This window comes from Paracoccus bogoriensis, from assembly GCF_019431455.1.
GTDB lineage: Bacteria > Pseudomonadota > Alphaproteobacteria > Rhodobacterales > Rhodobacteraceae > Paracoccus > Paracoccus bogoriensis.
In genome coordinates, this window is sequence record NZ_JAHYSR010000003.1 from 110,041 (window position 1) to 165,390 (window position 55,350).

Below are 55,350 nucleotides of genomic sequence, written 5' to 3' on the forward strand. Positions count from 1 at the left end.
CGACTATGCCTTTGGTGTTCTGGGGCCATCCTACCCATAAGGACCAAGACCCTGATGGCGCAAGCGGGTGGAGGGCATCTTGCTCCTGCGCGGCCCTTTGGCGTGCGGGAGGCGCATCGGGATCGCGGCTCGGCCGTCGGTCATGCAGGCCAACACAAAGCCGGACCTGGACCGCAGATGAGAAAAGAGCCGCGGCACCGCGGCTCTTTTCCTGTGTCGTGACGATCTACAGCGTGCGTTCAACCTCTTCACGCTCGAAGATCTCGATGACATCGCCTTGACGGATATCGTCGTAGTTTTCGAAGGCCATGCCGCATTCCTGCCCGGATTGCACTTCCTTGACCTCATCCTTGAAGCGCTTGAGCGTCTTCAGCGTGCCTTCGTGGATCACCACGTTGTCGCGCAGCAGACGCACGCCCGCCGAGCGGCGTGCGACGCCCTCGGTGACAAGGCAGCCGGCGACCTTGCCGACGCCCGTGACCTTGAAAACCTCGCGGATCTGGGCATAGCCGATGAAGTTCTCGCGAACCTCGGCAGACAAAAGGCCCGACGCAGCGGCTTTGATGTCATCGACCAGATCGTAGATGATCGAGTAATAGCGGATCTCGACACCCTTCTGATTGGCAGAATTCCGGGCCGGCGCGTTGGCCCGCACGTTGAAGCCGATGACGGGGGCCTTGCTGGCCTCGGCCAGACCGATATCGGATTCGGTGATCGCGCCCACGCCGTAGTGAAGGACACGCACACGCACCTCGTCGTTGCCAACCTTCTCCAGCGCCTGGACGATCGCTTCGGCCGAGCCCTGCACGTCGGCCTTGACGACCACCGGCAGTTCCGCGACGTTCTGATCCGCCTTGGCCTTCGCCATCAGCTGCTCCAGCGTCGTGGCCGCGCCGGCGGCTGCGCGCCTGTCCTTGGCCTGCTGAATACGGAATGCGGCGATTTCGCGGGCCTGCGCCTCGGTCTCGACCACGTTCAGCACGTCCCCAGCCTCAGGAGTGCCGTTCAGGCCCAGCACCTCGACAGGCATGGACGGGCCGGCCTCTTCGACGCGCGCGCCCTGGTCGTTGATCAGCGCACGGACCTTGCCCCACTGCTCGCCCACGACAAAGATATCGCCACGGCGCAGGGTGCCATGCTGGACCAGAACCGTGGCAACAGGACCGCGGCCGACGTCAAGTTTCGCCTCGATCACGGCACCTTGTGCGGCGCGGTTGGGGTTCGCCTTGAGTTCCAGGATCTCGGCCTGAAGCGCGATGGCTTCCAGCAGGTTGTCGAGGCCCTGGCCGGTCTTGGCCGAAACTTCGACATCCTGCACATCGCCCGACATCGATTCGACGACCACTTCGTGCTGGAGCAGGTCGGTGCGGACCTTTTGCGGATCGGCGGTCGGCTTGTCGATCTTGTTGATTGCCACGATCATCGGGACGCCGGCGGCCTTGGCATGGTTGATCGCCTCGACCGTCTGCGGCATCACTGCGTCGTCGGCGGCCACGACCAGCACGACAATATCCGTCACCTGGGCGCCCCGCGCACGCATCGAGGTAAAGGCCGCGTGGCCCGGTGTATCGAGGAAGCAAAGCACAGCGCCGCTTTCGGTCGTCACCTGATAGGCGCCGATATGCTGGGTGATCCCGCCAGCCTCGCCGGCCACCACGTTCGCGTTGCGGATCGCATCCAGAAGCGAGGTCTTCCCGTGGTCAACATGGCCCATGATCGTGATGATCGGCGGCCGCGGGCGCAGATCCTCGGGCTTGTCCTCGACGCTGTCGATGACCTGCTCGACATCGCTGTCGCTGACGCGCACGGCGCGGTGGCCGAATTCCTCGATTACCAATTCGGCGGTATCGGCGTCGATCGCCTGGTTCATGGACACCATCATGCCCATCTTCATCAGCGCCTTGACCACGTCGGCGGCGCGTTCGGCCATCCGGTTGGCCAGTTCCGACACCACAATGGTTTCGGGCAGCTGGACATCGCGCACCTGCTTTTCGATGCGCTGGCTGCCGCCCATCGCCTTTTGACGGGCCTTGTCCTGCTTGCGTTTCATGGCGGCAAGCGATCGCTGGCGCCCGCCCTCGCTGTCAAGCGCCTGCGTGAGGGACAGCTTGCCGGTGCGGCGGTTGTCGTCACGGGCGGCCTTGCCTCGGTCGCGTTCCGAGGCGCGTTCCACTCGGTCGCGTTCGGGCTTGCGCGGCGCGCCGGTTGCCACGCCCTTGATTTCGGCACGCGAAGCGGCGGCCTCGATGGCAGCCTGATCGGGGGCGGCGGGCTTCGCATCCGAGACCGCGGGCTTCGCGCGCGGCTCGGCCTTGCGCCTGGCGGCTTCTTCGGCCTCGCGCGCGGCGCGAGCCTCTGCCTCGGCCTTGGCTTTCAGGGCTTCCTCGCGCTCGCGCTCTTCGCGGGCCTTGGCCTCGATCTCGGCGCGGCGGCGCTCACGCTCTTCCTCGCGCGCCTTTTCTTCGGCGGCGCGTCTGGCGGCATCCTCGGCCTCGCGGGCCTTGGCGGCGGCCAGCGCCTTGAGGCGGCGCTCCATCTCGGCATCCGAGATACCGGCAGGGCGTTTCGACGGATCGCCAGCCATCCGGGCGGTCAGCGGGTTCTTTTCCTTCTGCGCGTCGGTCATCTGCGTGGCGCCCGCCTTGGGCACCACGACGCGCTTGCGCTTGGTTTCGACGACCACGCTCTTGGTGCGGCCATGGCTGAAGCTTTGCTTGACCTGGCCGGAACGGCCGCTGCCGCCAAGCCCCAGGGTCTTTTTACCGTCGTTATCGCTCATCTGCGTATTCATTCCTTCCCGACGGCCGTATTGCCGCCGTCATGCCCGCGCAGACCCGTCAGTCTGCCGGCTTCCAAGATCACCTTGTCCGTCAGTCCACCCGCCGCAAGCGCGCCGTGTATGACATGATCGCGCCCAAAGGACAAACCCAATTCTGAGGCGGTCAGACAGCCGAACCAGCGTCCGCCAGTGGGCGTCCACAGCTTGCCCTTGCCCCTTTCCGACCCGTCGCTGGCCTGCAGCAGCACTTTGGCGCGCCCCTCTGCCAGCCAGCCCTTGACCTTCTCGAATCCGGCGACCGCCCGGCCGGACTTGCGCGCCAGCGAGATCAGATCGACCAGCCGCCGCGCCAGGGCCGCCTCGACCAGATCGGTCAGCCCCCCGGGCACCGTCACCGGCATACGCGCGGCGCGGGAAAACAATCCCCTGGACGCCGCGCGATCCAGCGCTGCGCGGTCGGCAGCCACCCAGATCCCGCGACCGGGCAGCTTTTCGGCCAGATCCGGCACAAGCTGACCCTCGGGGCCGACCACAAAGCGGATCAGCCCGCGTTTGGGCTGCGTCTCGCCGGTGGCGATGCAGCGCCGTTCGGGTTCGTCCCGGTCCTTGTCACGTCCGCCACGGCTCAATTGATGCATCCGTCCGGGGCGCGCGATCAGGCCCCGGCCTCCTCTTCGTCGGTTTCGCCATCTTCCTCGGCATCGGCTTCAAGCTCGGTGGGATCGACCCAGCCCAGCAGCACACGTGCCGTCATCACCATTGTCTGTGCCTCTTCCAGGCTGACGCCGAAGGGCTCCAGCAGGCCTTCGTCCTTGACGCGCTGGCCGTTCACCGTGGTCCAGCCGCCCGCCAGTTCCCAATCGGCGCAGGTGGCAAAGTCTTCCAGCGTCTTGATGCCGTCCTTGGCCAGTGCCTCGACCATCTGGGGCGTCAGGCCCTCGAATTCAATGAGACTGTCCTCGGCGCCAAGCGCGCGGGCATTGTCCAGAGCAGCCTTGTTCCGGGCTTCGAGCACGTCGCGGGCACGGGCCTGAAGCTCTTCGGCGGTGCTTTCATCCACACCTTCGATCGCCAGCAGCTCGTCCATTTCGACATAGGCGACTTCTTCCAGATCGGTAAAGCCTTCGGCCACCAGAAGCTGGGCGAAGAACTCGTCCAGATCCAGCGCTTCCATGAACAGGGCCGTGCGGGTGTTGAACTCGGCCTGACGGCGCTTGGATTCTTCTTCTTCGGTCAGAATGTCGATGTCCAGACCGGTCAGCTGGCTGGCCAGGCGCACGTTCTGACCGCGGCGGCCGATGGCAAGGCTCAGCTGCCCCTCGGGGACCACGACCTCGATCTTGCCTGCCTCCTCGTCAAAGACGACCTTGCTGACCTCGGCCGGTTGCAGCGCGTTCACAAGGAAGGTCGCCTGATCCTCATTCCAGGGGATGATGTCGATCTTTTCGCCCTGGAGTTCGCCCACCACCGCCTGGACGCGGCTGCCGCGCATCCCCACGCAGGCGCCGACCGGGTCGATCGAGTTATCATAGCTGATGACGGCAATCTTGGCGCGACTGCCCGGATCGCGGGCCACGGCCTTGATCTCGATGACACCGTCATAGATTTCGGGCACTTCCATCTTGAACAATTCGGCCATGAATTGCGGGTCGGTGCGCGACAGGAATATCTGGGGGCCGCGGTTCTCGCGGCGCACGTCCTTGACATAGGCGCGGATGCGGTCGTTCGGGCGATAGCTTTCGCGGCCGATCTTTTCGTTGCGGCGCAGGATCGCCTCGCCCCGGCCCACATCGACGATGATATTGCCGTATTCCTCGCGCTTGACGACACCGTTGATGATGGTGCCGACGCGGTCCTTGAATTCCTCGTATTGGCGATCACGCTCGGCCTCGCGGACGCGCTGCAGGATCACCTGCTTGGCCGATTGTGCGGCGATGCGGCCCAGATCGACCGGAGGCACCTGCTCCTGGAACACGTCGCCGACCTGCGGACCACCGGCGAAATCGGTGACGGCCTGACCGCCGCGCATCCAGACCGAGCGGCCATCCCTGGACGGCTCGAAGTAAGGCTTGGCCTGATCGACCGTGAACTCGGCCTGGTAATTTTCCAGCGATTCTTCCTCGACCACGGTGCGGGCGCGGGTGAAGGTGGCGTTGCCGGTCTTGCGGTCGATGCGGACGCGAATGTCCATCTCGGAGCCATAGCGGGACTTGGCGGCGCGGGCCAGGCTGTCCTCCATCGCCTCGATGACCAATTCGGGGTCGATCATCTTCTCGCGAGCAACGGCCTCGGCCGTCTGAAGCAGTTCAAGCTGGTTGGCAGAGGTGATCGCCATCGCCACTCACTCCTTGGTCTCGGCGTTCTCGGCGCCGTCATTGTCATCGGTTTCGATCGCGTCAAAGGCCGATTCGTCGAGATTCTCGATCTCGATTCCGGCTTCTTTCTTCTGACGCAGCATTTCGCGGATCAATTCGTCGGTCAGCACCAGCTTGGCATCGGCCAGAAGGTCGAAGTTCAGCCCGATCGTGTGTTCCTCGCCGTTCTCGGTGATGTTCAGCAGGACTTCCTCGCCCTCGACGCCCGCCAGGACGCCCTTGAAGCGCTTGCGCCCGTCGATCGGCTGGTTCAGGTCCAGCCGGGCCTCGTAACCCTCGAACGTGGCGAAATCCTTGAGGCGCGTCAGCGGCCGGTCGATGCCGGGGCTGGACACTTCAAGGTGGTAATTGTCCTCGATCGGATCCTCGACATCCAGCGTGGCGCTGACCATCGTGGAAATCTCGGCGCAGTCATCGACATTGATCCCGCCTTCGGGCCGGTCCACCATGATCTGCAACGTCGCCGCCTTTCCGCCCTGAAGGCGCAGGCGGACCAGTTCGTAGCCCATATCCTCGATCACTGGGGCGACAATCTCGGCCAGGCGCCGGTCGATGGCGGTCTTGGCGATCAGGTCATATGACATGGGGTCCTCTCGGATGTGAAAAAGGGGCCTTCAGCGGAGGCCCCATGCGGAAGATCCGGTGGGCAGGGTGTGGACCCCTGCACCGCTGTTGACGCTATCCTTAGCGCAAGGCCGCGCAAAAGGCAAGCCGCATCACGTGGCGCCCGCGCCGGGATTGTCGCGCATGATGCGCCAGTTCAGCCCCGTGGCCACGCCCAGCCAGCCCAGATAGGGCAGCAGCATCAGCCCTGCGATCCAGTCCAGCCGCCAGAAGGTCACGGTCATCGCCGCCACGACCACGACCAGAATGGCCATGCAGATCATCGCCAGCCCCATCCGGCGCGCCCCGAAGAACAGCGGCGTCCACAGCGTGTTCAGCGCGATCTGCGCCGACCACAGGGCCAGCGCCACGCCCGCGCCGGGCAGCACCGCGACCCGCGTGGCCGCCAGCGCCGACAGAAGGTAGATCACCGTCCAGGCCAGGGGAAAGGCCCAGTTCGGCGGCGTGAACGAAGGCTTGCGCAGCGCCGCATACCAGGGGCCGGGTCGAAAGACGATGCCCGTCGCCGCAGCGGCGCCCGAGGCCAGCAGGAAGATCGGGAACAGGATCATGCGCGCTCCTTTTCGTGATCGTCGTCTCGGATGCCGTCCATCACCCGGACCAGTTCGGCGCTGATATAGGGCTCGGACAGCGCATGGCCCGACGCCGGCACCATGATCAATTCGCAATTTTCCCAGGCCTGCGCCAGTTCCCAGGCCGAAACCGGAGGACAGACCATGTCATAGCGGCCCTGCACGATCACGGCGGGCAGATGGCGGATGCGGTCGAGGTCGCGCAGCAACTGCCCCTCGTCCAGGAAGCAGGCATTGTGGAAATAGTGATTTTCGAGCCGGGCGAAGGCGCGCGCATAATCGGTGGGCGCCCCCGAGGCGGGCGCGGATTGCAGCCCCGCCAGCGCGTTTTCCCACATCAGCCAGGGCAGGGCGTAGCGGCCCTGACGGCCCAGGTCCGGGTCGAACAGGCGCCGATGATAGGCCGCGATCATGTCGCCGCGCTCGGCCGGGGGAATGGGCTCCTGGAAGCGCGCCCACAGATCGGGAAAGAAGCGCCCCGCGCCCCCGCCGTAGAACCAGTCCAGCTCTGCCCGCGTCCCCAGGAACACGCCGCGCAGGATCAGCCCGGCCACATGTTCGGGATGCGCTTGGGCATAGGCCAGCGCCAGCGTCGCGCCCCAGCTGCCGCCGAACAGCAGCCACCGCCCGGCCATGCCTAACCGTCGCCGGATCAGCGCGATGTCGGCAATCAGATCCTGCGTCGTGTTCGCCTTGACCGAAGCCGTCGGTTGCGAGCGCCCACAACCGCGCTGGTCGAACAGGATCACCCGATAATGCGCGGGGTCGAAGAAACGCCGCATATAGGGGCTGCATCCGCCGCCCGGACCGCCATGCAGGACAAGGACCGGCCGCCCCTTGGGATTGCCACATTCCTCGACATAGAGCCTGTGACCGCCCGGCACCTCGATCATGTGGCGCGCAAAAGGCTCGGCCGCCGGATAGAGGCGACCAGGTGACGCGGTGATTTGTCCTGCCAATCGGTTCATCCTGTCACTATAAGGACAGACTGACCCGCCCGCCAGAAGGACCGCCCATGACTTCGATGTCCCAGACCAGTGCCAGCGTCGATCAGGCAGAGATCGCCAAATTCGAGGCAATGGCGGCAGAATGGTGGGATCCGAACGGCAAGTTCCGTCCGCTGCATCTGATGAACCCGCTGCGTCTGGACTATATTGCCGCGCAGATCACGGCCGAATTCGGGCGGGACGGCAAGGCGCGGATGCCTCTGGCGGGGCTCAGGCTGCTGGATATCGGCTGCGGCGGCGGGCTTGTGGCCGAGCCGATGGCGCGGTTGGGCGCCGATGTCACGGGCGCCGACGCAGCGGCGGGCAATATCGCCGTCGCGCGCCTGCACGCCGAGGCGCAGGGCATTGCCATCGACTATCGCGCGACCACGGCCGAGGCGCTGGCGGATATGGGCGAGCGCTTCGACGTGGTTCTCGCGCTCGAAATCATCGAGCATGTGAGCAACCCGGCAGGCTTTGTCGCCACCTGCCAATCCTTGTTGAAGCCAGGGGGGTTGTTGATCCTGTCCACGCTGAACCGCACCGCGCGCAGTTTCGCAGCCGCGATCATCGGGGCCGAGTGGGTCATGCGCTGGCTGCCGCGCGGCACGCATGACTGGCGGCGCTTCATCACGCCGGACGAGCTGGCCGGTCTGGTCAAGGGCGCAGGGCTGCAGGTGGCCGACCGGCGCGGCATGGTCTTCAACCCGCTGACTTTCGGCTGGCGGCTGTCGGATCGCGACCTGTCGGTAAACTACCTTCTGACCGCGCGCCGCTAGGTCTGCTGTTCAAGTCGTCGGCGCAATTCTCGCAGGACCGGCAGCGCCATGCGCACGCGGTCCACGCCGATATCGCGCACGATCCCCGCAATCGCTGGCATGAAGGCGGACAGCGCCGCATCGCGCGCCGCCCGCCCTGCCGGGCTCAGCGACACGAACTTGCGCCGCGCATCATCCCAGTCGGGGCGGATATGGATATGCCCCGCCCATTCCAGCCGCGACAGCGTGTTCGTCATGGCGCCGCGCGTGACGTGAAAGGCTTCGGCCAGCTGGGCAGGCGTGCGTTCCTCGTTCACATGCGCCAGAAGATTCAGCACCGAGAAATGCGAGATCTGCATCCCGCGCGGCAGCGCCCCTCCGATCAGGTCGCGTGACAATTGTTCGGCGATCAGCAGCTCGGCAAAGAGACTGGCGGCCAGACGGTCGGCGGCCTCGGGATGCTCAGGATTGGGCGCTTGGGACGTCATGGCCTTCGGGACCGGCAAAGGGTCGATCATGCGAGAGGGAAGGGATGCGGGACCGTGCCCTGTCAACCGCCTGAAGGTCAAGCGAAACAATCATCACGCCCGGCAGGGTTCCGGCATCGGCCAGCACCTCGCCCCATGGCGCCACGACCAGGCTGTGGCCGTAGCTGCGCCGGATGGGGCGGTCCGGGCTATGGGGTGCCGGATGGGTGCCGCATTGCGCGGGCGCCAGCACGAAACAACCGGTCTCGATCGCGCGGGCGCGCAGCAGAACCTCCCAATGGGCGGCGCCGGTGGTGGGGTTGAAGGCCGAAGGGACGGTCAGGATGCGCGCCCCCGCCTGCGCCAGCCGCCGGTAGAGATGCGGAAAGCGCAGGTCATAGCAGATGCTGAGCCCCAGCCCGATCCCATCCACATGCGCCAGAACCGCCCGGTCGCCAGGACAGTAGGCGGCGCTTTCGCGATAGGATTCCGTGTCGCTGATTGTCACGTCGAACATGTGCAGCTTGTCATAGCGCGCGACAATCCCGCCGCCCGGCGCGATCAGCAGGCTGCGATTGGCAAAGCGGCCGGCCGCGTCGTCGGTCCTCAGCGACAGTGAGCCGATCAGCAGCCAGACGCCAAGCGCCCGCGCCTCGGCGCGCAGGGCGGCCAAGGTGGAATCGTCAGCCTCGGGGCGCAGCACCCGTGCCTGATGCTTGCGATCGGGCGACAGAAGGTTCGTCGCCTCGGGCGTCAGGATCAGCCTGGCGCCCTTCGCCGCTGCCTGCCGGATCAGACCCAGCGTCGCGGGCAGATTCGCGGCCGGGTCGTCCCCGACCGTCAGCTGCACCAGTCCGACCGTCAGGGACGAGGGCAGGTTCATGCCGCGCCCTTCAGCAGCGGGTCCAGCTTGCCCGCCCGCTCCAGCGCGTAGAGGTCGTCGCAGCCGCCGACATGGGTCTGTCCGACGAAGATCTGCGGCACGGTGCGCTTGCCGCCCGCCCGCCGGGTCATCGCCTCGCGCAGCGCGGGGTCGGCGCCCACGTCGATTTCGGTGTAGCGCGCGCCTTTCTGGTCCAGCAGCGCCTTGGCGCGGTGGCAGAAGGGGCAGGTGCGGGTCGTGTAGATCTCGATGCTCATGGCGGGTCCGATGCTGTTTTCGGCCCCAATCTAGGCATCCTTGACCGCCCGCGCCAGAACCGCGACCGAGATCGAGCCAAGCCCGGCTTCGGACAGGCGCTCGGTCGCCTCGGCCAGGGTCGCGCCCGAGGCCATCACGTCGTCGATCAGCAGGACCGGCCTCCCCCGCAGGCGTGCGGCACGCGCCGCATCGACGGCCAACGCCCCCGCGACATTGGCGTGACGATCCATGACGCTGCGGTGATCCTGTCCTTCCGTGTGGCGGATACGCCTCAGAAGGCGGGGCTGGTGGTCCAGCCCGTGATGCTTTGACAAGGCTGCAGCCAGCAATTCGGCCTGATTGTATTTGCGCCGTAACATCCGCCGCAGATGCAGCGGCACGGGCACCACGATCATCTCGGGCGCGATCAGATCGGCCGCCGCCCGCGCCAGCCAGAGCCCAAGCGCGGGCGCCAGATCGGGGCGGTCGCCATGTTTCAGCGCCAGGACCAACTTGCGCGCCGTGCCGCCATAGACCAGTGCCGCGCGCCCTCTGTCCCAGGGGCGGGGCAGGCGCAGACAATCGTCGCATTGCAGGTCGGGTGCCGGATCGCCCGGCAGAGGCGCGCCGCAGCAATCGCAGCGGGTCGCGCCCACAAAGACCGCATCGGGCCAGCAGGTAGGGCACAGATGCACCGCCCCCCCGCCCTGCGCCACCGTCTCCCCGCAGGACAGGCATTGCGGCGGATAGATCAGCGCCAAGCCCGCTTTAACCGCCCTCGAAAGATGCCTATGTTCCAGCCCCATGAACAGGCCCACCGATCAACGCCCTCTTCTGACCGACCGCGCGGCCCTTGACCGCAACCGCGCCCGCGCGCGGCGGACGGGCCATGCCGATCTGTTCCACCGCATCGCCGCAGACGAGGTCGAGGATAGGCTGGCCGAGGTTAACAGGACGTTTACGGCCCCCGCCATCGTGACGGGTTTTCCTGATTTCTGGGCTGAGCGGTTTCCGCAAGCGCGGGTCGTGGCGGACGAGGACCGCCTGGATCTTGCCCCCGGCGCGCATGATCTGGTGATCCATGCACTGGCCCTGCACTGGGCCGACGACCCGGTCGGCCAGATCGTGCAGGCGCGCCGCGCGCTGCGCGAGGACGGGCTGTTCCTGGGCGTCTGCTTCGGCAACCAGACCCTGCACGAATTGCGCGCCGCCCTGGCCCAGGCCGAGGCCGAGGTGACTGGTGGCCTGTCGCCCCGCATCCTGCCCATGGGCGAGATTCGCGATCTGGGCGCGCTGCTGCAACGCGCGGGTCTGGCGCTGCCGGTGGCCGACGGCTTCAGCCAGCGCGTCAGCTACCGCGACCTGTTTCATCTGGCCCGCGACCTGCGCGCCATGGGCGAGGGCAATGCCATGGCCGCCCGCCTGCGCCGCCCCACCCGGCGCGAGGTTCTGGCCCGTGCCGCCGCCCATCTGGCCGCGCATCACCCCGACCGCGACGATCCGTCCCGTGTCGCCGTCACATTCGATCTGGTCTTTCTGACGGGCTGGGCGCCCTCGGACAGCCAGCCCAAGCCGCTGCGCCCCGGTTCGGCGCAGAGATCCCTGGCAGACGCCTTGAACGACATCAGGAAGCAACAGAAATGACCACCAGCCCTCTGCCCGCCGACCACCCCCCGGTTCTGCCTGCCAAGACCGGCATTCTGATCGCCAATCTGGGAACGCCGGACGGCTATGATTACTGGTCGATGCGCCGCTACCTGAACGAATTCCTGTCGGATCGCCGCGTCATCGACATCAACCGTCTGATCTGGCAGCCGCTGTTGCAACTGGTCATCCTGACCAAGCGGCCCTTCACCTCGGGCGCGAACTACAAGCTGATCTGGAACCACGAGGCGAATGAAAGCCCGCTGATGACGATCACCAAATCCCAGACCGAGATGCTGCGCGCCCGCGCCCATGAGGAGTGGGGCGATCAGGTCATGGTCGATTTCTGTATGCGCTACGGCAACCCCTCGACCCCGGATGTCGTGGACCGCATGGTCAAGGCGGGCTGCCGGCGGATCGTGTTCCTGCCGCTTTATCCGCAATATGCGGGTCCGACCTCGGCCACGGCGAACGACCAGCTGTTCCGGGCGCTGATGCAGCAGACCTGGCAACCCGCCATCCGCACGGTCGAGCCCTACCTGAACCGTCCCGACTATATCAAGGCCCTGGCCGATAGCGTGCGTCGCGCGCTGGGCGACAGGATTCCGCCCAAGCTGGTGGCCAGCTATCACGGGATGCCGCAGCGCTACCTGATGCAGGGCGACCCCTATCACTGCCAGTGCCAGAAGACATCACGCCTGCTCAAGGAAGAACTGGGCTGGCCCGACGGGGTGATTGACACGACCTTTCAGTCGGTCTTTGGCCGCGAGGAATGGCTGCGGCCCTACACGGTCGAACATGTGGCCGAACTGGCCAGGCAGGGCATCACCGAAATCGCCGTGATCTCGCCGGCCTTCGCCTCGGACTGCATCGAGACGCTCGAGGAGATCAACGGCGAGATCCGGGAGAGCTTTGAAGAAGCAGGGGGGCACGAATTCACCTATATCCCCTGCCTGAATGACGATCCGGCGCATATCGAGGTGATGCTGAACGTCGTGCGCGAAAACATCGTGGGCTGGGTCTGATCCGGCCAGCGACAAGCACAGGGGGCCGCAAGGGCCCCCTTGTGCGTTTCAGATGATCAGAACCTGCGTGCCGATCTTCGTCAGATCGTAAAGTTCGGCGATGTGTTCGTTGTAAAGCCCGATACAGCCGTTCGAGGACGGGCGACCGATCTTGCGCGTGTCATGGGTGCCGTGGATGCGGTAATATTGCCAGCTCAGCCACAGGGCATGGGTGCCAAGCGGATTGTCCGGTCCCGGCGGCACGAAATCCGGCCAGTCGGGGTTGCGCTCTTTCATGGCGGGGGTGGGCGCCCATGAGGGGCCCTCGACCTTGCGGATGATCTCGGTCCGGCCGGTGCGGGTGAGGTCTTCGCTGACGGGGATCGACGAGGGATAGACGCGATAGGTCTGCTGATCTTCGGACCAGAAATGCAGCGCCCGCGACTTCAGATCGCACAACACCGCGCCATTGGTCAGGTTCTGGAAATAGGGCCGCCAGTCCTGCATCCGGAAGCTCGAAATATTGTGCTGCGGCCCGGTGTTGACAGGCGCTGCCGCAGGCATCGGCTCGGCGAATTGCGCCAGCGCCGGGGCAGCCAGCCCTGCTGCGCCCATGGCCGCCACCGAGCCGATGAAGGCACGGCGGTTGAAGAAAGGTGAATTGCTCATCGTCTCATGTCCTGCGTTCGGGCACGCTCTACCGGCGTGCTTGCCGATTCCTGTGGTTCCGATCCCGAAAAAGATAGACAGCGCAGGCGATTCCGGCAATTCACCGCGCCGTCAGGCATAAGGCCGTTCTTCTTGCGCCCCTCACGCAGAGTTGGATTTGAAGCTCGCGCGCCTATTCGCTACATCTGTGCGCAGGCTGGGGCAGGAGACAGATAAAAAATGTTGAAAACAAAAGCGATTTCTGTGGTCTGCGTGCTGGTTCTGGCAGGTTGCGCGCCGCGCTACATGGCGCCGCCGGTCCAGCCGGTCGCCGCCGAGCCCGAAATTCCCGGCCAGATCAGCGAATTCGAGGCCGCTGCGATTCCGCAAAGGGTGTTGCAGCAGATCAACAGCCTGCGTGCCAACATCGCCTTGCAGCCCCTGGCGCTGAACCAGCAACTGACGGCCGCAGCCATGGCCCATTCCCGCGACATGTCTGCCCAGAACCGCGCGTGGCATTGGGGCTCGGACGGGTCTTCGCCCCTGGACCGCGTGCGCCGTCAGGGCTATCCTGGCAATCTGGTGGGCGAGAACATCTCGGAATCCTTCGAGAACGATATCCAGACGCTGGCGGCTTGGATGGGCGTGCGCGAGACACGCGACGTTATCATGGACCCTGCCGCGACGCAGTTGGGCCTTGCATGGTATCAGGAGCCGTCGGGCAAGATCTGGTGGACGCTGCTGACCGGGAACTGAGGCCCCACGCAAAAAGCCCCGCGATGACGGGGCCTTTTCGGGCACCGCGGGCAGGCCTGGTCAGGGCAGGATGATGATCGGGGTGTGGATCTGGATGGCGGCGTAGATCTCTTCCATTTCCGCGTCGCTGACGGCGATGCAGCCTGCGGTCCAGTCGCGCTGACGCGGAAAGAGGTTGTTGCCCTCGGGGCCGCGACCATGGATGAAGATGTCGCCGCCCGGATCCCGCCCATGCGCGGCGGCAAAGGCCCTGTCGCGTTCGTTCGGGTAGCTGATCCCCGCCGAGAGGTGATAGCGGCTGCGCGGATTGAAGCGGTCGATGAAATAGACGCCTTCGGGCGTCTTGCCGTCGCCCTCGAACTGCTTGTGGCCGACAGGCTGAAAGCCCAGGCTGACGTCATAGGACCGCACCACGTTCGAGCCGCTGAGCAGGTGCATCCGACGCTGGCCCTTGTTCACCTGGATCCGGGTGATCGGCGGGCCGTCATAGCGCCGGAACTTGCTGGGCTGTTGTGGAGCCCCGCAAGCCGCCAGAAAGGCAAGCATGGAAAGTGAAAAGGTACGACGGGTCGTTCTGCTCATCACTGCCTCGGGACGTGTTCTGATTTTTATGGTTTCGGGATACCATGTTTTGGACGGCAATGCCTAGCAGAGCGTTAAGGCTGCGACGATTTCGACATGGGGCGAAAAGCGGAACTGATCGACCACCGCAAGACGGGTGATCCGGTATCCCGCATCGGCCAGAATTCGCACATCGCCGGAAAAAGTGACCGGATCGCACGAAACCGAGACCACCCGGCGCACGCCCGAAGCCGCGATGTGTCGCATCTGTGCGGCCGCCCCGGCGCGCGGCGGGTCGATCACGATCGCGTCATGCCGTGCCAGTTCGTCCCCGAGCAGTGGCCTGCGGGCCAGGTCGCGCACCTCGGTCGTGACCCGGCGCAACCCCACGGCACCGCGCCAGGCCGAATCAAGCGCGGCCAGCGGAGAGGCGAGTCCCTCGACCGCATGAAGCTCGGCCTCGGCCGCCAGGGGCAGGGTGAAGGTGCCGATCCCGGCGAAAAGATCCACGATCCGCGAGGCGCCCGCGACTGCCTTGTGCACCTCGGCCAAAAGCGCGGTCTCGCCCTCGGCGGTGGCTTGCAGGAATGCTCCCGGCGGCGGGATAACCTGCGCGCGGCCCATCGGCAACAGGGGTGGTCGGCGCGTGAGCGACTGCCCGTTCCAGTCCAGCCGCGCCAGATCGCCCTCTTGCGCCAGCGCCGCCAGCGTCTGGAACAGCGCAGGCTCCATCGGCCTGCCGCCGCGCACGGCCACATCCAGCCCCGCCGGACCGTGGATCACGGTCATGCTGATCTCGGCCGAACGCGAGGCCCCCGCAACGACGATACGGCGCAGCAGCGGCAGCGCGGCGGTGATCGACGGGTGCATTACATGACATTCAGACAAATCCACGATCAGATCGGATGCACGGGCGTGAAAGCCCAGCAGCGCGCCCTTCCTGATGCGGCGTCCCGATAGCACCGCCCGCCTGCGCGAACGCAGCGGCGAGACATGCAGCGAAGGTGCAGGGGCCTCGACCCCTTGGGCCGCAAGTGCCGCCATCACGACCTGACGCTTCCATTCCGCCGTGAAGTCGTCCGAGGCATGCATCAGCGAACAGCCGCCGCAGGCGCGATAATGCGCGCAGATCGGCCGCACCCGCTCCGGCGAGGGCGTCACGATGCGCGGCGCGGCAATGCGGCCATCGACCGCCTCGCCTTCGATCTCTTCGCCCGGCAAGACAAGGGGCGCCAGCGCGCGTCCCTGATCGCCGATGGCGATGCCGTCGCCCTTGCGGCCAAGCCGCTCGATCCGCCAGCGGCTCATTCGGCGGCCTCGTCCAGCGCCAGCACGCCGCCCGATTGATGCGCCCAGTAGCGGGCATAGCGTCCGCCGGCCGCCAGCAGATCGTCATGGCGGCCCTGTTCGACGATACGGCCATCCTCGATCACGATGATGCGATCCAGTTCGGCGATGGTGGACAGGCGATGCGCGATGGCCAGCACGGTCTTGCCCTGCATGGCGCGCGACAGGGCGGTCTGGACCTGGGCCTCGACCTCGCTGTCCAGCGCGCTGGTGGCCTCGTCCAGGACCAGGATCGGCGCGTCCTTCAGGATCGCCCGAGCGAGCGCGATGCGCTGGCGCTGGCCCCCCGACAGCTTGACGCCGCGTTCGCCCAGATGCGCGTCATAGCCCGTCCGGCCCATGTGGTCGCGCAGGGGCAGGATGAAGTCATGCGCCTCGGCGGCCTTGGCGGCGGCGATGATCTGCGCCTCGGTCGCGTCGGGGCGGCCATAGCGGATGTTGTCGCGGGCCGAGCGGTTGAACATTGCGGTCTCCTGCGTGACCGTCGCGATCTGCCGGCGCAGACTTTCCTGCGTCACGCTGCGCAGATCGTGCCCGTCGATGCGGATCGCGCCGCGTTCGACATCGTATAGGCGCAGAAGCAGCGCAACCAGGGTCGATTTCCCCGCCCCCGAGGCGCCGATGATGCCGATCTTCTCGCCTGGTCGGATGGACAGCGACAGCCCCTTGATCCCCCCTTGGTCCCGGTCATAGGCGAAATGCACGTCATCGAAGGTGATCGCGCCCTGCACCCGGTCCAGTGTGATCGCGTCCGGCGCATCCGTCAGCGCATGAGGCGGCGAGAGGGTCTTCATCCCGTCTTCGACCTCGCCGATATTGCCCCACATGCCCATCAGCGCCATGCTGACCCAACCGGTCATCTGCGACAGTCGCATCGCGATCGCGCCCGAAGCCGCGACATCGCCCACCGTCGCAGCGCCCTCGCGCCACAAAAGGATCGCGCCACCCACCAGGATCACCGGCAGAATCCCCGCCACCACCATCAGCGACAGCCGGAACCAGGTCGAGACGACCCCGAAATCCAGCGCGCGTTCCCGGAAACCGGCCATCGCGCTCAAGGCCGCCTGATCCTCGTGATCGGCATGGGCGAACAGCTTGACGGTCTTGATGTTGGTAATCGTGTCCACGACCTGTCCGGTGACATTGGCCCGCGCCGAGGCCCGCGCGCCCGATTTTGCCCGGATGCGCGGCAGAAAGAAGCGGATCAGCGCGAAATAGGCGGCCAGCCAGGCCAGCAGCGCCACTGCCCCCCAGCCATCCACAGCCAGCAGGAACGCCGCCGAGCCGATGACCGAGGCCAGCGCAAAGGCCACCACGTTCACCATCTCTGACGCGACATCGGTTACGGCGCGCGCGGTCTGCATCTGCTTTTGCGCCAGCCGTCCGGCAAAGTCGTTGTCGAAGAAGGTCACCGAATGGCCCATCGTCCAGCGATGCAGCCGCGACAGGACAAGGGGCAGGACATTCGGGCCGATGATCACGTTGGAGCTGGCCGTCGAAAGGCCAAAGATTGCCGGGCGGATCACCAGAAAAAACAGCGCGAATCCCGCGACGAGGCCCCAGTTGTCAGTCCAGAACGTGCCGGGTGCGCTGCCGGCCACGGCGTCCACGACCAGCCCCAGCAGCATGGCCGAGACCACATCCGCCACCCCGCCCATTGCCGAGGCCACCGCCGCCACGCCAAGGCCCGGCCAAGCACCCGACAGGCACCAGCGGAAAAAGGCCATCAGCGTGCGCGGCGGCGGGCCGTCGGCGGGACGAAAGGCATCGACCATGCGGCCAAGGCGGGCGTGCAGGCTCATGGTGTTTCCCTGGCGGTCGGGGCGGCATTCATCGCCGCGTCGATCAGCGCGGGCACAGGCAGCGTGAAGCCCGAGGCGATCCAGGCGCCTTCGGCCGCGCGCAGGGCCTGACCGAGGGCGGGACCGGACAATCCGGGCAGGTCGGCGGCTCTGATGGGCAAGGGCGATGCCTGCGCGCGATCCAGCCGGGCGCGCCAGTCAGGGGGCAGCGTGCCGGCATGATGCAGCAACGCATGGTCCAAGGCTTCGTCGGCCTTCAGGCGATAGCCCGCCTCGTCCAGCGACCAGCCCGCGCCTGCGGCCTCGCGCAGGCGGGTCAGATGGCGCGATTCGTTGCGCGACAGGCGCAGCGCCGCGGTCGGGTCGCCCGGCACCAGCGCAGCCAGACGGCGCAGCCAGTCGGGCGCCACATCCTGGGCGTGTTCGGCCGCGACAAGGGCATCCAGCCCCTGCGGGTTCGCACCGGGAAGGATCAGGTCCAGCACCCCGGTTCGTGCCATCAGCGCGACCGAGGCACCGGGCGCACGGGCGGCCAGCAGCTTGCGCATCTCGGCGCCCACGCGTTCGGGCGCGATCCGGGTCAGCCCGTCGCGCAGGCGGGCGCAGGCCTCCAGCGCCAGAGGCTGAGCCTCATGGCCATACTGGGCGAAAAAGCGGAAAAAACGCAGGATGCGCAGGTAATCCTCGCGGATGCGGGTGTCGGGATCGCCCACGAAGCGCAGCCGCCGCGCGGCCAGATCGGGCAGGCCGCCGACTGGATCCAGCACCCGGCCCGCGCGGTCGGCGTAAAGCGCATTGATGGTAAAATCGCGCCGCGCGGCGTCCTCGGCCAGATCGGTCGAAAAGGCCACCACCGCGTGCCGGCCGTCGGTTGCCACGTCGCGGCGGAGGGTCGTGACCTCGAAGCCGCGACCCTCGGCAATCAGCGTGACGGTGCCGTGGTCGATCCCGGTCGGCACAGCGCGCAAGCCCGCCGCCTGCGCCAGCGCGACGACCGTTTCGGGCAGGGCGTCGGTGGCGATGTCGATGTCGCTGACGGGCTCGTCCAGAAGTGCGTTGCGGATGGCGCCGCCCACCAGCCAGGCGCGCGCGCCGCCGGCCTCCAGCGCGTCGAGAACCTGGATCAAGGCAGCATCGTCCAGGATAGAGGATGGCAGCTGCGTCACGGCCGTAGCCTTTCCGCCAGACCCAGAAGCATCCGCGCCGTGGCGCCCCACAGATAATAGGGCCCGAAAGGCGCGACGTGATAGGCCCGCCAATCGCCCCGCCAGCGCCGTTTTTCGACGCGGTATCGGGCAGGATCGGCGATATGCGCAAAGGGCAGGGTGAAGACCTCGTCAACCTCTGCGGTCTCGGGGATCGGGATGAAATCGCCCGCGACCAGCGCCACGACGGGCAGGACGGCAAAGCCCGTCACCGTGCGGTGCGGAGGCAGGGCGCCCAGAATCCGGACCTGCGCGGGGCCCAGCCCGATTTCCTCGCGCGCCTCGCGCAGGGCGGCCGCGGTCTCGTCGGGATCGGTCGGGTCCAGCTTGCCGCCGGGCAGGGCGATCTGGCCGGGATGATGCCGCAAACCCGAGGCGCGCTTGGTCAGGATCAGGCGACCGTCGGTTTCGTAAAAGCCTGCCAGCACCCCCGCCCGCCGCAGCGTGCCCGAAGGGGGCACCACGCCGGGATTGAGGTCGTAATCCGAACTTGGCTGCGCCTCGCGCGTCAGCGCAAGGCGCAGCAGGTCGGGCGACCAGCGAGGGCTCATGCCCTGTCCGTCATGGCGCTGCCGCTTGCATCCACCGTGGCCTCGAACCCCAGACTGCGAGGATCGAATTCGTAATGCGCCCCGCAGAACTGACAATCGGCAGTCACGATGCCGTCCGGAGTGGTCATGTGTCCGATATCCTTGGCCGAATAGATCGAGAGCATATCGCGCACCCGATCGGCCGTGCAGGAACAGCCGAACACGACGGGCTGCGCGTCATAGACGCGTGGCTCTTCCTCGTGAAACAGGCGCAACAGCAGGTCCGTGGGGCCGACCGAGGGGCCAATCAGCTCCAGAGTTTCGACCGTGTCCAGCAGCATGTTGGCGCGGTTCCAATCCTCGGATTCGGCACCTTGCAGGATGTCGGCGGCCTCGATCAGCCCCCCCTCGCCGCTGCCGCCCTCGGCCGGAGGGCGGGGCTGCGCGGGAAGGGTCTGCAGCATGACGCCGCCCGCCCGCCAAGCCGGCGCTGCGCCCGCCTGACGTGACAGACCCGAGGCCAGCTGAAACCGCGTCGGAATCTGTTCGGACTGCGCGAAGTAGGTCTGCGCACAGGCCGACAGGCTTCCCCCCGCCAGCGGTGTGATGCCCTGATAGGGTGTGTTGCCTGCACCCTGGTCGATCAGGATGGCGAAATATCCCTCGCCGATCTGCTCGAAGGGGGGGCGCGCGTCCAGCCTTTCGGCGTCAAAGCTGGCCCAGGCCCGGATGCGGGCGGGCGACCGGTCGTCCGCGGGGGCGTAGTAGTCGGCGGCCAAGGTGCGAATCGCGCCATTGCCGCGCACCTGCAGGCTGAGCTTCCAGCGCAGCTTGATCATCGGCCCTATCAAGGCGGTCAACAACGCCAGCTCGGCCACCAGAGCGCTGACACTTGCCGGGTAATCGTGGCGGGTCAGGATATGGTCGAGAACCCCGTCCAGCCGCGCCACACGCCCGCGGATGTCCGAGCGGTCAAGCTGGAAGGGCAGAACCGTGTCATCCCAGGCGATCTGGTTGATCTTGTGCATCATCTTTCCTTGAAGCGTCTGGCCCCGTCGCCGCAGCGGGTCCGGCCGGGCTGTTCGCGCCCCAATATAGGCGTTTTTGCACGAAGCCCAAGGGCAGGCGATGGCTTCCCCGCTTGCGGCGCTCTTGCTATGGCGGGGCTGCACAGCGACAGGTGACGCGATGACCCCCCGTTTCGGACAGCCTCCCCGTGGCCGGATCGCCTATCGGCGCAGGCCAGGCGTCTATGCCGTGCTGTGGCGCGAGGGGCGGCTGCTGCTGACCCACCAAACCGCGCCAGAGCCGGAATTCCAGCTGCCTGGAGGCGGCATCGACCCCGGCGAATCGCCTCTGCGCGCGCTGCACCGCGAGGTGCTGGAGGAGACCGGCTACAGCATCGAGGGCGCCCGCCTGCTGGGCCGTTACCGCCGCTTTTGCTATATGCCCGATTACGGCATTCATGCCGAGAAACTCTGCGCGGTCTGGATGGCGCGTCCTGTCCTGCGCCGGTCGGACCCGACCGAGCCAGGCCACAGCGCCCACTGGGTTGCCCCGTCTGACGCAATGGAACTGCTGGTCGATCCCGGATCGCGCCAGATGCTGCGCCGTGCCCTGCGCCAGCCTGGCGTCATTTGAGGCGTCTTACGGACCATCCGCGCGCATCTCCAGCAGCAGGGCGGACATGTCGTCCAGCCGCTCGCCCCGGCAATATTCCGAAACCGACCAGGCCATGGATTCGAGAAATGCCACCCCGCCCAGGAATGCGTTAGTGCGCATGATCGCCTCGATCCCGTCATCGCCCAGAAGCCGGCCGTTTGGCGCGCTGGCCTCGGTGATCCCGTCCGAGGTGATCAGCAGCCGGTCGCCTGGCTTCATCCTCACCGTGAACTCGTCAAAGACGGGTCGTTCAAGGACGCCCACGGGCATTCCGCCCTTGCCCAGACGCTGGATGCTGCCATCGGCACGTTGCAGAACCGGATGAGGATGGCCCGCCTGCACCATCCGCAGTTTTCCCGTCCGATGATTCAGGTCGCCATAGATCATCGTGAAGTAGCTGTCGGTGTTCATCTCTTCAAGCATCATCGTGTTGAAGAAATGCGCCAGCCCGCCCGGCGTGACCGCATCCGCGCCGCTTTGCGCGCCACGCAGCGCGACGTTCTGGTCTGGCGAACCTGACAGATGCACCGAAAGCTGCGCCGTCAGCAGCGCGGCAGTCACGCCATGCCCCGATACGTCCAGCGCGAAAAGACCGATGCGCTGATCGGTGATCGGAAAGAAGCCGACGAGGTCGCCGCCGATATGGCCCGAGGGACGCAGCAGCAACGACACCTCGGCCATGCCGAAGCGCCCCACCCTTTCGCGCACCAGCCCCTGTTGCAGCTTGCGCGCCTCGCGCAGGTCGCGTTCCATGGCGGCCTGCGTCTGGGACAGGCGTTCCATCGCGCTGCGAAGCTGGGCATTGCTGGCGTTCAGCTCTTCCTCGATACGCAGAAGTCTTTCGCCAGCGGCCAGCCGCGCCCGCAGCGCCATGGGCGCCACAGGCTTGGTCAGGATGTCATCGACCCCCTCGCGCAGCCCCGCCTGCATCTCGGCATCGCTGCCATCCGATGATATCAGAACGAAATAGCCGTGGCTCTGCCGTTCCGTCCGGCGAAAGGCGGCACAGAGCGACAGGCCGCTCATATCCGGCAGCGCGCGGTCGGCCAGCACAATGTCCGGCGCGCGCGCAAGGCATAATTCCAGCGCATCAGCGCCAGTCAAGGCTTCGATGATCTCGTATCCGTCGTGCAGCAGGATCGCCGCCAGTTCGGCCTGTTCGGCGGGGTCGGGGACGACCAGCAAGACCGTCCGCCGCAAGGGTGCGGGCGCGATCACTGTGGCAGGGGCGGTGCGTTTCGCGGCTTTCATGACACATCCTTAGCCGGGATGTCGTAAAGCGGCGGTAAACCGCATCGCGCCGAAAGGATCAAACTTGACGGTTCACTGCGATTAAGCAGCGTCAGACCAGCAATTCGGACAGGATTTCGTCATTGGTGATGTCGCGATAGGCAAAGCCCGAACCATCCAGACGCGCGGTCAGCGCGACCAGATCGGCCGGGTCCGAAGTCTCGATTCCGATCAGGACCGAGCCGAAGTTGCGCGCCGATTTCTTCAGATATTCAAAGCGGGCGATGTCGTCATTCGGCCCCAGAAGGTCCAGGAAATCGCGCAGCGCACCGGGCCGTTGGGGCATCCGCAGCACGAAATACTTCTTGATTCCCAGCCAGCGCTGTGCACGCTCTTTGACTTCGGGCAGGCGTTCAAAGTCGAAATTGCCGCCCGAACAGACCGCCACGACCGTCTTGCCGGTCAGATCGTCCAGATCGCCCAGAACGTCAAGCGCCAGCGCGCCTGCCGGTTCCAGCACAACGCCTTCGGTGTTCAGCATCTCCAGCATGGTGCGGCAGATGCGGTCCTCGGGGGCCAGATGCACGTCATGTTCGCTGAACCGCGCCAGCGCCTCGAAGGGCAGGGCGCCGATGCGCGCGACGGCCGCCCCATCGACGAAGCTGTCAACCGCGGGCAGGGCGACGGGTGCCCCCGCGCGTAGTGCCGCCTTCAGGCTGGCCCCGCCAAGCGGCTCGGCAAAGGCAAAACGGGTGACCGGCGCCTCGGCGGCAAGATATTGCGTGACCCCCGCCGACAAGCCCCCCCCACCCACCGGCAGCACGACCAGATCGGGCGCGCGACCCAGCTGGGCCAGTATTTCGAGGCCCACGGTGGCCTGGCCCTCGATGATGTCGGGCGCGTCGAAGGGCGACAGGAACTGCGCGCCCTTCTCGGCGCAGAAGGCCTGCGCGGCGGCAAGGGTCTGGTCGAAATAGTCGCCGGTCAGCACGATCTCGACCGCGTTGCCGCCAAAGACCTGGGTCTTGTCGATCTTCTGCCTGGGCGTCGTGACCGGCATGAAGATCGTGCCGCGCGCGCCGAAATGGCGGCAGGCATAGGCCACGCCCTGCGCATGATTGCCCGCGCTGGCGCAGACGAAATGCCCGCCGCCGCCGGGCCGCGCCAGCTTGCGCATCGCGTTGAAGGCGCCGCGCAGCTTGTAGCTGCGGACGGGCGTCAGATCCTCGCGCTTGAGCCAGATATCGGCGCCGTATTTCGCCGACAGGTGGTCGTTGCGTTGCAAGGGCGTGGGCTCGAACAGGTCGCGAAGCGCGGCCTCGGCCAGACGGACGGCGGCGACAAAGTTTTCCATGCCCCGCCCATGCCGCGAAACGCGGGTCTTGGCAAGCGCCCTGCGCTGCGCGGGCCGTGGCGCGGGCAGGGGGCGCAATCGCGGTCTCGGCCTTGTGAGAGGATGAAAATCGCCTTATCCCCTGACAAAATTTGAAGGGGTCACCGCATGTCCGACGCGCCGAAAAAAGTCGTCCTTGCCTATTCGGGGGGGCTTGATACCTCGATCATCCTGAAATGGCTCCAGACAGAATATGACTGCGAGGTGGTGACCTTCACCGCCGATCTGGGCCAGGGCGAAGAACTGGAACCCGCGCGCGAGAAGGCGCTGATGCTGGGCATCAAGCCCGAGAACATCCACATCGTCGATGTGCGAGAGGAATTCGTGCGCGATTTCGTCTTTCCGATGTTCCGCGCCAATGCGCTCTATGAGGGGATGTATCTGCTGGGCACGTCCATCGCGCGGCCGCTGATCTCGCAGCATCTGGTGCGCATAGCCCAGGAATCGGGCGCGGATGCGGTGGCGCATGGCGCGACCGGCAAGGGCAACGACCAGGTTCGCTTCGAGCTCAGCGCCTATGCGCTGGACCCGTCGATCAAGGTGATTGCGCCGTGGCGGGAATGGGATCTGACCTCGCGCACGAAGCTGATCGAGTTCGCGGAAAAGCATCAGATTCCCATTGCCAAGGACAAGCGCGGCGAGGCGCCCTTCAGCGTGGACGCGAACCTGCTGCACACGTCCAGCGAGGGCAAGGCGTTGGAGAACCCCGCCGAAGCCGCACCCGATTACGTCTATCAGCGCACGGTAAACCCCGAGGATGCGCCCGATCAGCCCGAGTTCGTCGAGATCACCTTCGAGCGGGGCGATGCCGTTGCAATCAACGGCCAGGCGATGTCGCCCGCCACGATCCTGACGCGGCTGAACGAACTGGGCGGCAAGCACGGCATCGGGCGGCTGGATTTCGTCGAAAACCGGTTTGTCGGCATGAAGTCGCGCGGCATCTACGAGACGCCGGGCGGCACGGTCCTGCTGGAGGCCCATCGCGGCATCGAGCAGATCACCCTGGATAGCGGCGCGGGGCATCTGAAGGATTCGATCATGCCGCGCTATGCGGAGCTGATCTATAACGGCTTCTGGTTCAGCCCCGAGCGCGAGATGCTGCAGGCGCTGATCGACAAATCGCAGGAACATGTCACCGGCACGGTGCGGCTGAAGCTCTACAAGGGTCTGGCGTCCTGCGTGGGGCGCTGGTCGGATCATTCGCTCTACAGCGAGGCGCATGTCACATTCGAGGACGATGCCGGCGCCTATGACCAGAAGGATGCGGCAGGTTTCATTCGCCTGAACGCGCTGCGTCTGAAGCTGATCGCCAACCGCAACGCCCGCGTGGCGAAATGACCGCCGGGGCCGCGCGCATCGCCATCGTCACCGTCAGCGACCGCGCGTCGCGGGGCGAATACGAGGACAGGGGCGGCCCCGGTGCCGAGGCCTGGCTGCGGGGCGTCATCACCTCGCCCATGATCATCGACCGCCATATCATCCCCGATGGGCGCGACAGCGTGGCGGCGACCTTGCGCGACCTGGCGGACGGGGGCGCGGACCTGATCCTGGTCACCGGCGGAACCGGCCCCGCGCCGCGCGACCTGACGCCCGAGGCCGTGGCCGACGTCATGGACAAGGAACTGCCCGGCTTCGGAGAGGAAATGCGCCGCGCCTCGCTGCGCGAGGTGCCGACCGCGATCCTGTCGCGCCAGACCGCCGCGATCCGCGGCAAGACGCTGATCATCACCATCCCCGGCAAGCCTGCGGCCATCGCGACCTGCCTGGACGCGGTTTTTGCTGCCGTGCCCTATTGCCTGGACCTGATCGGCGCCGCGCGGATCGAGACCGACCCCGCCCGGATCAAGGCATTCCGGCCCAAGGACGCCTGATCACTCGGCTGCGATCGCGTCCTGTTCCTCGGAGTCCAGGCGCGACAGGTCGCGGATCACGCGGCGCATCCGTGCGGCGAAATCCTCGAAATCGGGGCGCGGCATGATCGTCTTTTCGTCCATGTAAAGCGAGCGGTCGATTTCCAGCTGGACAACATGCACATTCTGGCTGGGCCGCCCATAGGCGGCGCAGATATAGGCCCCCGAAAAGGGCGAGTTGCGCCGGATGCGCCAGCCCTGGGCCTCGACCGCCGCGCAGACCGCATCCGATACCCGCGCCGAGGCCGACATACCGTGGCGGTTGCCCAGCACCATGTCCGGGCGCGGATCTTGCAGATGCGCCAGGGCGTCATGCGGCATGGAATGCATGTCGATCAGGATGGCGCGGCCGAATCGCCTGCGCGCCTCGGAGATCAGCGCAGCGAGGGCCTGGTGGTAAGGCTGCCAGAAGGTTTCGATTCGGCGCTCGGCCTCGGCGCGGTCGATGGGGCGTTCGTGGATCGCGCGCCCCTGCGAGACAACGCGAGGAATCACCCCAAGCCCGGCCAGCGTGCGCTGGTTCAGCGGATGGCGCGGCACGCCGCGCACGACCAGCGGGTCGATCTCGTCCGGGCCGCGGTTGAGATCGACGATGCAGCGCGGCACCAGCGAACACAGCGAAACCGCGCCGAAATCGGGGGCGCAGGCGATCAGGCGATCAACAAAGGCGTCCTCGGACGACCGCAGCGCCTGGACAGGCAACCGTGTGTTGTGCAGGAACCAGTCGGGATAAAGGCAACCCGAATGGGGCGAAGCGAAAATCACTCCGGCCTTCCAGCGGTCGGGTCTGTGCAGCAGGAATGGCAGTTCGGCCTGGGACAAGTGGCTTTTCCGACGGTGATCCGTGAAACCTTATAGACTGGAAAAACATGTTGCCGATAGGTCTTGAATCCCATCTGGCGCCTCTGTATAGGATCGCCAACCACGAGGGAAAGGGCGAAGCCCCAGGACTTCGAGGACGGGCGGTTAGCTCAGCGGTAGAGCACTACGTTGACATCGTAGTGGCCACTGGTTCGATCCCAGTACCGCCCACCATTCTTTCGCCGCCCCCGGCCGATTGTCGGGGGTCTTTCGTTTTGACGGCGGCAGCGCAGCGGCCGCGATGATGGAGAAGACCGATGAAGGTTCGCAACTCGCTCCGCTCGCTCAAGAGCCGGCACCGCGACTGTCAGATTGTGCGCCGCAAGGGCCGCATTTACGTGATCAACAAGACCAATCGCCGTTTCAAGGCCCGTCAGGGCTGAGGCCAGTCCCGCAGAGGATGTTCTGCGGATCACGGACAAAATGGACCCGTCGCAGCGATGCGACGGGTTTTTTCGTCCCGCCCGAGCCGCTCGGCGGGTGGTTAAGGTTTTCTTAAGTTTACCGCTTCGCCGCGCGCCCTGTCAGGTTATGATGTGACTGGCCGCGCGTTGCGGCTGTTGTCCTGTCCTGTGGTGAAGGGTCCGCCAATGTTGCTCATCGGCAGTCTGATCGGTCTTGTCCTGGCAGCATTCGTCATGGAATCCGGCCATTCCGGCCACGAGGACATCAGCGACGATGATGCACTGGCCCCCGATCCCGAGGACGATAACCTTCCCCCGGTCATGCCCGGCCCGGACGGCAATCCTGCCGCTCCGCGTCAGATCGTCGGCGGCGACGGCGGCGACACGCTGATGGGTAGCGCGGGCGACGACGTGATTCGCGGCGGCGCCGGTGCGGATGATCTTCGCGGCGGGCTTGGCAACGACACGATCCATGGCGGCGGCGGCGATGACTGGATCCAGGGCGATGCGGCCTATGGCGAGGGTGGCAATGATGTCATCTTCGGTGGCGACGGCAACGACCACCTCAACGGGCAGGGCGGCAACGATCTGATCCATGGCGAAGAGGGTGACGACACGATCTTTGGCGGCGAGGGGAACGACACGCTGTTCGGCGGGCCGGGCAATGACTGGCTGTCCGGCAATGACGGCGACGACGTGCTGGTCTCGACCGAGGGGTCCGACGATCTGGATGGCGGGCGCGGCAATGATGTGCTGATCGGCCATGACGGTCCCGAAACGGTCTGGATGAACGGAGGCGAGGGAGACGATACGTTGATGCCTGGCGCGAATGACTTCGCCTCGGGGAATGCGGGGGCGGATACCTTCGTGCTGCGCCAGCCTCCGAAGGGCTTCCCGACCATCGCGGATTACGATTCGGCCGAGGACCGGATCGAACTGCACCTGTCCGAGCGCGTTGCCCGGTCCGCCCAACTGGGCCTGCGCGAAGACCTGGACGGCACCTGGCTGCTGGAGGTCAACGGTCAGCCCGTCGGCCGGCTGTTGCAGCATGGCGGTCTGCGGCTCGAAGATATCCGCATCGTCCCCGTCCGCGACTGAGCGGCTGCCTTGGGGCTTTCCTTTCCGCTGATTCTCGGTTATGGGCGCGCATCCTGTCGCCCTGACGGGCTTCAGAGCAAGTGGCCTGTGCTGGACGACATCCCGGCCTGCGCCTTCACCCAGGATCCCAAAGGAGTATCCGATGTCGATTACCGTTGAAGAAAAAGCCCGTGTCATCAAAGAATTCGGCACGAAAGAAGGCGATACCGGCAGCCCCGAGGTGCAGGTCGCGATCCTCAGCTCGCGCATCGCCACCCTGACCGAGCATTTCAAGACGCACAAGAAAGACAACCACTCGCGTCGCGGTCTTCTGAAGCTGGTCGCGCAGCGCCGCAAGCTGCTGGACTATCTGAAAGCCAAGGATGAGGCACGCTATAGCGCGCTGATCGCCAAGCTGGGCCTGCGCCGCTGATCCTGCGCGCCTGATGCGACAGACAAGACGCCTGCGGCTCCGTGCTGCGGGCGTTTCCTTTTTGCCCTTGGTCGCACAGGTGGGACAAGTCGAATCACCCGCACGATGATCGCGCGGTCGATGGCCGACATTGCGTCAGGGCTCGATCGGTCTTGCGGCTGTCGAATCCAATGTGACGCGACATCTGGTCCCGTTGCCTGCCTCGTGCAGACTCGCGTCCGGGATCAGCAGCGCCAGCAGCGCCAGCAGCGCCAGCAGCGCCATGCCCGCGAAATCCGCCGTCCGGATCAGGGCCAGCGCCACCCGGCGCCATGGGCGGGCCAAGGCTTGATGCATGGCGCAGGGGCCGCTGGCTGGTCCGGGCGCACCCCTTTCCAACTGCCCCGATTTCCTGTATGCGGCCGGAATCTGTGACGTGACGCTTCGACCCCGGCGGACGCGAGAGGATTGGGGTCGGCGGCAATGGGGCCGCCATATGACACGGGATGCCGGAGGGCCGGACCATCCCCAGAGGACATCAGATGTTTGACGAAGTGAAGAAATCAATCCAGTGGGGCCAGGAAACGCTCACTCTGGAAACGGGCAAGGTTGCCCGTCAGGCCGACGGCAGCGTCATCGCCACCTTGGGCGAGACCAGCGTCATGGCCAACGTCACTTTCGCGAAGGAACCCAAGCCCGGGCAGGACTTCTTCCCGTTGACGGTTCACTATCAGGAAAAATACTACGCCGCCGGCAAGGTGCCCGGCGGTTTCTTCAAGCGCGAGGCGCGCCCGACGGAAAAGGAGACGCTGACCGCGCGTCTGATCGACCGTCCCTGCCGCCCGCTGTTCGCGCCGGGCTTCAAGAACGAAGTGCTGGTCATGTGCACCGTGCTGTCGCACGACCTGGTCAACGACCCCGATATCGTGGCGATGATCGCCGCCTCGGCCGCGCTGACCATCTCGGGCGTGCCGTTCATGGGCCCCATCGGCGCCGCGCGCGTCGGCTTCGTCAATGGCCAATATGTGCTGAACCCCGAAGTTCAGGACATGGACCAGCTGCGCAACAACCCCGAACAGCGTCTGGACCTGGTCGTCGCCGGCACGAAACAGGCCGTGATGATGGTCGAATCGGAAGCCTATGAGCTGACCGAGGAAGAGATGCTGGGCGCGGTCAAGTTCGGCCACGAGGCGATGCAACCGGTGATCGACCTGATCATCGAACTGGCCGAAGCCGCCGCCAAGGAACCGTTCGACTATCAGCCGCCCGATTACAGCGCGATCCATGCCCGTGTGAAGGCCCTGGGCGAGACCGAGATGCGCGCCGCCTATGCAATCCGCGACAAGTCGGCCCGTCAGGATGCAGTGGCTGCGGCCAAGGCGGCCATCAAGGCCGGTCTGACCGAGGAAGAACTGGCCGATCCGAACCTTGGCGCAGCCCTCAAGAAGTTGGAATCCGACATCCTGCGCGGCGACATCATCAATGGTGGCGCGCGCATCGACGGCCGCGACACCAGGACCGTGCGGCCGATCGTCAGCGAAGTGGGTATCCTTCCGCGCACGCATGGCTCGGCCCTGTTCACGCGCGGCGAAACGCAGGCGCTGGTCGTGACCACGCTTGGCACCGGCGATGACGAGCAGATCATCGACGCCCTGCACGGGAACTTCCGCTCGAACTTCCTGTTGCATTACAACTTCCCGCCCTATTCGGTCGGCGAGGTTGGCCGCGTGGGCTCGCCCGGTCGCCGCGAGATCGGCCATGGCAAGCTCGCCTGGCGCGCGCTTCAGGCAGTTCTGCCGGCCCCGACGGACTTCCCCTATACGATCCGCGTCGTGTCCGAGATCACGGAATCGAACGGTTCGTCCTCGATGGCTACGGTCTGCGGGGGCTCTCTGTCGATGATGGATGCAGGGGTTCCGCTAAAGGCGCCGGTCGCGGGCGTTGCGATGGGCCTGATCCTGGAAGATGACGGCCGCTTTGCCGTGCTGACGGACATCCTGGGAGACGAGGATCACCTGGGCGACATGGACTTCAAGGTGGCGGGGACCGAAAACGGGATCACGTCGCTGCAGATGGATATCAAGGTCCAGGGCATCACGCCCGCGATCATGGAGCAGGCCCTGGCGCAAGCCAAGGAGGGCCGTCTGCACATCCTGCGCGAGATGGCCAAGGCCCTGACCGAAGGCCGCCGCGAGTTCAGCGCCCATGCGCCGCGCATCGAGACCATGCAGATCCCGACCGACAAGATCCGCGAAGTGATCGGCTCGGGCGGCAAGGTGATCCGTGAGATCGTCGAGGTCTCGGGCGCGAAGGTCGATATCAACGATGACGGCATCATCAAGATCGCCTCGGCCAATGCCGATTCGATCAGGAAGGCCTATGACATGATCCATTCGATCGTGGCCGAGCCGGAAGAGGGCAAGATCTATACCGGCAAGGTTGTCAAGCTGGTCGATTTCGGCGCCTTCGTGAACTTCTTCGGCAAGCGCGACGGGCTTGTTCATGTCAGCCAGATCGCCAACCGCCGCCTGACCCACCCGAACGAGATCCTGAAAGAGGGTCAAGAGGTCAAGGTCAAGCTGCTGGGCTTCGACGATCGCGGCAAGGTTCGTCTGGGCATGAAGATGGTCGATCAGGAAACGGGCGAGGAAATCGTCGAGAAGAAGGAAGAAAACGCCGAGTGATCGGCTGTTCCTGAAAAGGGAAGGCCCCGCGACTGCGGGGCCTTTTCGTTATCAGAGGTCAATGCACCGGCACTTCCGGGCGCGGGCCCTCGCCCACAGCCCCCAGCCTGTCGCCCGCCCGGCCCACGCGGTTGCCCACGATCAGCCCGTCCGGCCCGGCCGTGACCTTGACGACGCTGCCATCCAGAACTTCACCGGACAGCAGCAGTTCTGCCAGCGGATCCTGCAGCGCGCGCTGGATCACCCGCTTCAGCGGGCGCGCGCCAAAGACCGGGTCGTAGCCTTGATCGGCCAGCCACATCCGCGCCGCATCGTCCAGATCCAGCGTGATCTTGCGCCCGGCCAGCCGCTTTTCCAGCCGCGCCAGCTGGATCTGCACGATCCCGTCCATGTTCGACCGCGAGAGCCTGCGGAAGATGATGATCTCGTCCAGGCGGTTCAGGAATTCGGGGCGGAAATGTGCCCGCACCGCCTCCATCACCTGGCGGCGCGCATCGCTGGCATCAGCCTCCTCGGGCAGATGCGACAGTGCCTGCGACCCGAGGTTCGAGGTCAGGATGATCAGCGTCTGCTTGAAGTCCACCGTCCGGCCCTGACCGTCGGTCAACACCCCGTCGTCCAGAACCTGCAACAGCACGTTGAAGACATCGGGATGCGCTTTCTCGACCTCGTCGAACAGGATCACCTGATAGGGCCTGCGGCGCACGGCCTCGGTCAGCACACCGCCCTCGTCATAGCCGACATAGCCCGGAGGCGCACCGATCAGCCGTGCAACGGAATGCTTTTCCATGAACTCGGACATGTCGATGCGGACCATCGCACCGTCATCGTCGAACAGGTATTCGGCCAGGGCCTTGGTCAGCTCGGTCTTGCCCACGCCGGTCGGGCCCAGGAACAGGAAGCTGCCAAGTGGCCGGTTCTCGTCATTCAGGCCGGCCCGCGCGCGGCGCACCGCGTTCGAGACGGCCGTGACCGCCTCGGCCTGCCCGATCACGCGACGGCCAAGCTGCTGTTCCATTTTCAGCAGCTTGTCGCGTTCGCCTTCCAGCATCTTGGCCGTGGGGATGCCTGTCCAGCGTTCGACGACCTCGGCGATCTGCTCGGGACGGACGGCTTCTTCGACCATCAGCGCTTCGCCATCGGCCTGTTCAAGCTGCCTTTCCAGCGCCGGGATGATGCCGTATGACAGCTCGCCCGCGCGCGCCAGGTTGCCCTCGCGTTTGGCCTGATCCAGTTCGGCCCGCGCGCGGTCAAGCTGTTCCTTGAGAGCGCGCGAACTCTCCAGCCGGTCGCGTTCGGCCTGCCAGCGGGCGGTCATTGCGGCGCTCTGCTGCTGCAGCTCGGAAAGATCCTTTTCCAGCCGTTCCAGCCGATCCTTGCTGGCCGCGTCGTCCTCTTTCTTGAGCGCCTCGGCCTCGATCTGCATCTGCAGGATCTGGCGGTCCAGCTGGTCCAGTTCCTCGGGCTTGCTGTCCACCTCCATCCTCAGGCGAGAGGCAGCCTCGTCCACAAGGTCGATGGCCTTGTCGGGCAGGAAGCGGTCGGTGATGTAGCGATGCGACAACTGCGCCGCAGCGACCAGTGCAGCATCGCTGATGCGCACTCCGTGGTGCAGTTCATACTTTTCCTTGATGCCGCGCAGGATGCTGATCGTATCCTCGACGCTGGGTTCTTCGACGAAGACCGGCTGGAAACGCCGGGCAAGGGCTGCGTCCTTTTCGATATACTTGCGGTATTCGTCCAGCGTGGTGGCGCCGACGCAATGCAGCTCGCCCCGTGCCAGGGCGGGCTTGACGAGGTTGGCGGCGTCCATCGCGCCATCGGTCTTGCCCGCACCGACCAATGTGTGAAGCTCGTCGATGAACAGGATGATTTCGCCAGAGGCCGATTCGATTTCCGTGAGGATGGATTTCAGCCGTTCCTCGAACTCTCCACGATACTTGGCCCCTGCGATCAGCGCGCCCATGTCCAGCGCCATCAGGCGCTTGTCGCGCAGGCTCTCGGGCACGTCGCCGTTCACGATCCGCAGGGCAAGACCCTCGGCGATGGCGGTCTTTCCGACGCCGGGTTCACCGATCAGGACGGGGTTGTTCTTGGTGCGCCGCGACAGAACCTGCATGGCGCGGCGGATTTCCTCGTCGCGGCCGATAATCGGGTCGATCTTGCCGTCGCGGGCCGCCGCCGTCAGGTCGCGCGTGTATTTCTCAAGCGCCTCGTAGCTGTCCTCGGCGCTGGCGCTGTCGGCGGTGCGGCCCTTGCGGATGTCGTTGATTGCCGCGTTCAGGGCCTGCGCGTTCACGGCGCCAGCACTCAGCGCGTCGCGGGCATTCGTGTTCACCATGGCCAGCGCCATCAGCATCCGTTCGGCCGGAACGAAACTGTCGCCGGCCTTTTTTGCGACCTGCTCGGCCTCGTCCAGGACGCGGACAAGGGATGGGTCCACATAGACCTGCCCGCCGCCGCCGGTGACACGGGGCAGCTTGGCCACGGCCTGATCGGCGGCCTCCTTGACGCGGCGGGCATCGCCGCCCGCGCGGGTGATGAGGTTCGAGGCCAGGCCCTGATCGTCATCCATCAGCGCCTTGAGCAGATGCTCGGGCATCACGCGCTGCTGATTTTCGCGGATCGCGATGGTCTGTGCAGCCTGGATGAAGCCGCGCGACCGCTCCGTGAACTTGTCCATGTTCATCGGGTCACTCCTTGTTGCAAAGCCCCCGGGGCGCGGGCGCCCGTTCGCGGCACACCCCCATCCGGGTCTGATGATCCAGATTTGGGGGCTTTGCGGCGGCTTTCAAGCGCCCGGATCGCATGTCATAAGGCCCTGATTTCGATGACAGGAGAAACGGGCGATGGATGACCGGCTGATCGTGGCGCTGGATGTGCCGAATGCCGTGGCGGGGCTGGATCTGGCCGGGCGTCTGGGCAATGCCGTGGGCTTTTACAAGATCGGTCTGGGCATGTTGACCAGCGGCGGTCTGGCCCTTGCGCGAGAGCTGAAGGATGAGCATGGCAAGCGAATCTTTCTGGACATGAAGCTCTTTGACATCGGCGCCACGGTCGAGGCCGCCGTGCGCGGGCTGGCGCAGTTCGGTCTGGATTTCCTGACCGTGCATGGTGACCCGCATGTGGTCGCGGCGGCCAAGCAGGGCGCGGCGGGGACAGGGCTGAAAATCCTGGGCGTGACGATCCTGACCTCGCTGGACCGGACCGATCTGGATGCTGGGCTGATCCGCGCGGGCGATCTGCACGAAATCACGGTTGAACGCGCCGCCCGCGCCTTCGAGGCGGGTGCTGATGGCGTCATCTGTTCCCCGCGAGAGGCCGCCGCGATCCGCGCCCTGCCGGGGGCGGGGCTGATCGTAACCCCTGGCGTGCGGCCCGCAGGTGCAGCCCTTGGCGATCAGAAGCGGGTCGAGACGCCCCAAGCCGCGCTTCGGGCGGGCGCGGATCACATTGTCGTGGGGCGCCCGATCTGGCAGGCTGCGGACCCGCGCGCCGCTGCCGAGGCAATCCTGGCCGAGATCGCCTGACCCTCGACCAGGCGCAGCGCGCGGGGCATGATGATCGCGTCGGCACCGCGTTCGGCGCCATGCCGTTGCCACGACAGGGTCGGACCGTCGCGAATCTGCCGCGCGTCGGAAGCGGCAGCGCCATCGCGCGAAGTGATCTCGCCGGCCAGCAAGAAGTCAGGATCAGCGCCAGAAAAGGCATCAGGCACCCGGATCAGCGCCGCCAGCCCGCCGCGCCATGAAGGAAGGCAAGGCCGCATCTTGTGGACAAGTCCGGCCTTGGCCTCGATATCTTGCGGGTCGGTTGACTTGGGCGGCGGCTGAGGGAAGAATCCGCCATTGCTCCGAATCTGGCCGTTCCCCGGCCACCCGATCCGACGGACCCGACCTTGCGCTTTGACCGCCTGCGCCTCAATGGTTTCAAGAGCTTCGTGGACCCGACCGATCTGGTCATCCGCGAGGGCCTGACAGGGGTGGTCGGTCCCAATGGCTGCGGCAAGTCCAATCTGCTGGAGGCCCTGCGTTGGGTCATGGGCGAGAACCGCCCCACCGCCATGCGCGGCGACGGGATGGAGGACGTGATCTTCGCCGGCACGACGCGCCGCAGCGCCCGCGCCTATGCTGAGGTCTCGTTGACCATCGACAACCGCGACCGGCTGGCGCCTGCGGGTTTCAACGATCAGGATCAGTTCGATGTTACCCGCCGCATCACCCGCGATGCAGGCAGCGCCTACAAGATCGCGGGCAAGGATGTCCGGGCGCGCGACGTGCAAATGCTGTTCGCCGATGCCTCGACCGGGGCGCATAGCCCGGCCTTGGTGCGACAGGGGCAGATCAGCGAATTGATCAGCGCCAAGCCCAAGGCTCGGCGCCGCATCCTTGAGGAGGCCGCAGGCATCTCGGGGCTTTATGCCCGCCGCCACGAGGCCGAGCTGAAACTGAACGCGGCCGAGGCCAACCTGACGCGGGTGGACGACACGCTGGACCAGCTCTCCGCCCAGGCCGCTACCCTGGCCCGTCAGGCGCGGGCGGCGGCACGCTATCGCGAGATCGGGGCCGCGCTGCGGCGGGCCGAGGGCGTGCTGCTTTACCGCCGCTGGTCGGATGCCGAGGCCGCGCGCCTTGCCGCCACCCAGGCCCTGTCGCAGGCCATGCGTGCAGCGCAGCAAACGGCCGCCGTCGCGGCCGAGGCGGAACAACGCCGCGCCGCGGCCGAGGACAGCCTGCCCGCCCTGCGCGACGAGGACCAGATCGCCGCGGCCCTGCTGCAACGTGTCCAGGTCGAGCAGGAAAGCCTGACCGAGGCCGAGGCCCGCGCCGAGGATGCGATCCGCGCCCTGACCGCCCGCATCGCCCAGCTTGACCGCGATATCGACCGCGAAGAACTGCTGAATCGCGACGCTGTCGATGTGCTCGCCCGTCTTTCCTGGGAAAAGGCCGAGCTTGAGAAGGCCGGGGAAGGTCATGAGGCCCGGCTTGAGGCTGCCTCGCAGGCCGCCGAGGCTGCATCCGAGGCGCTGCGCGAGGTCGAGGCGCGACTGGCCGAACTGACCGACGAGGCCGCGCGTCTGGCCGCCCGCCACCAATCTGCCGAGCGTCTGGCCCATGACCTGCGTGTGATGATGCAGCGCGCCGAGCGCGCCGCCTCGGAGGCCGACGAGGCCGTCGCAGCGGCCGACGCGGCGGGCGAGGCCGCCAGCGCCGCGCTGGATCAGGCCGATGCCGCGCAGGATCAGGCCCGCGACCGCGCCCTGGCCGCCGAGGACGCGCTGGCCGATGCCGAAGCCGCCCGCGCCGCGCTGGAAGCCGCCGAGGCCGCCGCCCGCGCGGCCCGGTCCGAGGCCGAAGGCGAGGCCGCGGCTCTTGCCGCCGAGATGGCCGCCCTGCGCCGTCTGGTCGAACGCGGCCAGTCGGGCGGTGCGACGATCCTGGACCATGTGCAGGTCGCGCGCGGCCTTGAGGTTGCCTTTGGCGCGGCTTTTGGCGACGACCTGTCCCTGCCGCTGACCGATGCGGGCAGCGGTTGGCACGACCTGCCCGACCTGCCCTCGGCACCCCTGCCCAAGGGTGCCGACCCGCTGGCCCCCCATGTGCGCGCGCCCGCCGCCCTTGCGCGCCGCCTGTCGCGGATCGGCCTGGTTCCCGATGCGGCGCGCGCGGCTGCGCTGCAGGGCGATCTGCAGCCGGGTCAGCGTCTGGTGACGCCCGCCGGCGATCTGTTCCGGTGGGACGGGGTGCGGGTCATGGCGGGGGATGCGTCATCCTCGGCCGCGCTGCATCTGCAAAAGGTCAATGAGCTGGCCGAGATTGCCGGACAAGCCGATGCTGCCCGCGCCCGCGCCGACGAGGCTGCCGAGCGTCATGATTCCGCCCGCACCGCCCTGCGTGACGCTGCCGAGGCAGAGAAATCAGCGCGCGACGCCCGACGAGAGGCTGAACGCCTGCTTTCGGATGCCGTGCGCGCCGCGACCCGCGCCGAATCGGATCTGGCTTTGGCCAGCAGCCGGGCCGAGGCCGCGCGCGCCGAACTGGCCCGCCACCGCGCCGATGCCGATGATGCCAACGCCCGCCTGGCCGAGGCCGAGGTGCAACTGGCCGCCTTGCCCGACCGTGCCGATGCTGCGGCGGCGCTGGAACATGCCCGAACCGGGGTCGAGGCCGCGCGCATCGCCAGCATGACCCGCCGCGCCGCCCTGGACGAGATTCGGCGCGAGGCGCAGGCTCGCACCAAGCGCCTGCAGGAAATCGCCAAGGAGGAATCCGGCTGGCGGCTGCGTCTGGATGAGGCCGGCAGCCGCGCCGCCGAACTGGCAGAACGTCGCGACGCGGCGCGCGACGAACTGGCGGGGGCCGAGGCGCAGCCTGCGGTTCTGTCCGAACGCCGCGCCGCCCTGGCCCTGCGCGAGGCCGAGGCGCGCGCCCGCCTGGCCCGCGCCCGAGAGGCGCTGGCCGCAGCCGAGGATACCGCGCGCGCCGCCGCCCTTGCCGCGCGCGAGGCCGAGCGCCTGGCCTCGGATGCGCGCGAGGCCCGCGCTGCCTGCGAGGCCCGCGCCGAGGCCGCCCGCCAGGCCGAGGCCCAGGCCCGCGCCCGCATCGCCGAGGCCACCGACCAGACCCCCGAGGCCCTGCTGGCCGCCTTGGGCCAGATCGACGACTGCCCCGCCGAGACTGTCGAGGCCGAGATCGCCCGCCTGCGCGCAGCGCGCGACGCGCTTGGCGCCGTCAACCTGCGCGCAGACGAGGACAAGATTGCGCTGGAGGCCGAGCGTGACCAGCTTGCGGGCGAAAAAGCCGACCTGGAAGAGGCCATCCGCAAGCTGCGCGCCGGGATCGGCAGCCTGAACCGCGAAGGGCGCGAACGCCTGCTGGCCGCTTTCGAGACGGTCAACGCGAATTTCGCCACGCTCTTCACCACGCTCTTCGGCGGCGGCGAGGCGCGGCTGGTTCTGGTCGAATCCGACGACCCGCTGGATGCGGGGCTGGAAATCATGTGCCAGCCGCCCGGCAAGCGGTTGTCCACCTTGTCGCTGCTGTCCGGCGGTGAACAGACCCTGACCGCGATGGCGCTGATCTTTGCGGTCTTTCTGGCCAATCCCGCGCCCATCTGCGTGCTGGACGAGGTGGACGCGCCCCTGGACGATGCCAATGTCAGCCGCTTCTGCGACCTCTTGGACGAGATGACGCGCCGCACCGATACGCGGTTTCTGATCATCACCCACCACGCTGTGACGATGGCGCGAATGGACCGGCTGTTCGGCGTGACGATGGTCGAACAGGGCGTCAGCCAGTTGGTCAGCGTCGATCTGAAACGCGCCGAGGCTCTGGTCGCCTGAGCCTGCCCGCGTTAGGGTCGCCCCGAAACCGAACCCATGCGAGGACATCATGAGCGTCGAGAAAACCCTTGCCGAAAAAGGCATCACCCTGCCCGAAGCCCCCATGCCCGCCGCGAATTACGTCCCCTTCGTGCAGACCGGCAATCTGGTCTTCGTCTCGGGCCAGATCAGCGCCGACGAGAACGGCCTGATCACTGGCAAGCTGGGCGATGGCACCTCGGTCGAAGAGGGCGCCGCCGCCGCGCGACGCTGCGGTCTGGCGCTGATCGCGCAGCTCAAGGCTGCCGTGGGCGATCTGGACCGCGTGGTCCGCGTCGTGAAGCTGACCGGCTTCGTGAACTCGACCCCCGACTTCACCGACCAGCCCAAGGTCATCAACGGCTGTTCCGACCTGATGGTCGAGGTTTTCGGCGATGCCGGGCGCCATTCCCGCGCCGCCGTCTCGGCGCCCTCGCTGCCTTTTGGCGTCGCGGTCGAGATCGAAGCCGTGTTCGAGATCCGCTGATGCTGGACCCGCGCTTTCTGTCCATCCCGATCGCGCATCGCGGCCTGCACGCGCCGGGCGTGCCGGAAAACAGCCTGGCCGCTGCCCGCGCCGCGATCGAGGCGGGATACGGCATCGAATGCGACATCCAGCCCGGCCCGGATGGCGAGCCGCTGGTCTTTCACGATTACCAGTTGCACCGCCTGACCGGCACGCAGGGCTTCATCGCCGCGACGGATGCGCCGACGCTGGCCGGGCTGCGCCTGATGGGCACGGATGAGCCCGTGCCGACGCTGCGGCAGTTCCTGGACCTGATCGCGGGCCGGGTGCCCTTGCTGATCGAGATCAAGGATCAGGACGGCGCCTGCGGACCGAATGTCGGCACCCTGTCCGCCCGCGTGGCCGAGGCTCTGGCGGGTTACGACGGCCCCGTCGCGGTCATGTCCTTCAACCCGCACATGATCGCCGCCTTCCACGAGGCTGCGCCGGATGTCGCGGTCGGCCTGACCACCTGCGCCTTTGACGAAAAGGACTGGGCGCGCGTTCCCCCCGCCCGTCGCGACGAACTGGCCGCGATTGCCGATTACGATGCGGTGGGGGCGTGCTTCATCTCGCATGACAAGGACGATCTGGACAATCCGCGCGTCGATGCGCTGCGCGCCGCCGGGGCGGGCATCCTGACCTGGACGATCCGTTCCGAGGTCGAGGAGCAGGCCGCCCGCCGCATCGCGCAGAACGTCACCTTCGAGGGCTACCGCGCTGCATTCTGACCGGGCCTTCTGCCCGTCTTGCGACGGGGCGCGCCATTGCGGCGCCCCGCCACACCGGCCCCGTGGCGGCGGGGCCTGACAAGGACGCGCGGCCGGCCTATCTTCGGACCATGACCGACGCGCTGACGCTGAGCACCCATTCCTCGATCGCCGCCATCGACCCTCAGGACTGGGACAGTCTGGGCGACGGCAATCCCTTCACCTCGCATCGTTTCCTGCTGGCGCTGGAGCAGTCGCGCTCGGTCGGGACGGGGACGGGCTGGCAGCCCCTGCATCTGACGCTGGAGCAGGGAGGCCGCATTGTCGGTGCGGCCCCGCTTTATGCGAAATCGCACAGCCAGGGCGAGTATATCTTCGATCACGCCTGGGCGCAGGCCTACATGCGCGCGGGCGGGCATTATTATCCCAAACTGCAATGCGCCGTGCCGTTCACGCCGGCCAGCGGCGCCCGGCTTCTGGCCCGCGACGACGCGATGCGTGCGGCACTGCTGAAGGGGTTGATGGGTCTGACCGAAAGACTTCAGGTCTCGGGTGCGCATGTGACCTTTTGCACCGAGACGGAATCGCGCCTGGGCGCCGAGGCCGGGTTCCTGCCGCGCGTGACGCAGCAATATCACTGGATCAATCGCGGCTATGCCAGCTACGAGGATTTCCTGGGCGCGCTGTCATCGCGCAAGCGCAAGGATCTGCGCAAGGAACGCGCCCGCGCGCAGGCTTTCGGCGGAACGATCCGGCATCTGCGCGGCGATGATCTGAAGCCGCATCACTGGGACGCGTTCTGGACCTTTTATCAGGATACCGGCGCGCGAAAATGGGGCCAGCCCTATCTGACCCGCGCCTTTTTCGACCGCATCCACGACAGGATGCGCGACGAGGTGTTGCTGGTCCTGGCCGAACGCGACGGCCAGCCTGTTGCGGGCGCGCTGAACTTCCTCGGCCCCGACGCCATCTATGGGCGCTACTGGGGCTGCATCGAGAATCACGCCTTCCTGCATTTCGAGTTGTGCTATCATCAGGCGATCGACCATGCGATCGCGCATGGTCTGGCGCGAGTCGAAGCCGGGGCGCAGGGCGATCACAAGCTGGCACGGGGCTACGAGCCGGTGCCCATCCATTCTCTGCACTGGGTCCGCGATGGCGGCTTCCTCCAGGCACTGGCGCATTACCTGGCGCAGGAGCGGCGCGCCATGGCCGAAGAGATCGAGGCGCTGAAGGGGTTCACGCCCTTTCGCAAGAGCGATCCCGGGGGGTAAGGCCGGGGGGACTTTGCCCCCCCGCAGGATATTTGCGCCAAGGCAAAATCAGGGAGGGCAAAATCAGGGAGGCTTTAGCCTCAGACCTTTTCCAGCAGCGACTCGCCTGCACTGATGCCGCAATTGCCGGGGTTGTCCTCGATGTCGATCACCTCGAATGTGCCGTCGCGGAGAAGCGCGGCGAAACGCTTGCAGCGCCCGAAAAAGCCGACCGGCGGGGCATCGAAGTTCAGGCCGAGGGCCCTGGTCAGGCTGCCATCGGCATCGGCCAGAACCTCGATCCCGGCATTTTCGGCGCCCGTCGCGTCGGACCAGGCCTTGATGACGAAGGGGTCGTTCACCGCGATGCAGATGATGCGGTCGATGCCTTTCTGGCGGAACGCATCGGCGGTGCGCACGAAGCTGGGCATATGGGCATTCGTGCAGGTGCCGGTAAAGGCGCCGGGCAGGCCGAAGAGCACCACGCGACCCTGCATCATGCTGTCGGTGGAAAGACTTTCGGGACCGTTCTCGCCGATGCGAAGCAACTGGGCCTGGGGCAGCTTGTCTCCGGGGGTGATGGTCATTGCACGCTCCTGAATTGCAACGGATTCGCACGGACTATAGGCTCTGCCGCAGATCGAGACCAGCGGACAGGATCAAGGATGCGGATCGTCATTATCGGGGCCGGGCAGGCGGCGGCTTCCATGGCAGCGCGGCTGCGTGCCAGGGGCCACAAGGGGCCGCTGACGGTGATCGGGGCAGAAACCGTGCCCCCCTATCAGCGTCCGCCCCTGTCCAAGGCCTATCTTTTGGGGCAGATGGCGCTGGACCGGCTGATCTTGCGCGCGCCCGAATGGTGGCAGGCCCAGGGAATCGAGTTGCGGCTGGGCGAGCGCGCGCTGGCCGTCGATCCTCAGGCGCGCCGGGTCACGACGGATCGAGGTGTTCTGGATTACGACGCGCTTGGGCTGACCCTTGGGGCCGCGCCGCGGCGGCTGCCTGCTGCGATGGGCGGCGACCTGCCTGGCGCGCATGTGCTGCGCGATCTGGCCGATATCGACGCGCTGGCGCCGCGGATGGTCGCGGGGGCACGGCTGGTGGTGATCGGCGGCGGCTATATCGGGCTGGAGGCCGCGGCCGTCGCACGCAAGCTGGGCCTTGAAGTCACGCTGATCGAGGCGGCGCCGCGCATTCTGGGCCGTGTGGCCTCGGCCGAGACCGCTGACATGATCCGCGCGCTGCATCTGGCGCATGGGGTGCATATCCAAGAGGGCGTGGGCATCACCCACATCATCGGCACCGACCGGGCGACCGGGGTTGCGCTGAACGACGGGCGGGTGATCCCGGCCGATCTGGTCATCCAGGGCATCGGCGTCTTGCCGCGCACCGATCTGGCCCAGCAAGCGGGTCTGGCGTTGGACAACGGCATTCGCACCGATCTGCGCGGGCGCTGTTCGCTGCCGGGCATCTGGGCGGCCGGCGATTGCGCCAGCCTGCCGCATGAGGGCGTTCAGATCCGGCTGGAAAGTGTCGGCGCGGCCATCGACATGGCGGAATGCGTGGCCGACGACATGCTGGGGCAAGGGTGCGATCTGGTCCTGCGCCCCTGGTTCTGGTCGGACCAGTTCGACGCCAAGCTGCAGATCGCCGGCTTGAATATGGGCCATGACCATATCGTGACGCGGCCCGGTGCGGGCGATCATGCGGGCTCGGTCTGGTATTACCGGCAGGGGCGGCTGATCTCGGTCGATGCGCTGAACGATCCGCGCGCCTACATGATCGGCAAGCGCCTGATCGAGGCCGGGCTGAGCCCCGCGCCCGAGCAGGTTGCCTCGGCGCCCGATCTCAAGGCGCTGCTGGCATGAGGATCGTCGGTGGCAGCCTGCGCGGCCTGAAACTGGCCGCGTTGGGTGCGGGTGATCCGGCGGCGCATCTGCGGCCCACCACGGACCGCGTGCGAGAGTCGATTTTCAACCTGCTGATGAATGGCCGCCATGGCAATCCTCTGCCTGGCACGCGGGTGCTTGACCTGTTTGCGGGGACCGGCGCCCTGGGGATCGAGGCCCTGTCGCGCGGGGCCGCGCATCTGACGCTGGTCGATGACGGGCGGGCGGCGCAGAGCCTCATCCGCCAGAACCTCAGGCTGGCGCGCTGCGCTGACCGGGCGCGGCTGATCGGGCGCGATGCCACTCGGCTAGGCGGGGCCGAGGGCGCGCCGCATGATCTGATCTTTCTGGACCCGCCTTATGCGCAGGGACTGGGCGAGGCGGCGCTGGCCTCGGCACATCAGGGCGGATGGATTGCCCCCGGCGCGACGATCCTGTGGGAGGAGAGCCGCCCGCCCCGCCTGCCCGGATGGGCGCGTCTGCTCGACCAGCGCAGCTATGGCGGCACGGTCGTCACGCTGCTGCGTCTGCCGCCCGTAGGCGAGGACAGCACGGAAGTGTGAGGGCGCCGCTCTTGCCGACTGGGCGCCGGGCGGTCACGCTGTCGCGAGGAGGTGCGACCATGATGACACGACCTGCTCTGACCCTGACCCTGCTGGCCGCGATGGCGGCGCCCCTGGCCGCGCAGGACCATTCCCATGCCGGACATGACCACGACGCCCATGCCCCGCAGGGCGGCGCCGCCGCGCCTTCGACCCGCGCCTATGCCGAGGCGATGGACCGGATGCACGAGGACATGGCCATCGACTACAGCGGTGATGCCGATATCGACTTTCTGCGCGGCATGATCCCGCATCACGAAGGCGCTGTCGCCATGGCACAGATCGTCCTGGAACACGGCACCGATCCCGAAATACGCGCCCTGGCGGTCGAGATCATCGAGGCCCAGGAGGCCGAGATCGCCCTGATGCGCGAATGGCTGGACCGCATGACGGCCGAGGACGCGGCCCGGTAGGGCCGCGCCGATCAGTCGCTGCGGGTCAATCGCTGCGGGCCAGCGAGGCGGCGGCGGCCTCCAGCGCGCCGGTCCCGTGGGGGATGTCCAGCGCGATCAACCCGGCCTGCATCGCGCCAAGCGTTCCCATCAGCATGGCCGCGTTGCAATGGCCCATATGCGCCACGCGCAGCGCGCCTGCCGGGTCGGGCGCGCCCAGGCCCACGCCAAGCGTGACGCCGCATTCTGCCGTGACCCAGGCCCGCAGCCGGTCCGCGCCGGGCAGCGTCACCGCCGTGACCGAGGCCGCGCGCGCCGCCGCATCCGCCACGCTGGCCCGGATCTCCGGATGACCCTGTCCCCAGGCATCGACCGCCGCCCAGACCGCGCGGGCCAGCCGCGCGTGGCGGCGCCAGGCGGCCTCCAGCCCTTCCTCGTCCAGGATCATCCGCAGCGCCTCGTCCAGCGCATAGAGCTGCTGGACCGGCGGCGTGCCGCCCCAGTATCGCCACAGCGCCTCGGCCCCGGCGCGCAGGTGCCAATCCCAGTAGGGCGTCGTCAGGCCGCTGCGTCCGCGCGCGGCGGCCTTGTCCGAAAACCAGACGAAGGCCGTGCCGGGCAGGCACATCAGCCCTTTCTGGCTGGCCGCGATCAGCACATCGACGCCCCATTCGTCCATCCGCATCGGCGCGCAGCCCAGCGAGGCGATGGCATCCACGACCAGCAGGGCCGGGTGATCGCCCATCGCGGCGCGGATCGCGGGGATATCGGCCATGGTCGCGCTGGCCGTGTCGGTCTGGCAGACCATCACCGCCTGCAACCGGTGCTGCCGGTCCTCGTCCAGCCGTGCCGCGATCCGGGCGGGGTCGGGCGGCAGGTTGCCGAAATCCAGCCGTTCCACCGCGACGCCCATCGTTTCCAGCGTGTCGGCCCAGGACCGGCCGAAATGGCCGCAGGTGACGACCAGAACCGCATCACCCTTGTCGAACAGGTTCGCGGCGGCGGCCTCCCACCCGGCATGGCCGTTGCCGATATAGGGCGCCAGATGCGCCTGCGTCCCCGCCAGCCGCTTCAGCTGCGCCATCACCGACAGGTTCAACTGGGCCAGAGGCTCGGCATAGATGTCGGGCGAGGCTCGGTGCGCCGCGTTCAGAACCCGCATCGGCAGGGGCGAGGGGCCGGGGATGGCAATGATCTCGTGACCTTGGGACAGGCTCATATGTGGCTTTCCTTCACATCGTGCAGAAGCGGTAGGCCCGCGCGCGGGCCTCGTCAACGGGGGCGGCAGTGGGGAAGCGTCATCCACGGGGCCGCCGCCTTGTCGCGCGCCGACCGGGCGGCTATGCCTTGGGGCGCGCCGCCCACCCGGCGGCGCCTAGAAGGAAAGGCCCGGAGATTGGACCCCCGTCCCGACACGCCCGCAGAGACACCTGCCGAGTCCGCCCCTGCGCCCCGTGCGGTCGCACGGCCTCGGATCGGGTCCAGTCATCTGCAGGGCCTGCTGCGGCGAATGTGGAGCGATTATCTGCGCCCGCATCGCGCGGCGATGATCCTGGCCTTCGCGCTGATGACAGTCGAGGGTTCGACCCTTGCGCTGATCTCGTGGATGCTGAAGCCGCTTTTCGACCGCGTCTTCATCGGACAAGAGGAAGGCGCGCTATGGTGGGTCGGCATGGCCATCTTCGGGGTGTTCCTGCTGCGCGCGGTCACGCTGGTCTCCAGCCGGGCGCTGCTGACGCGGATCTCGCTGTCGGTCTCGACCCGGATGCAGACGGACCTTCTGGCGCATATCCTGACGCTGGACAGCCGCTTTTTCCGCGACAACCCGCCCGGCGCCATGATCGAGCGCGTTCAGGGCGACACGATGGCCGTGCAGGGGGTCTGGGCCACGCTGATTACCGGGGCCACGCGCGATGCGATCGCGCTGGTCATGCTGTTTGCGGTGGCGGTGAATATCGACCCTTGGTGGACGCTGGCCGCCTTGGTCGGCGCCCCCATCCTGATCCTGCCGGCCGCGCTGGTGCAGCGCTATATCCGCCGCAAGATGCGCCAGACCCGCGCCAATGCCAGCCTGCGCGCCATGCGCCTGGACGAGGTGCTGCACGGCATCGCCTCGATCCGGCTGAACCGGGCCGAAGCCGACCAGACTGCGCGTTTCGCTGCCATCGTGGGCCAGATCCGGCAGGCGGAAACCAAGGTCGCCGCGACTTCCTCGCTTATTCCTGCGCTGACCGACATCGTCACCGGCATCGGCTTCATCGCGGTGCTGGCACTTGGCGGGCGCGAGGTGATGGAGGGCACGCGCAGCGTCGGCGATTTCATGGCCTTCTTCACCGCGCTGGCGCTGGCCTTCCAGCCGATGCGCCGGCTGGGCGGGCTGGCCGGGACCTGGCAGACGGCGGCCGCCAGCCTCGAGCGGATCTATCAGGTTCTTGACACCAGACCGACCATCATTTCAGGCGCCAGGCTCGATCCGCCGCCCCATACCGCCATTGCGCTGGACGATGTGTGGCTGTCCTATGACGGCCAGCCGGTCCTGCGCGGGCTGACCTTCACCGCCGAAGCCGGCCGCACCACCGCGCTGGTCGGCCCGTCGGGCGCGGGCAAATCCAGCGTATTCAACCTGCTGACCCGCATGATCGACCCGGATCGAGGGCAGGTGACATTGGGCGGCATCCCCGTGCGCGACTACGATCTGGGCGTTCTGCGCGACCAGTTCTCGACCGTGGCACAGGAATCGGCCCTGTTCGACGAAAGCCTGCGCGACAACGTGCTGATGGGGCGCCCCTCGGCCAGCGAGGCCGATCTGGCCCGCGCGCTGGAGGCGGCGCATGTCAGCGACTTTCTGGACGAGACGCGCAGCCTTGACAGCCCGGCCGGCCCCCGCGGCTCGGCCCTTTCGGGCGGCCAGCGCCAGCGCATCGCCATTGCCCGCGCGATCCTGCGCGATGCGCCCGTCCTGTTGCTGGACGAGGCGACCAGCGCGCTGGACACGGCCAGCGAAAGGCTGGTGCAGGATGCGCTGGACCGGCTGTCGCAGGGGCGGACCACGCTGGTCATCGCGCATCGGCTGTCCACCATCCGCAACGCCGACAAGATCGTTGTGCTGGATGCGGGCCGGGTTGTCGAACAGGGCAGCCATGACCAATTGATGGCAAGAGGCGGCGCCTATGCGCGCCTTGTCGCCCTGCAATTCGGAGCCCAGACATGAACCGCCAGATCATCCGCGTCACCGGCGAGGACCGCGAGAACTTTCTGCAAGGTCTTGTCACCAATGACGTGCGCCGCGCCCCCTGCTGGGCGGCGATGCTGACACCTCAGGGCAAATATCTGGCCGATTTCCTGATTGTTCCGGCCCCCGAGGCGCTGCTGATCGACGTCGATGCGCGACTGGCCGATGACCTGATGCGGCGGCTGTCGATGTATCGCCTGCGTTCGCGCGTGGCGCTGGACGCGGTGGACATGCCGGTGGCCCGCGGCACCGGGGCGGCGCCCGAAAACGCCATTCCCGACCCGCGCCACCCCGCGCTTGGCTGGCGAGTCTATGGCGAGGCGGGCGAGGATGGCCGCGACTGGGACGCCATCCGGGTCGAGCATCTGATCCCCGAAACCCTGGTCGAGTTGATCCCCAACGAAACCTACATCCTGGAAGCCGGGTTCGAGCGCCTGAACGGTGTGGATTTCCGCAAGGGCTGTTATGTCGGGCAAGAGGTCACCGCCCGCATGAAACACAAGACCGAACTGCGCAAGGGCCTGGCCCGCCTGCGCATCACGGGCGAGGCCGCCCCAGGCACGCCCATCATCCATGAGGGACGCGAGGTCGGCACCTTGCACACGCAATCGGGCGGGCGCGCGCTTGCGTATGTCCGCTTCGATCGCGTCTCGCCGGGGATGGAGGCCGCAGGGGCGCGGCTGGACCCCGACAGATGAGCGGGCGGGCCGATTCGCCCGGCCCCCTTGCTGGCGCAGGCAAGATTCAGGACAGCCCGCGCAGGATTGTCCATATCGACATGGACGCCTTCTATGCCTCGGTCGAACAGCGCGACAATCCCGACCTGCGGGGCAAGCCGGTTGCGGTGGGCGGCTCGGCGGCGCGCGGTGTCGTCGCGGCGGCCAGCTACGAGGCCCGCGCCTTCGGCGTGCGCTCGGCCATGCCTTCGCTGCGCGCGGCGCGGCTCTGCCCCGACCTGGTCTTCGTGCGCCCGCGCTTCGACATCTATCGCGCGGTCAGCCAGCAGATCCGCGCAATCTTCGCCGATTACACCCCGTTGGTCGAACCGCTCTCGCTGGACGAGGCCTATCTGGACCTGACCGATCACCTGTCAGGGCGCACCGCAACTGCCATTGCACAAGAGATCCGTGCCCGCATTCAGGCGGTAACGGGCCTGACCGCCAGCGCAGGGGTCAGTTACAACAAGTTTCTGGCGAAACTGGCCTCCGACCAGAACAAGCCTGACGGGCTCTGTGTCATCACTCCCGAACGCGGCCCTGATTTCGTGCTGACCCTGCCGGTCGGCAAGTTCCATGGCATCGGCCCCGCCACGGCATCGCGGATGCAGGCGATGGGCATCCACACGGGCGCCGACCTGCGCGCCCAGAGCCTCGATTTCCTCACCCGCCGCTTCGGCAGGGCGGGGCATTACTACTGGAATATTTCGCGCGGTATCGACCACCGCCGGGTTAGCCCTGACCGCATCCGCAAATCCATCGGCGCCGAGAACACCTATCCTGCCGATCTGATGACGCTGGACCAGGTGCTCGATGCGCTGATCCCCCTGGCCGCCAAGGTCTGGACGGCCGCAACGCGGCACCGGATCCGAGGCCGGACGGTCACGCTCAAGGTCAAGTTCGCCGATTTCCAGCAGATCACCCGAGCTCGCACCTTGCCCCAGCCCGTTGCTTCCGAGACGCAATTGCTGGCCCTTGCCCGCGATCTGGCCGCAACCGTCCTGCCCGATCCGCGCGGCGCCCGACTTCTGGGCATCACCCTCTCGCATTTTGACAGCGATGACGGCCCGGCCGCGCAGCTCGACCTGTTCGGCGATCCGGCCTGACAGCCCTTTGCCTTGGCTCAAATATCCTCCGGGGGTGGAAAACGCCCGGCCATCGCGGGACGCAAAAAGCCCCGCGCAAGATCTTGCGCGGGGCCCAGGTCGAATCGGGCCTCGAAATCAGGCGCGTTCGCTGTATTCGAACAATTCGGTATTCACAACGATCCGTTCGCCTTCGCTGACAAAGGGCGGGATCATGATGCGCACGCCATTGTCCAGGATGGCGGGCTTGTAGCTGTTCGCGGCCGTCTGGCCCTTCACGACCGGCTCGGTCTCGGCGACGGTGCAGATCACCTTCTGCGGAAGCGAGACAGACAGCGCCTCTTCCCCGTAATATTCGACCGTCGCAGTCATGCCGTCCTGCAGGAAGGGGCGGCGGTCTCCCAGCAGTTCGGCATCCAGCTCGGTCTGCTCGAAGGTCTCGCTGTCCATGAAGACCAGCTTGCCGTCGGATTCATACAGGAATTGCTGATCTTTCTGGTCCAGACGCACGCGCTCCACCTTGTCTTCGGAGCGGAAGCGTTCGTTCAGCTTGCGGCCGTCGCGCAGGTTCTTCATTTCGACCTGGGCAAAGGCGCCGCCCTTGCCGGGCTTCACATGGCTGACCTTGACGGCGGCCCAGAGGCCCCCGTCATGTTCCAGCACGTAGCCGGGGCGGATTTCGTTGCCGTTGATCTTGGGCATGGGTGGGTCTCGTCGGTTTGCGGAAAAATCAGGCCGTCCGGGGCGTTGAACGACCGCTTGGCGCCCCTATATCGGGGCCTGCGGTATGAGGCAACCCGAACGGACTTGCGACGTTGTCAAGAGACCTGCTGCGACAAAATCGCATCGCAGGCTCTGAAGTGTAAAAGTTTTTGCCCTGTCTTTGCATGACATGCATTAAAGACATGGCAGACATGCGGCGGGGGGAATACCGAATCGGCGGCAAAGCAGGGTAAGCCCTGCGGCACCGTCGGAGAAACGGAACGATAACCAGGGGCGTGCCAAACCCGCCCCGAAGGTCTCTTTTGCTTGAAGAGGCCGCAAAGATGGACGAAAAAGATGCGCGATTTTGTTGACGGCTCGGCTTTCAACTTCGAACAAGGTCAGCGGGCCCGCAAATTGTTTGCAGCCGTGGTGCTGGCGGCTCTGGACGATGCCATTGCCGACGACAAGAAATACGGCAACGGCCCCGAGCAGATCGCCCGATGGGCGCGCTCGCGGGACGGGCGCGAGGTGCTGTCCTGCGCCGGGATCGACCCGAACGAACGTGTGGTCAAGGGTCTGATGGAATTCGTGTCCAAGGGTGTGCGCACCTCGGTCGCCCTCTCGCGCGAGGAGAGCGAGCGTCGCATGGCTGCCGAAGCCGATGAAGCCGAAGCGGCCTGACTGCATCGGCGCTGCGTGATTGATTATGGGCCGTCCCCCTTGGGGCAGCCCATTCGCATCAGAGCCGGGTGATGACGCGCTGCGAATAGAAGTGGCGCACATCTTCCGCATGACAGAGCTGCGTTGCCGGCGTCATCACCGCTGCCGAGGCCGCCGCAGTCCCCAGCGCCAACGCCTCTTGCACAGGCCAGCCGCGCGCCATTGCCAGAACGAAGCCCGCCACGAAGCTGTCCCCCGCGCCCACTGCGCTGACGACATCCACCTCGGCCGCGGCGGCGTGCCATGCGCCCTCTGGTCCCGCGATCACCGATCCGTCGGCGCCGCGCGCCACGATCACCATCCGTGCCGCGCCGTGCTGGACCAGACCCGCGGCGAATTCCGCGCTGTCCTCGCGCCGGGGCAGGGGGCGGCCTGCCAGACCCTCGGCCTCGTGGCTGTCCATGCGCAGCACATCGACCGGGATCGACGACCCCGCCAGCGCCATCAACGCTTCGCCCGAGGTGTCAACCAGCAGCTTGGCGCGCCCGTCCTTCAGGCGCACGGTCAGCATTTGCTCGAATCCCGGCGCGATGCCCGGCGGGTTCGACCCCGACACGACCACCCAGCCCCCGGCCAGCGCGGCCTCGGCAATGGCGGCGATGGTGCCGGCAACCTGCGTCATGTGCCATTCCGGCCCCGGCATCACAAAGCGGTATTGCCCGCCCGTCGTCCGGTCGGTGACGGCCAGCGACTGGCGCGTCTCGCCCGGCGCGGTCAGGCGCAGCACGTCCAGCCCCGCCTCACGCAGCATCTCGGCCACCCGCGCACCCGTCGCCCCACCAAGCGCGACCATTGCGGTGGATTGACCGCCGATGATCTTGATGGCGCGGCTAACATTGATGCCGCCGCCGCCCGGGTCCATCACCGGCTTGTCGCAACGCAGCTTGAGGTCGGGAACAACGCTGTCGGCGGCGGTGGACAGGTCCAGCGCCGGATTCAGCGTCACTGTCAGGATGGGGGCTTGGCCGCTCATTCCCACCACTTGTCGATGCGCGCGATGTCGTCATCCGACCAGCCGAAGTGATGCGCCATTTCGTGCGTGACGACATGCACGACCAGATCGCCAAGCGAGACATCCCCGCGCGCGGCCCATTCGTCGAGGATCGGCCGGCGATAAAGCCAGATGATGTCGGGCTGGCCCGGCTGGTCGCTGACCGACTTTTCCGTCAGCGGGACGCCGTCATAAAGACCGGTCAGCTCGAACGGATCGTCGATCTGCAATTCGTCCAGCACCTCGTCGGGGGCGAATTCCGCCACGCGGATGGCGACGCCCGCCGCGCCTTCGGCGAATTCGGCGGGCAGGCCGGCCAATGCGCTGCGTGCCATGGCTTCGATCTCGGCTGCATCCGGGGGTGTCAGCCCGTCCCAATCGGTCATTCGCGCCTCCTGCGTTCAGCCCCTGATATGGACAAAAACTGTCGCCTGTGAAAGAGCGATGCCAACAGGAGACGCCCCATGACCATCACCCGTTTCGCGCCATCGCCCACCGGCCACATTCATGTGGGCAACCTGCGCACCGCGCTGTTCAACTATCTGATCGCCCGGAAGGCCGGCGGAACCTTCATCCTGCGGCTTGACGATACCGACCGGGAGCGCTCGCGCGAGGAATATGTCGAGGGCATCAAGCGCGATCTCGACTGGCTGGGTCTGCACTGGGACCGGGTCGAGCGTCAGTCCCTGCGGCTGGACCGCTACCGCGCCGAGGCCGAGGCGCTGAAGGCCCAGGGCCGGCTTTACGAGGTGTTCGAGACCCCGACCGAACTGGATCTCAAGCGCAAGAAGCTGCTGAACATGGGCCGGCCCCCGGTCTATGACCGCACCGGCCTGTCGCTGTCGGATGCGGACAAGGATCGCCTGCGGGCCGAGGGGCGCGAGGGTTACTGGCGCTTCCTGCTGGAGCATGAGCGGATCGAATGGACCGACGGCATCCTGGGCGACATCTCGATCGACGCGGCCTCGGTCAGCGATCCGGTGCTGATCCGCGCGGATGGGCAGGTGCTTTACACCTTCGCCAGCAGCGTGGACGATACCGACATGGGCGTGACCCACATCGTGCGCGGTTCGGACCATGTGACGAACACCGCAACGCAGATCCAGATCATCCGCGCCATCGGCGGCACGCCCCCGGCCTTTGCACATCACTCGCTGTTGACGGGCGCCAAGGGCGAGGAACTCTCCAAGCGCATCGGTGCGCTGTCGCTGAAGGATCTGCGCGAGGCGGGCGTGGCCCCCGAGGCGCTGATTTCCCTGATGGCGCGGTTGGGATCAGGCGTGCCGGTGGGGCTTGCCTCGCTGGACGAGCTGGCTGAGAGCTTCGATCTGAGCCGGTTCGGTGCCTCGCCAACCAAGTTCGATGCCGAGGATCTGTGGCCCCTCACGCGCGAGCGCAACCAGGCGCTGCCCTTCGATCAGGTCGCGGACCGCATCGCCGCGCTTGGCGTGCCTGCCGATCAGGCCGAGCGCTTCTGGCGTGTCGCCTCGCAGAACATCACCCGGCTGGAGGATCTGGCCGATTGGTGGCGCATTTTCAGCGAAGGCGCCGAGCCCCAGATCGACCCCGAGGATGCAGATTTCGTGGCGCAAGCCATGGCTCTGCTGCCCGAGGCGCCGTTCACGGATGCGACCTGGGGTGATTGGACGGCCCGGGTCAAGGAGGTCACCGGTCGCAAGGGCAAGGCATTGTTCATGCCGCTGCGCAAGGCTCTGACCGGCCGGGCGCATGGTCCCGACATGTCCGAGGTTATGCCGCTGCTGCGCGTGGTGAAGGCGCGCGCCTGATTGCGTCCCGCGGCAGGGCGGGGGGCTTGCCGCCCCCCGCACCCCCCGCTGCGGGGCATGGATGGCCAACCTTCGTGCCTGTTCGAGAAACTGCATCAAGTGTCTCGATTTCGGTCTAAAAGCGCTTGACGCCACTCCGGCAGTCCCTTAGATCGCGCTCATCGTGGCGGAGTAGCTCAGTTGGTTAGAGCAGCGGAATCATAATCCGCGTGTCGGGGGTTCAAGTCCCTCCTCCGCTACCAGAGTTTCCCCCCTTATCGCATTGCTGGAAAAGGAAAATCCGGGTTTCCGATTTTCCCAGACCCATCATTAGACCCACCAGCGCGACGGCGCTTGAACGGGTTTCAGCGGCGGGAGCGGGCTTGCTTGAAGCTTGGACGCGGGCGCCCCATCAGATCGGCGGCGTCCTCGAGGACCTTGCGCCCCTCGGCGGGGGTAAGCTGCCAATGCCCGGCCATGACGCGCCAGTCGGCCAGGTCGCGCGGGCTCACGCCTGCGGACCATCGCACCATCAGCCAGCCCATGGCAGCGATCCGGAACTTGTCCAGCTGGGCGGCCTTCTCGGGCGTCAGAAAGAAGCGACCGATTCGCGCGTTGAAGGCGTGGGACGCGTCGATGAGGCCGCGCCCATGCTTGACCAGCTCGCCGCGCTGGCGCATTTGCCAAACCCGGCGCGGGCTGACGCCAAGGTATTCGGCCAAGCGCGGCGCGGTGATCACGATTGCGCCCGAATCGGCATAGGCCGTGCCGGGCGCGTCGATGCGTTGCCGGGGCATTATTCCGGCGCGGCAGGGGCGTTCTGGCCCAGGGCGAAGCTCTCCCGGTGGCGAACGGCAATGTCCACGTCCTGAAACGCGCGCAGCACCAGCCCGTCAGAGGCCGCCAGCGTCCAGGTATCGGCGCGCAGGTTGAGGCCCGACCACATGCCAACCAGAAGATCGGTCCAGTTGCCAAAGAAGGCATCGCCGGGCCGGGCTTGGCTCGACTTGATCCTGCGATAGCCGCTCACCGTCTCCCGTATCGCACAGGAGCTGGTCGCTTCTTAAGACAAGGTTGCTCATCATCACCCCCGTCAGTCCGGGAGCTTGAATCACGCAGGCCCGGCGGCCTCAAGCCAATTAATGGATCCTGACCCTAACCGGTCCCCCGGTCCCGCCGGTCCGCCCTCGCGAGAGATCATGTCACAGCTCATTTCCCAAAGATCCCCCTTCAGCGCGGTGTGCGAGCATCCGGTCAGACGCGGGTCGCAGTTGCCGGAGGCGTGGCGGATCTCGGCCAGCCCGCCGCGCTCGTTCTGGGTGACGGGCGTGCCGAAGATCTCGACGATCGCCTTCGCCGCCGTCGCGCCCACCGCCCGGTCGAGAGCCAGACGCATGAGCAGCGCGGGGTCGACCTCCGGCGCCTTCGCCAGCGAGGGCACCCGGTCGAGCGGCACCTTGTTGCGCCCGACCTTGAGGAAGGTCATCATGTTGGCGTTGGCGAAGCCCGCCTCGGGGGCGATCTCGGCCTGGGTCTTGCGGTGCGGCAGGTCGCGGACGCGGTCCGCGATCAGCCAGAATTGCACCTTTCGAGAGCGGTGACTTGAATGCAAACAGCGCAGCTTCAACCTGGTGAGGATTGAGGTCCACCTGCGCGTCCAAAAGAGCTCCCGCGAGTTTTTCCATTGTCCGCAACGGAATGCCGCTTACTCAGTTCGTATGCGAATAGTTTGGCGTGATATTCCGTGATCAACTTACATCTCCGGAACCTGAATCGCCGGCCCGAAGGCATTGCCGACGTAGGAAAAATGGCAATCGATCTGTTCGGGATTGAGCAGCACGATCTGCTGATCCTGCGGCTTCCTCGCGTCGGGGTCGGTATCGAGTCCAAGGCGCTTTAGCGCGTAGTACAGCAACGCCCGCCGGACTTTGATCTTCGCCTTGCCGCCGCGCATCCCGTAGTCGAGCGCGATGACCTTGGCCTGCGTCTCCGAGAGCCCGGGGTGGGGGCCGACCTCCAGAGTGACCTCCGAGTGCCAGTCGTGGTCCGCCTCCGGCGAGATGTCGCTCTCGCGCGACCCGCGGATCTCGAGGATCCGCGAGAGCAGGAAATCCTTGAAGCATTCATCGGCCTGGCAGAACGCCCGCGCGTGCCAGCGGAAGCCGTCGAAGGCGATGGCGTGGGGGGCGACCCAGCGCCATCGGGGCTCGGGGCTGGAGAGGGACTGGTATCTCACCTCGATCGCCTCGGCCCGACGGATGGCGCCGACCACCGAGCGGAGCGTAAGCGGATTGACGCCGCGCACGGGTGTCGGCGCGGCCGCGTAGGGCGGAAGATCGGCAATCCAGCAGTCGTCGCGTTCGAGGATCCCGTCCGCGACCGACCGCAGCTGGGCGAGATAACGGCTGGCGTCGGGCTCGAGGAACTGCGGCTTGAACGCGGGGCCGCGCACATAGGTCCGCGCGCTCTTGTCGTAGACCATGTTGTCGGGCGCGAAGCCGATGTAGCGGTTCAGGTCGGTGGACGCCTGGTTTGCCGAGACCCCGAACTGATCCATCAGGTCGCTGCGGTTCACATGTCCCTCCCAGAACAGGCGGAACTCTATGAACTCGA

55 protein-coding genes and 2 tRNA genes (1 of these 57 only partly in view) are annotated in these 55,350 nt (G+C 66.7%); 26 read left to right on the forward strand and 31 right to left on the reverse strand.

From position 1 onward, the window contains the following. Positions 1–226: 226 nt before the first annotated feature. The 6 genes from infB to pip all read right to left on the reverse strand — a co-directional run bounded on the left by infB (position 227) and on the right by pip (position 7,318). Positions 227–2,779 carry a translation initiation factor IF-2 gene (gene infB, locus KY389_RS02390; protein ID WP_219829191.1) on the reverse strand — a complete coding sequence of 851 codons (2,553 nt, stop codon included), beginning with the start codon at positions 2,777–2,779 and terminating at the stop codon, positions 227–229. Positions 2,780–2,787: 8 nt separating this feature from the next. After that, the gene (locus KY389_RS02395) at positions 2,788–3,408 is read right to left on the reverse strand and encodes an RNA-binding protein (protein WP_219829192.1); all 621 of its coding nucleotides are present in this window, start codon (positions 3,406–3,408) and stop codon (positions 2,788–2,790) included. 26 nt (positions 3,409–3,434) lie between these two features. Next, positions 3,435–5,114 (reverse strand): transcription termination factor NusA, encoded by a 1,680-nt coding sequence (gene nusA, locus KY389_RS02400; protein ID WP_219829193.1) that lies wholly within the window; start codon positions 5,112–5,114, stop codon positions 3,435–3,437. A gap of 6 nt (positions 5,115–5,120) precedes the next feature. Next, a complete protein-coding gene (gene rimP / locus KY389_RS02405) occupies positions 5,121–5,738 on the reverse strand; it encodes a ribosome maturation factor RimP (protein WP_219829194.1) in 618 nt (205 codons plus the stop codon). Between the two features lie 132 nt (positions 5,739–5,870). Further along, the gene (gene tspO / locus KY389_RS02410; protein WP_219829195.1) at positions 5,871–6,329 is read right to left on the reverse strand and encodes a tryptophan-rich sensory protein TspO; all 459 of its coding nucleotides are present in this window, start codon (positions 6,327–6,329) and stop codon (positions 5,871–5,873) included. Next, entirely contained in the window at positions 6,326–7,318 is a 993-nt protein-coding gene (gene pip / locus KY389_RS02415) for a prolyl aminopeptidase (RefSeq protein WP_219829196.1), read from the reverse strand. The genes tspO and pip overlap by 4 nt, the downstream gene beginning before the upstream one ends. 56 nt (positions 7,319–7,374) lie before the next feature. Between pip and ubiG the strand changes: the two genes are divergently transcribed. Beyond that, positions 7,375–8,115, forward strand: a complete 741-nt coding sequence (ubiG, locus tag KY389_RS02420; RefSeq protein WP_219829252.1) for a bifunctional 2-polyprenyl-6-hydroxyphenol methylase/3-demethylubiquinol 3-O-methyltransferase UbiG — start codon at positions 7,375–7,377, stop codon at positions 8,113–8,115. Here the strand turns inward: ubiG and KY389_RS02425 are convergent. Genes KY389_RS02425 through KY389_RS02440 form a run of 4 tightly spaced genes read right to left on the reverse strand, consistent with a single transcriptional unit; the run spans position 8,112 to position 10,442 of the window. Then, positions 8,112–8,582, reverse strand: a complete 471-nt coding sequence (locus tag KY389_RS02425) for a MarR family winged helix-turn-helix transcriptional regulator (protein WP_219829197.1) — start codon at positions 8,580–8,582, stop codon at positions 8,112–8,114. The genes ubiG and KY389_RS02425 overlap by 4 nt on opposite strands. Next, on the reverse strand, positions 8,557–9,426 hold the full coding sequence (locus tag KY389_RS02430) for a carbon-nitrogen hydrolase family protein (protein WP_219829253.1): 870 nt from the start codon (positions 9,424–9,426) through the stop codon (positions 8,557–8,559). The genes KY389_RS02425 and KY389_RS02430 overlap by 26 nt, the downstream gene beginning before the upstream one ends. 14 nt (positions 9,427–9,440) lie before the next feature. Beyond that, positions 9,441–9,701: a glutaredoxin 3 gene (grxC, locus tag KY389_RS02435; RefSeq protein ID WP_219829198.1), complete on the reverse strand. Its 261-nt coding sequence runs from the start codon at positions 9,699–9,701 to the stop codon at positions 9,441–9,443. A gap of 30 nt (positions 9,702–9,731) precedes the next feature. Next, positions 9,732–10,442: a ComF family protein gene (locus KY389_RS02440; protein ID WP_425517134.1), complete on the reverse strand. Its 711-nt coding sequence runs from the start codon at positions 10,440–10,442 to the stop codon at positions 9,732–9,734. A 43-nt stretch (positions 10,443–10,485) separates the two neighbouring features. On the opposite strand from KY389_RS02440, the gene KY389_RS02445 reads away from it, so the two are divergent. Continuing rightward, positions 10,486–11,325: a methyltransferase domain-containing protein gene (locus KY389_RS02445; protein ID WP_219829199.1), complete on the forward strand. Its 840-nt coding sequence runs from the start codon at positions 10,486–10,488 to the stop codon at positions 11,323–11,325. Next, positions 11,322–12,350 (forward strand): ferrochelatase, encoded by a 1,029-nt coding sequence (gene hemH, locus KY389_RS02450; RefSeq protein WP_219829200.1) that lies wholly within the window; start codon positions 11,322–11,324, stop codon positions 12,348–12,350. The genes KY389_RS02445 and hemH overlap by 4 nt, the downstream gene beginning before the upstream one ends. Before the next feature lie 48 nt (positions 12,351–12,398). Here the strand turns inward: hemH and KY389_RS02455 are convergent, their stop codons facing one another. Next, entirely contained in the window at positions 12,399–12,998 is a 600-nt protein-coding gene (locus KY389_RS02455; RefSeq protein ID WP_219829201.1) for a L,D-transpeptidase, read from the reverse strand. Positions 12,999–13,217: 219 nt separating this feature from the next. Here KY389_RS02455 and dalA point away from each other — a divergent pair, with 219 nt between their 5' ends. Then, a complete protein-coding gene (gene dalA, locus KY389_RS02460) occupies positions 13,218–13,733 on the forward strand; it encodes a divisome-associated lipoprotein DalA (RefSeq protein ID WP_219829202.1) in 516 nt (171 codons plus the stop codon). Between the two features lie 60 nt (positions 13,734–13,793). On the opposite strand, the gene KY389_RS02465 is transcribed toward dalA, so the two are convergent. The 6 genes from KY389_RS02465 to hslO form a co-directional block, all read right to left on the reverse strand. Next, positions 13,794–14,315: a L,D-transpeptidase family protein gene (locus KY389_RS02465; protein WP_219829203.1), complete on the reverse strand. Its 522-nt coding sequence runs from the start codon at positions 14,313–14,315 to the stop codon at positions 13,794–13,796. A 63-nt stretch (positions 14,316–14,378) separates the two neighbouring features. Further along, positions 14,379–15,602, reverse strand: a complete 1,224-nt coding sequence (locus KY389_RS02470) for a class I SAM-dependent RNA methyltransferase (RefSeq protein ID WP_219829204.1) — start codon at positions 15,600–15,602, stop codon at positions 14,379–14,381. Then, complete coding sequence (locus tag KY389_RS02475; protein ID WP_219829205.1) at positions 15,599–17,443, reverse strand: ABC transporter ATP-binding protein; 1,845 nt, start codon at positions 17,441–17,443, stop codon at positions 15,599–15,601. The genes KY389_RS02470 and KY389_RS02475 overlap by 4 nt, the downstream gene beginning before the upstream one ends. Continuing rightward, positions 17,440–18,609 carry a CCA tRNA nucleotidyltransferase gene (locus KY389_RS02480; RefSeq protein ID WP_219829206.1) on the reverse strand — a complete coding sequence of 390 codons (1,170 nt, stop codon included), beginning with the start codon at positions 18,607–18,609 and terminating at the stop codon, positions 17,440–17,442. Before KY389_RS02480 ends, KY389_RS02475 begins: the two co-directional genes overlap by 4 nt. After that, the gene (locus KY389_RS02485; protein ID WP_219829207.1) at positions 18,606–19,199 is read right to left on the reverse strand and encodes an NUDIX hydrolase; all 594 of its coding nucleotides are present in this window, start codon (positions 19,197–19,199) and stop codon (positions 18,606–18,608) included. The genes KY389_RS02480 and KY389_RS02485 overlap by 4 nt, the downstream gene beginning before the upstream one ends. Further along, the gene (gene hslO, locus KY389_RS02490; RefSeq protein WP_219829208.1) at positions 19,196–20,206 is read right to left on the reverse strand and encodes an Hsp33 family molecular chaperone HslO; all 1,011 of its coding nucleotides are present in this window, start codon (positions 20,204–20,206) and stop codon (positions 19,196–19,198) included. Before hslO ends, KY389_RS02485 begins: the two co-directional genes overlap by 4 nt. 160 nt (positions 20,207–20,366) lie before the next feature. Here hslO and KY389_RS02495 point away from each other — a divergent pair, with 160 nt between their 5' ends. Continuing rightward, positions 20,367–20,819, forward strand: coding sequence for an NUDIX domain-containing protein (locus KY389_RS02495; RefSeq protein ID WP_219829209.1), 453 nt, complete (start codon positions 20,367–20,369; stop codon positions 20,817–20,819). Positions 20,820–20,825: 6 nt separating this feature from the next. Here the strand turns inward: KY389_RS02495 and KY389_RS02500 are convergent, their stop codons facing one another. Together KY389_RS02500 and ilvA are read right to left on the reverse strand one after the other, a co-directional pair. Further along, positions 20,826–22,091: a PP2C family protein-serine/threonine phosphatase gene (locus KY389_RS02500; RefSeq protein WP_219829210.1), complete on the reverse strand. Its 1,266-nt coding sequence runs from the start codon at positions 22,089–22,091 to the stop codon at positions 20,826–20,828. A 91-nt stretch (positions 22,092–22,182) separates the two neighbouring features. Beyond that, complete coding sequence (gene ilvA, locus KY389_RS02505) at positions 22,183–23,424, reverse strand: threonine ammonia-lyase IlvA (protein ID WP_219829211.1); 1,242 nt, start codon at positions 23,422–23,424, stop codon at positions 22,183–22,185. Between the two features lie 147 nt (positions 23,425–23,571). Here ilvA and KY389_RS02510 point away from each other — a divergent pair, with 147 nt between their 5' ends. Together KY389_RS02510 and mog are read left to right on the forward strand one after the other, a co-directional pair. After that, positions 23,572–24,801 (forward strand): argininosuccinate synthase, encoded by a 1,230-nt coding sequence (locus KY389_RS02510; RefSeq protein ID WP_219829212.1) that lies wholly within the window; start codon positions 23,572–23,574, stop codon positions 24,799–24,801. Further along, a complete protein-coding gene (gene mog / locus KY389_RS02515) occupies positions 24,798–25,334 on the forward strand; it encodes a molybdopterin adenylyltransferase (protein WP_219829213.1) in 537 nt (178 codons plus the stop codon). The genes KY389_RS02510 and mog overlap by 4 nt, the downstream gene beginning before the upstream one ends. Here mog and KY389_RS02520 read toward each other — a convergent pair whose 3' ends face one another. After that, complete coding sequence (locus tag KY389_RS02520) at positions 25,335–26,195, reverse strand: N-formylglutamate amidohydrolase (protein WP_219829214.1); 861 nt, start codon at positions 26,193–26,195, stop codon at positions 25,335–25,337. A gap of 138 nt (positions 26,196–26,333) precedes the next feature. On the opposite strand from KY389_RS02520, the gene KY389_RS02525 reads away from it, so the two are divergent. The 4 genes from KY389_RS02525 to rpsO all read left to right on the forward strand — a co-directional run bounded on the left by KY389_RS02525 (position 26,334) and on the right by rpsO (position 28,148). Then, positions 26,334–26,408: transfer RNA gene (locus KY389_RS02525), tRNA-Val, on the forward strand. 83 nt (positions 26,409–26,491) lie between these two features. Beyond that, on the forward strand, positions 26,492–26,617 hold the full coding sequence (gene ykgO, locus KY389_RS02530; RefSeq protein WP_028725484.1) for a type B 50S ribosomal protein L36: 126 nt from the start codon (positions 26,492–26,494) through the stop codon (positions 26,615–26,617). Between the two features lie 207 nt (positions 26,618–26,824). After that, positions 26,825–27,736, forward strand: a complete 912-nt coding sequence (locus KY389_RS02535; RefSeq protein ID WP_219829215.1) for a calcium-binding protein — start codon at positions 26,825–26,827, stop codon at positions 27,734–27,736. 142 nt (positions 27,737–27,878) lie between these two features. Next, positions 27,879–28,148: a 30S ribosomal protein S15 gene (gene rpsO, locus KY389_RS02540; protein ID WP_219829216.1), complete on the forward strand. Its 270-nt coding sequence runs from the start codon at positions 27,879–27,881 to the stop codon at positions 28,146–28,148. Positions 28,149–28,283: 135 nt separating this feature from the next. Here rpsO and KY389_RS02545 read toward each other — a convergent pair whose 3' ends face one another. Next, the gene (locus KY389_RS02545) at positions 28,284–28,472 is read right to left on the reverse strand and encodes a hypothetical protein (protein ID WP_219829217.1); all 189 of its coding nucleotides are present in this window, start codon (positions 28,470–28,472) and stop codon (positions 28,284–28,286) included. Positions 28,473–28,669: 197 nt separating this feature from the next. Between KY389_RS02545 and pnp the strand changes: the two genes are divergently transcribed. Further along, positions 28,670–30,811 carry a polyribonucleotide nucleotidyltransferase gene (pnp, locus tag KY389_RS02550; RefSeq protein WP_219829218.1) on the forward strand — a complete coding sequence of 714 codons (2,142 nt, stop codon included), beginning with the start codon at positions 28,670–28,672 and terminating at the stop codon, positions 30,809–30,811. Between the two features lie 58 nt (positions 30,812–30,869). Here the strand turns inward: pnp and clpB are convergent, their stop codons facing one another. After that, positions 30,870–33,500, reverse strand: coding sequence for an ATP-dependent chaperone ClpB (gene clpB, locus KY389_RS02555; RefSeq protein ID WP_219829219.1), 2,631 nt, complete (start codon positions 33,498–33,500; stop codon positions 30,870–30,872). 160 nt (positions 33,501–33,660) lie between these two features. On the opposite strand from clpB, the gene pyrF reads away from it, so the two are divergent. The 5 genes from pyrF (at position 33,661) to KY389_RS02580 (ending at position 40,660) form a co-directional block, all read left to right on the forward strand. Then, a complete protein-coding gene (gene pyrF, locus KY389_RS02560) occupies positions 33,661–34,341 on the forward strand; it encodes an orotidine-5'-phosphate decarboxylase (protein ID WP_219829220.1) in 681 nt (226 codons plus the stop codon). A 368-nt stretch (positions 34,342–34,709) separates the two neighbouring features. Further along, entirely contained in the window at positions 34,710–38,153 is a 3,444-nt protein-coding gene (locus KY389_RS02565; RefSeq protein ID WP_219829221.1) for a chromosome segregation SMC family protein, read from the forward strand. 49 nt (positions 38,154–38,202) lie between these two features. Next, positions 38,203–38,658: a RidA family protein gene (locus tag KY389_RS02570; protein ID WP_219829222.1), complete on the forward strand. Its 456-nt coding sequence runs from the start codon at positions 38,203–38,205 to the stop codon at positions 38,656–38,658. Further along, a complete protein-coding gene (locus tag KY389_RS02575; RefSeq protein ID WP_219829223.1) occupies positions 38,658–39,407 on the forward strand; it encodes a glycerophosphodiester phosphodiesterase family protein in 750 nt (249 codons plus the stop codon). The genes KY389_RS02570 and KY389_RS02575 overlap by 1 nt, the downstream gene beginning before the upstream one ends. A gap of 110 nt (positions 39,408–39,517) precedes the next feature. Next, positions 39,518–40,660 carry a GNAT family N-acetyltransferase gene (locus tag KY389_RS02580; RefSeq protein ID WP_219829224.1) on the forward strand — a complete coding sequence of 381 codons (1,143 nt, stop codon included), beginning with the start codon at positions 39,518–39,520 and terminating at the stop codon, positions 40,658–40,660. Between the two features lie 80 nt (positions 40,661–40,740). Here the strand turns inward: KY389_RS02580 and KY389_RS02585 are convergent, their stop codons facing one another. Beyond that, complete coding sequence (locus tag KY389_RS02585) at positions 40,741–41,226, reverse strand: peroxiredoxin (RefSeq protein WP_219829225.1); 486 nt, start codon at positions 41,224–41,226, stop codon at positions 40,741–40,743. A 78-nt stretch (positions 41,227–41,304) separates the two neighbouring features. On the opposite strand from KY389_RS02585, the gene KY389_RS02590 reads away from it, so the two are divergent. From KY389_RS02590 to copM, 3 genes are read left to right on the forward strand one after another with little or no spacing between them, the layout of a single operon-like run. Then, entirely contained in the window at positions 41,305–42,507 is a 1,203-nt protein-coding gene (locus KY389_RS02590) for an NAD(P)/FAD-dependent oxidoreductase (protein ID WP_219829226.1), read from the forward strand. Then, positions 42,504–43,091: a 16S rRNA (guanine(966)-N(2))-methyltransferase RsmD gene (rsmD, locus tag KY389_RS02595; RefSeq protein WP_219829227.1), complete on the forward strand. Its 588-nt coding sequence runs from the start codon at positions 42,504–42,506 to the stop codon at positions 43,089–43,091. Before KY389_RS02590 ends, rsmD begins: the two co-directional genes overlap by 4 nt. Positions 43,092–43,150: 59 nt before the next feature. Then, positions 43,151–43,543 (forward strand): CopM family metallochaperone, encoded by a 393-nt coding sequence (gene copM / locus KY389_RS02600; RefSeq protein WP_219829228.1) that lies wholly within the window; start codon positions 43,151–43,153, stop codon positions 43,541–43,543. A 25-nt stretch (positions 43,544–43,568) separates the two neighbouring features. Here copM and KY389_RS02605 read toward each other — a convergent pair whose 3' ends face one another. Further along, a complete protein-coding gene (locus tag KY389_RS02605) occupies positions 43,569–44,741 on the reverse strand; it encodes a pyridoxal-phosphate-dependent aminotransferase family protein (RefSeq protein ID WP_219829229.1) in 1,173 nt (390 codons plus the stop codon). Between the two features lie 291 nt (positions 44,742–45,032). Here KY389_RS02605 and KY389_RS02610 point away from each other — a divergent pair, with 291 nt between their 5' ends. Genes KY389_RS02610 through dinB form a run of 3 tightly spaced genes read left to right on the forward strand, consistent with a single transcriptional unit; the run spans position 45,033 to position 48,576 of the window. Continuing rightward, positions 45,033–46,733, forward strand: coding sequence for an ABC transporter ATP-binding protein (locus tag KY389_RS02610; protein ID WP_219829230.1), 1,701 nt, complete (start codon positions 45,033–45,035; stop codon positions 46,731–46,733). Beyond that, positions 46,730–47,452: a CAF17-like 4Fe-4S cluster assembly/insertion protein YgfZ gene (gene ygfZ / locus KY389_RS02615; RefSeq protein WP_219829231.1), complete on the forward strand. Its 723-nt coding sequence runs from the start codon at positions 46,730–46,732 to the stop codon at positions 47,450–47,452. The genes KY389_RS02610 and ygfZ overlap by 4 nt, the downstream gene beginning before the upstream one ends. Continuing rightward, positions 47,449–48,576, forward strand: coding sequence for a DNA polymerase IV (gene dinB / locus KY389_RS02620; protein ID WP_219829232.1), 1,128 nt, complete (start codon positions 47,449–47,451; stop codon positions 48,574–48,576). Before ygfZ ends, dinB begins: the two co-directional genes overlap by 4 nt. 117 nt (positions 48,577–48,693) lie before the next feature. On the opposite strand, the gene efp is transcribed toward dinB, so the two are convergent. Beyond that, a complete protein-coding gene (gene efp / locus KY389_RS02625) occupies positions 48,694–49,257 on the reverse strand; it encodes an elongation factor P (RefSeq protein ID WP_219829233.1) in 564 nt (187 codons plus the stop codon). Between the two features lie 357 nt (positions 49,258–49,614). Between efp and KY389_RS02630 the strand changes: the two genes are divergently transcribed. Further along, positions 49,615–49,941, forward strand: coding sequence for a DUF6280 family protein (locus KY389_RS02630; RefSeq protein ID WP_101752457.1), 327 nt, complete (start codon positions 49,615–49,617; stop codon positions 49,939–49,941). Positions 49,942–49,999: 58 nt separating this feature from the next. Here KY389_RS02630 and KY389_RS02635 read toward each other — a convergent pair whose 3' ends face one another. Beyond that, entirely contained in the window at positions 50,000–50,953 is a 954-nt protein-coding gene (locus KY389_RS02635) for a 1-phosphofructokinase family hexose kinase (protein WP_219829234.1), read from the reverse strand. Continuing rightward, positions 50,950–51,357: a metallopeptidase family protein gene (locus KY389_RS02640; RefSeq protein WP_219829235.1), complete on the reverse strand. Its 408-nt coding sequence runs from the start codon at positions 51,355–51,357 to the stop codon at positions 50,950–50,952. The genes KY389_RS02635 and KY389_RS02640 overlap by 4 nt, the downstream gene beginning before the upstream one ends. A 78-nt stretch (positions 51,358–51,435) precedes the next feature. Between KY389_RS02640 and gltX the strand changes: the two genes are divergently transcribed. After that, complete coding sequence (gene gltX, locus KY389_RS02645) at positions 51,436–52,758, forward strand: glutamate--tRNA ligase (RefSeq protein WP_219829236.1); 1,323 nt, start codon at positions 51,436–51,438, stop codon at positions 52,756–52,758. A gap of 165 nt (positions 52,759–52,923) precedes the next feature. Then, positions 52,924–53,000: transfer RNA gene (locus tag KY389_RS02650), tRNA-Met, on the forward strand. Positions 53,001–53,102: 102 nt separating this feature from the next. Here KY389_RS02650 and KY389_RS02655 read toward each other — a convergent pair. The 4 genes from KY389_RS02655 to KY389_RS02670 all read right to left on the reverse strand — a co-directional run. Further along, a complete protein-coding gene (locus tag KY389_RS02655) occupies positions 53,103–53,534 on the reverse strand; it encodes a helix-turn-helix domain-containing protein (RefSeq protein ID WP_219829237.1) in 432 nt (143 codons plus the stop codon). Beyond that, a complete protein-coding gene (locus tag KY389_RS02660) occupies positions 53,534–53,767 on the reverse strand; it encodes a phage major capsid protein (RefSeq protein ID WP_219829238.1) in 234 nt (77 codons plus the stop codon). Before KY389_RS02660 ends, KY389_RS02655 begins: the two co-directional genes overlap by 1 nt. An 81-nt stretch (positions 53,768–53,848) precedes the next feature. Continuing rightward, positions 53,849–54,322 carry an XRE family transcriptional regulator gene (locus KY389_RS02665; protein ID WP_219829239.1) on the reverse strand — a complete coding sequence of 158 codons (474 nt, stop codon included), beginning with the start codon at positions 54,320–54,322 and terminating at the stop codon, positions 53,849–53,851. A gap of 168 nt (positions 54,323–54,490) precedes the next feature. Further along, positions 54,491–55,350, reverse strand: the 3' portion of a protein-coding gene (locus KY389_RS02670) for a BrxR family helix-turn-helix transcriptional regulator (protein ID WP_219829240.1). The gene runs 46 nt beyond the window's last position; the window shows 860 of its 906 coding nt (coding positions 47–906); its start codon lies beyond the right edge, outside the window; it ends in the stop codon at positions 54,491–54,493.

Coding starts and splice junctions, on each gene's coding strand:
- infB (WP_219829191.1), bottom strand. CDS start 2,779: ATGAGCGATAACGACGGTAAAAAGACCCTGGGGCTTGGCGGCAGCGGC.
- nusA (WP_219829193.1), bottom strand. CDS start 5,114: ATGGCGATCACCTCTGCCAACCAGCTTGAACTGCTTCAGACGGCCGAG.
- rimP (WP_219829194.1), bottom strand. CDS start 5,738: ATGTCATATGACCTGATCGCCAAGACCGCCATCGACCGGCGCCTGGCC.
- tspO (WP_219829195.1), bottom strand. CDS start 6,329: ATGATCCTGTTCCCGATCTTCCTGCTGGCCTCGGGCGCCGCTGCGGCG.
- pip (WP_219829196.1), bottom strand. CDS start 7,318: ATGAACCGATTGGCAGGACAAATCACCGCGTCACCTGGTCGCCTCTAT.
- ubiG (WP_219829252.1), top strand. CDS start 7,375: ATGTCCCAGACCAGTGCCAGCGTCGATCAGGCAGAGATCGCCAAATTC.
- KY389_RS02425 (WP_219829197.1), bottom strand. CDS start 8,582: ATGACGTCCCAAGCGCCCAATCCTGAGCATCCCGAGGCCGCCGACCGT.
- grxC (WP_219829198.1), bottom strand. CDS start 9,701: ATGAGCATCGAGATCTACACGACCCGCACCTGCCCCTTCTGCCACCGC.
- KY389_RS02445 (WP_219829199.1), top strand. CDS start 10,486: ATGAACAGGCCCACCGATCAACGCCCTCTTCTGACCGACCGCGCGGCC.
- hemH (WP_219829200.1), top strand. CDS start 11,322: ATGACCACCAGCCCTCTGCCCGCCGACCACCCCCCGGTTCTGCCTGCC.
- KY389_RS02455 (WP_219829201.1), bottom strand. CDS start 12,998: ATGAGCAATTCACCTTTCTTCAACCGCCGTGCCTTCATCGGCTCGGTG.
- dalA (WP_219829202.1), top strand. CDS start 13,218: ATGTTGAAAACAAAAGCGATTTCTGTGGTCTGCGTGCTGGTTCTGGCA.
- KY389_RS02465 (WP_219829203.1), bottom strand. CDS start 14,315: ATGAGCAGAACGACCCGTCGTACCTTTTCACTTTCCATGCTTGCCTTT.
- KY389_RS02470 (WP_219829204.1), bottom strand. CDS start 15,602: ATGAGCCGCTGGCGGATCGAGCGGCTTGGCCGCAAGGGCGACGGCATC.
- KY389_RS02475 (WP_219829205.1), bottom strand. CDS start 17,443: ATGAGCCTGCACGCCCGCCTTGGCCGCATGGTCGATGCCTTTCGTCCC.
- KY389_RS02485 (WP_219829207.1), bottom strand. CDS start 19,199: ATGAGCCCTCGCTGGTCGCCCGACCTGCTGCGCCTTGCGCTGACGCGC.
- hslO (WP_219829208.1), bottom strand. CDS start 20,206: ATGCACAAGATCAACCAGATCGCCTGGGATGACACGGTTCTGCCCTTC.
- KY389_RS02495 (WP_219829209.1), top strand. CDS start 20,367: ATGACCCCCCGTTTCGGACAGCCTCCCCGTGGCCGGATCGCCTATCGG.
- KY389_RS02500 (WP_219829210.1), bottom strand. CDS start 22,091: ATGAAAGCCGCGAAACGCACCGCCCCTGCCACAGTGATCGCGCCCGCA.
- ilvA (WP_219829211.1), bottom strand. CDS start 23,424: ATGGAAAACTTTGTCGCCGCCGTCCGTCTGGCCGAGGCCGCGCTTCGC.
- KY389_RS02510 (WP_219829212.1), top strand. CDS start 23,572: ATGTCCGACGCGCCGAAAAAAGTCGTCCTTGCCTATTCGGGGGGGCTT.
- mog (WP_219829213.1), top strand. CDS start 24,798: ATGACCGCCGGGGCCGCGCGCATCGCCATCGTCACCGTCAGCGACCGC.
- ykgO (WP_028725484.1), top strand. CDS start 26,492: ATGAAGGTTCGCAACTCGCTCCGCTCGCTCAAGAGCCGGCACCGCGAC.
- KY389_RS02535 (WP_219829215.1), top strand. CDS start 26,825: ATGTTGCTCATCGGCAGTCTGATCGGTCTTGTCCTGGCAGCATTCGTC.
- rpsO (WP_219829216.1), top strand. CDS start 27,879: ATGTCGATTACCGTTGAAGAAAAAGCCCGTGTCATCAAAGAATTCGGC.
- pnp (WP_219829218.1), top strand. CDS start 28,670: ATGTTTGACGAAGTGAAGAAATCAATCCAGTGGGGCCAGGAAACGCTC.
- clpB (WP_219829219.1), bottom strand. CDS start 33,500: ATGAACATGGACAAGTTCACGGAGCGGTCGCGCGGCTTCATCCAGGCT.
- pyrF (WP_219829220.1), top strand. CDS start 33,661: ATGGATGACCGGCTGATCGTGGCGCTGGATGTGCCGAATGCCGTGGCG.
- KY389_RS02570 (WP_219829222.1), top strand. CDS start 38,203: ATGAGCGTCGAGAAAACCCTTGCCGAAAAAGGCATCACCCTGCCCGAA.
- KY389_RS02575 (WP_219829223.1), top strand. CDS start 38,658: ATGCTGGACCCGCGCTTTCTGTCCATCCCGATCGCGCATCGCGGCCTG.
- KY389_RS02580 (WP_219829224.1), top strand. CDS start 39,518: ATGACCGACGCGCTGACGCTGAGCACCCATTCCTCGATCGCCGCCATC.
- KY389_RS02585 (WP_219829225.1), bottom strand. CDS start 41,226: ATGACCATCACCCCCGGAGACAAGCTGCCCCAGGCCCAGTTGCTTCGC.
- KY389_RS02590 (WP_219829226.1), top strand. CDS start 41,305: ATGCGGATCGTCATTATCGGGGCCGGGCAGGCGGCGGCTTCCATGGCA.
- rsmD (WP_219829227.1), top strand. CDS start 42,504: ATGAGGATCGTCGGTGGCAGCCTGCGCGGCCTGAAACTGGCCGCGTTG.
- copM (WP_219829228.1), top strand. CDS start 43,151: ATGATGACACGACCTGCTCTGACCCTGACCCTGCTGGCCGCGATGGCG.
- KY389_RS02605 (WP_219829229.1), bottom strand. CDS start 44,741: ATGAGCCTGTCCCAAGGTCACGAGATCATTGCCATCCCCGGCCCCTCG.
- KY389_RS02610 (WP_219829230.1), top strand. CDS start 45,033: ATGTGGAGCGATTATCTGCGCCCGCATCGCGCGGCGATGATCCTGGCC.
- ygfZ (WP_219829231.1), top strand. CDS start 46,730: ATGAACCGCCAGATCATCCGCGTCACCGGCGAGGACCGCGAGAACTTT.
- dinB (WP_219829232.1), top strand. CDS start 47,449: ATGAGCGGGCGGGCCGATTCGCCCGGCCCCCTTGCTGGCGCAGGCAAG.
- efp (WP_219829233.1), bottom strand. CDS start 49,257: ATGCCCAAGATCAACGGCAACGAAATCCGCCCCGGCTACGTGCTGGAA.
- KY389_RS02630 (WP_101752457.1), top strand. CDS start 49,615: ATGCGCGATTTTGTTGACGGCTCGGCTTTCAACTTCGAACAAGGTCAG.
- KY389_RS02635 (WP_219829234.1), bottom strand. CDS start 50,953: ATGAGCGGCCAAGCCCCCATCCTGACAGTGACGCTGAATCCGGCGCTG.
- KY389_RS02640 (WP_219829235.1), bottom strand. CDS start 51,357: ATGACCGATTGGGACGGGCTGACACCCCCGGATGCAGCCGAGATCGAA.
- gltX (WP_219829236.1), top strand. CDS start 51,436: ATGACCATCACCCGTTTCGCGCCATCGCCCACCGGCCACATTCATGTG.
- KY389_RS02655 (WP_219829237.1), bottom strand. CDS start 53,534: ATGCCCCGGCAACGCATCGACGCGCCCGGCACGGCCTATGCCGATTCG.